The sequence below is a fragment of the Streptomyces sp. NPDC044106 genome, from assembly GCF_056433985.1.
Map to the genome: position 1 here is coordinate 1 of NZ_JBWKFZ010000012.1, position 56,005 is coordinate 56,005.

Here is a 56,005-nt window from a genome sequence, read left to right on the forward strand (position 1 = left end):
TCCGCGTCCGCCAGATCACCGCGTTCTCCCCGCCCCATGCCCGACGCAACGAGCAGATCAGGCGACAGTCACATGATCGGCCGGACAGCTCCTAGCCGATCAGCGCAAGAGGGCCTGTCGGCCTACGGAACGAAGGTGCCCAACTCCCCTGCGCTGCAAGGGGTGCGCTCGAAGCTGGCCGGGAAACCGGGGTTTCTCAGCCTGTGATCCGAAGGCGCCCCCAGGAACGCCAAAGACCCCCGCCAGCCACCCCAGCGAAGGGGCGACCGACGGGGGTCAGGTCAGGCAGTACGAGCGGCAGCACGCCGGGCACGCTGACGGGCCGACAGCTCGTAGAACTCCGAGCGAGGCAGGTACTCCCCGTGGGCGCGTGGTGGTGAGCCCCTTGAGTGTGGCGAGTGCCTTTCGCTGTGTCTCCTCGGAGACCAGCGCAACGGCAGCGCCGTCCTTGCCCAACAGCCGTACTCGCTGGCCTTGTTCGTTGCGGTAGACGGTTGGCGCGGCCTTGATCTGTATGACTTGCCACCCCAGGTACGCGGGGTGGCGCAGCATCCGGGCCACGTAGGCGTACCGCCAGCCCTTGCCACCCGGACCAGGCACACCAGCGCCGTCCAGCCAGCGCACGATGTCGTGGGTTGAGGCGCCGTCCTCGGCCACCCGGCGGAAGATCTCGCGGACCACCTCAGCGCGGGACGGAAAGCCTGGAGCCGCCGGGGTGTCGTCCCAGTAGAGGCGACGGCCCCGCGTGACCGGACAGGTGCCCCTCTCAGAGGACCGCCGTGACCCGGAAGCCGCCGCGGGGCCCGGGGCCGGACGCGAGGGAGCCGCCTGCCGCCGCGAGGCGTTCGGCCAGGCCCTTCAGGCCGCTGCCCGGGGTGCCCGGACCCGCGCCGCGGCCGTCGTCCGTGATCATCAGGCGGGACTGCTCCACGGTGCCCGTGACCTCGATCTCGCAGTGGGTCGCGCCGGAGTGGCGTACGGCGTTGGTGGCGGACTCGCGGACCACCCAGCCCAGAAGCGCCGCGGTCTGCGGGGAGAGCGGCGGGCCCGACTGGCGGACCACCGTCTCGATCCCGGCGGCTTCGAGCAGGTCGCGGGCGCACTCCAGCTCGGTGGCGAGGCTGCCCTCGCGGTAGCCGGTGACGGCCTCGCGGATCTCGGTGAGCGCCTGCCTGCCGACGGCCTCGATGTCGGAGACCTGGCCGAGCGCCGCGTCCAGATCGCGCGGTGCGATACGGCGGGTCGCCTCCGCCTTCACCACGATCACGGAGAGCGTGTGGCCGAGCAGGTCGTGCAGGTCGCGGGAGAAGCGGAGGCGTTCCTTCTCCACCGCGGTGCGGGCCAGTTCCTCGCGGGTGTCACGCAGTTCGCGTACCGCCTCGGAGAGCGAGAGGATCGCGGCAGTCACCATCGTGGACAGGAACGTGGCGTACGCGATGTTCACCGCGCCCCAGCCGTCCCGGAACCCGCCGACGGCGCCCGCGAGGGCGCCGAGGGCCAGGCCGATGGGGCCGAGCCCGCGCCCGCGCGCGGTCGCACCGACGGCCAGGCCGAGCAGCGGGAAGAAGAGCAGCCAGTTGCCGCCGTAGCCGGCGGCGAGCCCGGTGGTCAGCAGGCCGAGCGCGATCAGGGCGACCAGCGTGGAGCGGGCCCGGCGCGTGCGCTTGTCGAAGGCGCGGAAGGCGATGAAGACGTAGAGGGAGTTGAAGGCGAGGATCCCGGTGGCGCCGATCCAGGGGTTGGGGGTCTCGCCCTGGAGGAGGTGGGAGACGGCGCCGAGGCCCATCAGGAGCCAGGGCAGCAGCGCGAATCCGCTGGGCGGCGGCCCGAGCTGCTCGTCCCCGCCGGAGCGGGCCCCGCACCTCTTGCGCCGGCCGAACCTGGCCCATTTGCGGTCGCAGTTCGGTTCGGTACGGGGGCCGGGGGTTCGCTCGGTGCGGGAGTCCTCCGCCGCCTCGGCGCCGGCCGCCCGCCACGCGCGCAGCCCTCGGCCCATCCCGTTCTCTCTGGACACGTCCGCGTTCCCCGTCCTCGCCATCGGGCGGCCGCCGCGGTGCGGGCGGGACGCCGGTACGAGACCCCAGCGTACGAAGCGTTCGCCGGTGGCAGGCAGGGAGGTGGCGACGCAGGGGCCGGAGGGTTCGTCGACGGGAGTCGCCGGCTCGTCGACGGTGGCCGCAAACCCGCGCCGCGCTGTCTTCGTCATGGCCACGACGCTACGGAGGCGGGGCGGCCCCGCGGCAGATCCAGCCGTACGGACTCGGCCGGTACAAATGTCACCGACGCCGATCTGACGTCTCGTCAGCAGCCTTCACAACCGCCGTGGCCTCGGCTATACATGGGACCGCCGGACTGGAACGCGTTCTAGAACGGCCCTGTTGCGACCTCGGTGCGGTCGACGGTGCGGACGGCCGCACCGAGGTCTTCACCCACGGCCCAAGGAGCTGCCCCGATGCCCATTGACGCAGTGCAGGCCGTGGCCGCCGAGCCCAGGTCCGCCGAGATCGCCTGGGACCACAAGGACATCCAGCTCTACCACCTGGGCCTCGGCGCGGGACGCCCCGCCACGGACCCGGACGAGCTGCGCTACACGCTGGAGTCCCGGCTGCACGTCCTGCCCAGCTTCGCCACCGTCGCGGGCGCGGGCATGGGCGTCGTCGGCGGCCTCTCCGCGCCCGGCATCGAGGTGGACCTGGCCGCCGTCCTGCACGGCGGCCAGAGCATCACCCTGCACCGCCCCATCCCGGTCAGGGGCGAGGCCGTCAGCACCTCCAGGGTCGCCGCCGTGTACGACAAGGTGAAGGCCGCGATCCTCGTCCTGCGCACCGAAGTCGCCGACGACGAGGGGCCGTTGTGGACCAGTGACGCCCAGATCTTCGTGCGCGGCGAGGGCGGGTTCGGCGGTGACCGCGGCCCCTCCACCCGCCTCCCCGCGCCCGAGGGCGACCCCGACCTGGAGGTCGAACGCCCCGTACGGGAGGACCAGGCGCTCCTCTACCGCCTCTCGGGGGACTGGAACCCGTTGCACGCCGACCCCGAGTTCGCGGCGCTCGCCGGTTTCGACAAGCCGATCCTGCACGGCCTGTGCACCTACGGGATGACCCTCAAGGCCGTCGTCGACACCCAGCTCGGCGGCGACGTGTCGCGGGTGCGCGGCTACAGCACCCGTTTCACGGGAGTCGTCTTTCCCGGCGAGACCCTGCGCATCCGCATGTGGCGGTCCGACGGCCGGGTGCAGGCCACGGTCACCGCGGTCGAACGGGACGACGCGCCGGTCCTGGCCGACACCGTCGTCGAACACACCTGAGGACGCACACGCTGAGGTCGCACACGTCCGAGGTCGCGTACGCCTGAGGCAGCGATCTCCGTACGAGAGGAGCCGCGCCATGCGCGCAGCCGTACTGCACGAGACAGGCCAGGACAAGCTCGAAGTCCTCGACGGCATCGAGACGGCGGGCTTTGGCCCCGGCAAGGTGAAGATCCGCGTCCGGGCCACCGGGCTGTGCCACTCCGACATCTCGGCGATGAACGGCGTGCTGCCGCAGCCCGCCCCCTTCGTCCCGGGGCACGAGGGCGCCGGCGAGATACTCGACGTCGGCGACGGCGTGACCGGCCTCGCCCCGGGCGACCGCGTCCTCCTCTGCTGGCTGCCCGCCTGCGGCGCCTGCCCCGCCTGCAAGCGCGGCCAGACCCAGCTGTGCCTCGCCGGCTTCATGAACGCGGGCACCCCCAACTTCAAGCGCTCCGGCGACGGTTCGGACGTGTTCGGCTTCGCGGGCACCGGCACCTTCGCCGAGGAGGTCGTCGTCGACGCCGGGTGCGCCGTGCCGATCCCCGACGACGTGCCCTTCGACATCGCCGCGCTGATCGGCTGCGGCGTGACGACAGGGCTCGGCGCGGCCGTCAACACCGCCGACGTGGCGGCCGGTTCGTCGGTCGCCGTGATCGGCTGTGGCGGCGTCGGCATCTCCGCGATCCAGGGGGCCAGGCTCAAGGGCGCGGCACAGATCGTCGCGGTCGACCCGGTCGCCTCGCGCAGGGAGGCGGCACTGAAGTTCGGCGCCACCGAGGCGGTGTCGCCCGACGAACTGGCCGACGCCAAGCAGCGGATCACCGCGGGCGAGGGCTTCGACTACGTCTTCGAGGTCGTCGGCAAGTCGGCCACGGCCCGCACGGCGTACGAGACGACGCGGCGCGGCGGCACGCTGTGCGTCGTCGGGGCCGGTGCCATGGACGACCACCTGCGGCTCAACATGTTCGAGCTGTTCTTCGACGAGAAGCGCATCCTGCCCTCGATGTACGGCGGCGGCGACGTCCTCACGTCGTACGAGCGGGCCATCGCGCTCTGGCGGGCCGGCCGCATCGATCTGGCAGGACTCATCACCCACCGCGTACAGCTCGCCGAGATCAACGAGGCCCTGGACCAGATGCGCACGGGCACGGCGCTGCGCACCTGCATCGAGATCTGACCCCGCAGCATCCGGCCCGCAGCATCCGCCCTACAGCATCCACCCTCTCGCATCCGCCCCGTCCAGCTTCGAAGGGACTTCGATGTCATCGACCTCACTGCCACTTGAGGGCCTTTCCGCGATCGTGACCGGTGCGGGCCGCGGGCTCGGCCGCGCCGAGGCGCTGGAACTGGCCCGGCTCGGCGCGAGCGTCGTCGTCAACGACTTCGGGCAGCCGGGCCGCGACGGCTCGGGCGAGGCGTCGGCGGCGCCCGCCGAGGAGGTCGCGGCCGAGATCCGGGCGGCGGGCGGGCGGGCCACCGCCCACACCGGCGACGTAGCCGACCACGAACAGGCCCGCGCGCTCGTCCGGTCGGCGATCGACACCTACGGAAAGCTCGACATCCTGGTCAACAACGCGGGCATCCTGCGGGACCGGATGATCTTCTCGATGAGCGAGGCCGAGTGGGACGCGGTCATCCACGTCCACCTCAAGGGGCACTTCAACACCACCCACTTCGCGGCCGCGCACTGGCGCGAGCGCTCCAAGGCGGCGGGCGGCCCGGTGTACGGCCGGATCGTCAACACCTCGTCCGAGGCCTACCTCGCCGGGTCGGCGGGCCAGCCCAACTACGCGGCGGCGAAGGGCGGCATCGTCGGCCTGACGACGTCGACGGCGCTGGCGCTCGCCAAGTACGGCGTGACCGCCAACGCCATCTGCCCGCGGGCCCGTACGCGGATGACCGAGGACGTCTTCGCGGGGTTCGCGGAGCCGTCGGATGGCCGGCTCGACCCGCTGGCGCCCGAACACGTGTCGCCGCTGGTCGGCTATCTGGCCTCGCCCGCCGCCGCCCGGATCAACGGGCAGCTGCTCGTGGTCCACGGCGGCATGGTCGCGGTCGTCGAGCGGCCCAGGGTGGCGGCGAAGTTCGACTCGGCGAAGGAGGCGTTCACCTTCGACGAGCTGGACGAGGCGCTTTCGCCGTACTACGCGGACCGCCCGCCGAACGAGACGTTCGCGGCGGCGGAGGTGCTGGGGCTCAAGCGGGGCTAGCGGGGTTCGAAGACAGGCTCTCAGGCAGGGATGAGGACGGGCTCTCAGGCAGGGGGCGAAGACGTCCTCGTCGGCCCCGTCGAGGATGAATCCGTTGTCGAAGCGGACCCGTACGCTCACGCGAGGAGGCCGTTCCTGGAAGGCGGTCCACGCGGGTTCCAGGGAGCCGATCTTCTCTTCGAGCTGCCTCCTGCTCTCCGTGGGCATCTCGCCCCCGAAGGCGTCGAGCAGCGACTTGAGCCGCTCGTACTCGCGCACGTCGTCGCTCACTTCCTGGTGGTCGACCACCTGCTCGACGGTCCCGGCGCTGCCCGCCGCCAGGGACAGGAACCCGACGACGACCCCCGCCACCTCGGCCGAATCCGTCAGCCGGGTGTCCGCTGCCAGCACCACCCGCCGGCCTGCCTTCAGAGCCATGTGCTCCCCATCTCCCTCGCGTCGTCTACGTCAACTACCTGCGGGAACGCCTCAACGAGGCGGTCGGTGAAAGGCCTCGCCCCCGCGCCATGGGTGGCGGCACGGGGGCGAGGCCTCTCGTTCTCGTCGCTCTTGTCGCTACGAGCTTGGCGCTACGAACGGGCGTACCGGTCAGGACTGCCGGTACCGGATCAGGACTGCTGGTCCTGCCTGCGGTGCCGCCCCCGCGGCGCCGCTGCCTCGTCGCGCTCGGACACCGGGCCCCGGTGCCTGCCGGCTCCGGACCCCGCGCCGGTGGGCGCGTTCGACGGCATCCGTGGTGCGGTGTTCATGCGTGGTGCGGTGTTCTGGTGTGTCTCCGAAACGGTCTCGGTCGTAGTCAATCCATTCACCCCGTAAAGAAGATCGTTCGTACAGCCGGGCGAGTCTAACCGGCCACTGTTCGACCGCCGAGGGGTGCCTGCTGGAGGGGTACGGGACGTGTGACGGCGGGCTTCGGGAGGTCGGCGGGGGAGGCCGACGGGGGCGGCGGTGGCGGTGGTGGCGGGTAGGGAACGTTTCTCTCCGCAGGGGCGCCGGGACCGGGCGATGGGGCGCCGGCACCGGCCGGTGAGGCTTCGGCCGCGCTGGGCGGCGGGGCGGGTCGCGTCACCCGGGCCACCCCGCACGGCACGGCGGCCGTGACGTACGGCAGGCACAGGGTGCCGTCCCGCGTCCACCAGCCGGATCCGGCCAGCCAGCCGGGGGGCGCGGCCAGCTGATGCAGCTTGCGTTCGGCGGGCCGCCAGAGGCCGAGCCAACTACCGCCACCACCCCCGCCGCCACCCCGACCCGCCGGGGCGTCGATCCGCAGCGCCACCGCGCAGGCCTCCGGTGTGAGGGCCTGCCCCGGCTGCATCGCGAACGGCGTCACCGCGAGGTCCGGCGGCGACAGGCACTCGGGGAAGCGCACCGGCCGCGTACCACCGAGGACGCCCCAGCCGAGGCGGGGCCGCCCCGGGGCGTCGGAGCGGATCAGGAGGAGACCGCTGCCCGCGTCGGCGAGCAGCAGCCGGTCGTCGCTCTCCTCGGAGATCTGCAGAAGGGGGGTGACCTCGCCGCCGCGCTCCAGATCCACCGCGACCGTCTTCGTGCGGCCGTCGAGATCGCGGTCGAGCGCGAGCATGCGGTCCGTGCCGTCCAGCCAGACGCCGCCCGAACAGCGGCCGGGCACCGCGGCCAGGTGTTCGGGCCCGAAGGAGCCGCCCGCCACCAGCCAGATGTCGGAGGAGCGGGCGCCGGGCGCGAGGGCGTACGCGCGGTCGCCGCCCGGCGCCGGTGGCAGCAGGCTCAGCTCGCCGCACTCCACGGCCCCGAGCGGCACCTCGCCGGTGCCGGGTCCTGTCGGATACAGCAGGGAGAAGGCGTGCCGCTCACCCACCACGCGGTGGATGAGGACGCGGCCGTCCGCCATCGGATGCACTTCCGTGGACGGCTCCTCGGGCTGGTTGCCGGGCAGCGGCACGGCGTACGGCTCTCCGGAGCCGAGGGTCCAGCGTTCGGGATACCAGGAGTCCGGGGCGCCGGCGGCGCGGGCGAGGCGCGCCGCGTACGAACCGTCCGCCGCGATCGTGCACCCAGCCGGGCGGGCGGGTACGCGGAGACGGACGGGGGGCGCGGGGGCGGTGGGGGGCATGGGGGCCGTGGGGGTCTGGGTCGGTGGCGGCGCTGGTGGCGCGGTCATCGTGGTGTCACCTCCGGCCCCGAAGCTAGTTTTCGTCCGCACTGACGTGGCATCGACGGGCGTCCGCTTCACACAGAAGGGTGGAGATGTCCCGATTCGCCTGAGGGGGAGGGGGCGGTTGTGCTGTGAGGGAGGCCGGTCCCGGCGGCCACGCCGACAGCCGCGCAGCGGCATCGGGAAGTGGCACCGAGAAGCCTCCCAAGTAGCCGCTCCGTAGCGGTCAGTAACGCACGACCTGCGCGGGACGCGGGGAAGGTAGCCTTTCTCCGTGCCCCGTCTGTCTGAAGTCATCGCCGCGCTCGACGCCCTGTGGCCCGCCGATCTGGCCGAGAGCTGGGACGCGGTCGGCACGGTCTGCGGAGACCCCGACGCGGAGGTCTCGCGGGTCCTCTTCGCCGTCGATCCCGTCCAGGAGATCGCCGACGAGGCGGTCTCCCTCGGAGCCCAGCTCCTGGTCACCCACCACCCCCTCTACCTGCGGGGTACGACGACGGTCGCGGCGTCCACCTTCAAGGGCCGGGTCGTCCACGACCTGATCAAGCACGACGTCGCGCTGCACGTCGCGCACACCAACGCCGACCGCGCCGACCCGGGCGTCTCCGACGCGCTCGCGGGAGCGCTCGACGTCCGCGTCGTACGCCCCCTCGTACCCGACCCCGCCGACCGGCACGGCCGCCGCGGCCTCGGCAGGATCTGCGAGCTCGACCACCCCCTGACCCTCGCCGAGCTGGCCGAGCGCGCCGCGAAGCGGCTGCCCGCCACCGCACAGGGCATCCGCGTCGCGGGCGACCCGGACGCGCTGATCCGCACCATCGCGGTCAGCGGCGGCTCCGGCGACAGCCTCTTCGACGACGTACGCGCCGCGGGCGTGGACGCCTTCCTCACCGCGGACCTGCGCCACCACCCGGCGTCCGAGGCCCGCGAACGCACACCTCTCGCGCTGCTCGACGCCGCGCACTGGGCCACCGAGTGGCCCTGGTGCGAGCTGGCCGCAGCCCAGCTCGACGAGATCTCCGACCGGAACGGATGGGGCCTTCGCGTCCACGTCTCGAAGACGGTCACCGACCCCTGGACCGCCCACGCGGCCTCACACAACGCCTCAAACGACTCAACAGGAGCCCCCAACTGAACGCCGCGCCCGCCGACCAGATCCGACTGCTCGACGTCCAGGGTCTGGACGTACGCCTGCAGCAGCTCGCGCACAAGAAGAAGTCCCTGCCCGAGCACGCCGAGATCGAGTCGCTGAACAAGGACCTCACGCAGCTGCGCGACCTGCTCGTCGCCTCCACGACCGAGGAGAGCGACTGCGCCCGCGAGCAGACCAAGGCGGAGCAGGACGTCGACCAGGTCCGTCAGCGCGCGGCCCGCGACCAGCAGCGCCTGGACTCCGGCGCCGTCACCTCCCCCAAGGACCTGGAGAACCTCCAGAAGGAGATCGCCTCGCTGGCCAAGCGCCAGGGCGACCTCGAGGACGTCGTCCTGGAGGTCATGGAGCGCCGCGAGTCCGCCCAGGAGCGGGTCGCCGAGCTCACCGAGCGGGTCTCCTCGGTCCAGTCGAAGATCGACGACGCGACGGCCCGTCGTGACGCCGCGTGCGAGGAGATCGACGCCGAGGCCGCCACGGTCGGCAAGGAGCGCGAGGTCGTGGCGGGTTCGGTCCCGGCCGACCTGCTCAAGCTCTACGACAAGCTCCGCGTGAAGGAGGGCGGTGTCGGCGCCGCCAAGCTCTACCAGCGGCGCTGCGAGGGCTGCCGCCTCGAGCTCAACATCACCGAGGTCAACGAGGTGAAGGCGGCGTCCCCCGACACCGTGCTGCGATGCGAGAACTGCCGCCGCATCCTGGTCCGTACGTCCGAGTCCGGCCTCTAGGAGCCTGCCCGGTGCGGGAGTTCATCGTCGAGGCCGACGGCGGGTCACGGGGCAACCCGGGGCCCGCGGGGTACGGCTCGGTCGTCATCGACGCGGCCACGGGGGAGACCCTGGTGGAGGCCGCCGAGTACATCGGCGTCGCGACGAACAACGTCGCGGAGTACAAGGGCCTGGTGGCCGGCCTCAAGGCGGCCCACCAGCTGGACCCGGCCGCCTCCGTGCACGTCCGCATGGACTCCAAGCTCGTCGTCGAGCAGATGTCGGGCCGCTGGAAGATCAAGCACCCCGACATGAAGCCGCTCGCCGCCGAGGCCGCGCGGGTCCACCCGCCCGACCGGGTGACGTACGAGTGGATCCCCCGCGAGAAGAACAAGCACGCGGACCGGCTCGCGAACGAGGCGATGGACGCGGGCAAGCGGGGGGAGCGGTGGTCGCCGTCAGCGTCGACGGCGGAGCTCGACGCGAGGGCCGCGCGGGCGGCGGCCGAAGCTCCCACCGAGCTCTTCGGGTCCCCCGAGCCCGGCGGGCCGCCGGGAGACGCGGCTGCGGGCGCTGCGCGGGCGCGGGCGGCGCTGAGCGCCGGAGCCGCGTCGCGCGGGGATTCGGTCTCCGACTCGGGGTCGGGGCCGGGGCCGGTATCGGTCGCTGACTGGGCCTCGCCGTCGCCCTCGTCCTCGCCGCCCGCCACCGCACAGGGAAGCGCCGACGCCCGCGCCGCGCGCAACGCCTCCGCCCCGCCCGTCGGCTGGGCCGCCCCCGCCGACCTCGGCGCCCCCGCGACCTTCGTCCTGCTGCGGCACGGCGAGACCGCGCTGACGCCCGAGAAGCGGTTCTCCGGGAGCGGCGGCAGCGACCCGTCCCTCTCCGGGGCGGGCCGTGCGCAGGCCGAGCGCGCCGCGGCCGCCTTCGCGCTGCGCGGCACCATCGAGGCCGTCGTCTCCTCGCCGCTCAAGCGCTGCCAGGAGACGGCACGCACCGTCGCCGCCCGGCTCGGACTCGACGTACGGCTCGACGACGGCCTGCGCGAGACGGACTTCGGCGCCTGGGAGGGGCTGACCTTCGGCGAGGTGCGCGAGCGCCAACCGGAGGAGCTGAACGCCTGGCTGGCCTCCCCGAAGGCGGCGCCGCCCGGCGGCGAGTCGTTCGCGACGGTCTCGCGCAGGGTCGCGGCGGCGCGTGACCGGCTGACCGCCGCGTACGCGGGCCGCACGGTGCTGCTCGTCACGCACGTCACGCCCATCAAGACGCTGGTGCGGCTCGCACTCGGCGCCCCGCCGGAATCGCTGTTCCGCATGGAACTCGCGGCGGCCTCGGTCTCGGTCGTGGCGTACTACGCCGACGGCAACGCGTCGCTGCGCCTGCTGAACGACACGTCCCACCTGCGCTGAGAGCCTGCTGCTGACCGGTGCCCCGTCCGGCCGGTCAGCGCGGGCGGAGGGCGGCGGCCTCGCGGGCCAGCGACTCGACGCGTGCCCAGTCCTTGGCGGCGACGGCGTCGGCGGGGAGCATCCAGCTGCCGCCCACGCAGCCGACGTTCCGCAGTTCGAGGTACGTGGGCGCCGTGCCGGCGGTGATCCCGCCGGTCGGGCAGAAGCGGGCCTGCGGCAGCGGCGCGCCGAGGGACTTCAGGTAGGCGGTGCCGCCTGCGGCCTCGGCCGGGAAGAACTTCATCTCCCGTACGCCGCGTTCGAGCAGCGCCACGACCTCGGAGGTCGTCGAGACCCCGGGCAGGAACGGCAGGCCGGACCCCCGCATCGCGTCCAGCAGCGTGTCCGTCCAGCCGGGGCTGACGACGAAACGGGCGCCGGCCTCGACCGAGTCGGCGACGTTGCGGGCCGTGATGACGGTGCCCGCGCCGACCACCGCGTCCGGTACCTCGGCGGCGATGGCCGAGATCGCGTCGAGCGCGACCGGAGTCCGCAGCGTCACCTCGATCGCGGGCAGCCCGCCCGCGACCAGGGCCCGCGCCATCGGCACGGCGTCGCCGAGTTCCGCCACGACGACGACGGGAACGACGGGGGCGAGATCGAGCACGGAGCCCGTTGCGGAGGAGGTCATGGAGTCATCCTGCCCGGGGGGTGCAGCACGCGCAAAGCGCGTTGCGCATGCTGCAATGACACAGGTTTTGCCGTACGTGTCGAGTGGACGTCGGATGTGCCGGTCACGCCCGGGAGGCGAGGTGGCGCCACGCGTTCCATGTGTCGAGGCGCTTCTGATAGGCCGCCTCGACCACCGGATAGGGGTAGGTGCCGAGGAAGAGCCGCAGGGGTGGTGCGTCGGTGTCGACGAGTTCGAGGATGACGGCGGCGGTGTCCCGCGCGTCCTGGGGGGCGCGGGCGGACGCACCGGCCCGGCGTGCGGCGCGGACGGGTTCGTAGGCGGGGAGCGGCTCGGTGTGCACTGCGGACGACCCCGACCAGTCGGTGCCGTAGGGGCCGGGTTCGATGAGGGTCACGTGGATGCCGAACTGGGCGATCTCCTGGGCCAGGGCCTCGCTCAGCCCCTCAAGGGCCCACTTGGAGGCGTTGTAGAGCCCGAGTGTGGGGAAGGCGGCGAGGCCACCGATGCTGGATACCTGCAGGATGTGGCCGCTGCCTTGGGCCCGCAGGTACGGCAGGGCCGCCTGCGTCACCCACAGCGGGCCGAACAGGTTGGTGTCGAGCTGTGCGCGGGCCTGTTCCTCGGTGGTCTCCTCGACCATGCCGAACAGGCCGTAGCCCGCGTTGTTGACGACCACGTCGAGGTGGCCGAAGGCCTCGGCGGCCCGCCGCACCGCGGCGAGCACGGATGGGCGGTCGGTCACGTCGAGGCGGAGCGGGAGGACGTTGTCCCCGTGGGCGTCAAGGAGGGGGCGCAGGGTCTCGGGATCGCGTGCGGTGACGGCGACACGGTCGCCGCGGTCGAGAGCGGCTTCGGCCCAGACGCGGCCGAAACCGCGGGACGCGCCGGTGATGAACCAGGTCTTCATGGCATCGAGCCTGCGCCGTTCGCACCCCGGCAGCCAGCACCCCCACGGGGTTACCCTCGCGGCATGGTGGCCGACAATCTCCTGGGAGACTTCCTCAAGGCCCGCCGCGGACGGGTCGCTCCGGCGGACGCGGCGGTACCCACCGGCGGACGCCGCCGGGTGGCGGGACTGCGCCGGGAGGAACTGGCCCGGCTCGCCGGAATCAGCGAGCCGTACCTGGTCCGGCTCGAACAGGGCGTCGACCGGCACCCTTCGCCCCAGGTGCTGAACTCCCTCGCGCGGGCGCTGCAGCTGGACGCCGACGCCTCCGCGCACCTGCACGCCCTCGCCGCCCCCGCCCCCGTGGCGCCGTCGCGGACCGAGGTCTCCGCGGACGTGCACCGGCTGCTCGACGCGTGGGCGGACCGCCCCGCGTACGTGCGCGACCGGTGCTTCGACGTACTGGCGGCGAACAAGCAGGCCCGTGCGCTCGCCCCGATGTACGAGCCCGGGAGCAACCTGGTCCGAGCGGTGTTCCTCGACCCGGCGTCCCGCCTGCTCTTCCCCGACTGGGCGGAGGTGGCCGCGCAGACCGCGGCGGCCCTGCGCGCCGAAGCCGATCCGCGCGACCCCGCAACCGTCCGGTTGCTCGCCGAGTTGGAGACGGACGAGGAGTTCCGTCGGTTGTGGACGCGGCACGAGACGCGTCCCGTCCGGGACGAACTCAAGCGCTTCGCGCACCCGGTCGTCGGCAGCCTCGCCCTGCGAAGGCAGGCGCTCACGGTCGGCGGCGCCGAGCAGCAGGTGATCATCGTGTACCAGGCGGCGGCCGGGAGCCCGTCCGAAGCGGCCCTGGCGCGTCTTCTCTGACGCGCGGACGCCACCGCGAAGAGGTGGGTCCGAAGACAGGCCTGGACAGGCCCTCAGTGAATCTCCCGCACCACCACGTCGAGCGCCCACGGCTTGCCCGGTCTGGCCGGAGCCTCCGCCTCCACCACGTGGCCCAGATCCCGCAGCGCCTCGACCAGTTGGGCCGGGTCCTTCGGCTGGACGCCGTTGGTCAGCAGGGAGCGGACGATCCGCCCCTTCGTCGCCTTGTTGAAGTGCGAGACGACGGACCGCTTCTCGGTACCGGTCCTCTCGTCGACCTGCGCGTGCAGCACACGTACGGTCGCCGTCCGCCCCGCCACCTCACCCTTCGGCTTCCACGCCGCCGCGTACGCGGACGAACGCAGGTCCAGGACGAGGCCGTCGCCCGCCGCCTCGGGCATGACGTCGGCCATCGGCGTACGCCAGTACGCTCCGAGCGCGCCGAGGCCGGGCAGTTTCACGCCCATCGAGCAGCGGTAGGAGGGGATTCTGTCGTTCACGCCGACCGCGCCCCACAGGCCGGAGAAGACGAGCAGGGAGCGGGTGGCGCGGCGCTTGGCGGCGGCGTCGAGCGAGGCCAGGTCCAGGGCGTCGTACAGGACGCCGGTGTAGATCTCGCCGGCCGGGCGCGCGCCCGCCGTGCGCAGTCCGGCGTTCTTCGCGACCTCGCCGCGCAGCCCCTCGCTGAGACCGAGCACGGTGCGCGCCTTCTCCTCGTCCGCCGAGCACAGCTCGACGAGCTCGTCGAGGACCGCCTGCCGCGCCTCGGCGAGCCCCGGCAACGACAGGCTCTCCGGCTTGAGCGGGGCTCCCCGCCCGGAGGGTGCCTTGCCTTCGGACGGCGGCAGCAGGACGAGCACGGTAGGACTCCTTCGGCGGTACGGGGGGAGGGGTGCGGCCCCCGCGAAAGGGTACGGGGCGTGTGCGGCCGCGCTCGAACGGACACCGGCGCGCTCCCGCGGTACGCCGCGGGGCACCGCCCCAGAGGTCCCACCCACCAGCCCGACCCCCGGCACGGCCACGCGCCAAGACCCCGCCCGAGCCCGGCGCATGCCATACGCTCGGGAACATGCCCCGCCGCCACCTCCGAGTGACCGGCGCAGCCGAGGCTCCGCTGCGGGCCGCCCTGCGCGCACTGCGTACCGAACTCGACGTACCCGAAGAGTTCCCGGCCGACGTCCTCGCGGAAGCGGACCGCGCCGCCGCCTCGCCCCGGCTTCCGGAGCACGACGCCACGGACCTCCCGCTCTTCACCGTCGACCCGCCCACCTCCGTCGACCTCGACCAGGCCATGCACCTGGCGCGCCGCAGGGACGGTGCCGGGTACCGCGTGTCGTACGCGATCGCCGACGTCGCCGCGTACGTCACGCCCGGCGGGCCGCTCGACGCCGAGGCCCACCGGCGCGTCACCACCCTGTACTTCCCCGACGAGAAGGTGCCCCTGCACCCCACGTCGCTGAGCGAGGGCGCCGCGAGTCTGCTGCCGGGACAGGACCGCCCGGCCGTCCTGTGGACGATCGACCTGGACGCGGACGGCCGCGCCGAGCGGACCGACGTACGCCGTGCCCTCGTCCGCAGCCGGGTCAAGCTCGACTACGAAGGGGTGCAGAAGGCCGTCGACGACGGCACCGCGGAGGAGCCCCTCGCACTGCTGCGGGAGATCGGCGAACTCCGCGAGCAGCGCGAGGCCGACCGCGGCGGCATCTCCCTCGACGTCCCCGAGCAGGAGATCGTCGAGCGCGACGGCGCGTACGAACCGGCCTTCCGCGCCCCGCTTCCCGCCGACGGCTGGAACGCGCAGATCTCCCTGCTCACCGGCATGGCCGCCGCCGAGCTCATGATCGCCTCGGGTACCGGCATCCTGCGCACGCTGCCGACCGCCCCCGACGGCGCCGTGGCCCGGCTGCGCCGTACCGCGACGGCTCTGGGCATCGACTGGCCGCACCACGTCTCGTACGCGCGACTGGTCCGCTCCCTCGATCCCCGCCAACCGCACCAGGCCGCGTTCCTCCAGGAGTGCACGACGCTGCTGCGCGGCGCGGGCTACACGGCGTTCCGCGGCGGCGAGATCCCCGAGCTGACCACCCATGCCGCGGTCGCCGCCCCCTATACCCACTGCACCGCCCCGCTGCGCCGCCTCGTCGACCGCTACGCCGCCGAGCTCGGCCTCGCCGCCTGCGCGGACGCGCCGCCCCCGGAGTGGGTGCTCGCCGCCCTGGACGTGCTGCCCAAGGAGATGGCGGACGGCAGCAGGCGCGGCAACACCGTGGAGCGCGAGTGCGTGGACATCGTCGAGGCCGCGCTGCTCAAGGGGCGGGTCGGGGAGATCTTCGACGCCGTGGTGGTGGACGTGAAGGAACGTGATCCGTCGGTCGGGACCGTCCAGTTGCGCACGCCCGCGGTCGTGGCCCGCATCGCGGGCGGCTCGGCGAAGCTGCCCCTGGGGGAGCGGCTGAGGGTCCGCCTCGCCCAGGCGGACCCCGGCACCGCGAAGGTTCAGTTCGCGCCCGCGTGAGGGTGCGCCGCCAGCTGTTCCTTGAGGGCCGAGAGAAGCCGGTCGGGCTCGTCCGCGTGCAGCCGGACCTTCGTCACCTCGCGCCGCTTTCCCAGGAAGCCGACGTCGGTGACCGGTTCCGCCAGCTCCAGGGTGAGTGACGTCGTGGAGGCGACCGGCATGTCGAGCGTCCGGCCGTGGGACTGGTCGGGCGTGTCCGGCGCTTGGGGCTCTCGCGGCTCTTGAGGGTGGGTGAAGAGCCGCTCCGCGCGTACGGCGGCGATCAGCGTCAGCGGTATCCGCAGGTCCCGGTGTGCGCCCTGACGGAGCCGCAGCTCGTCGGCCGACAGGACGTGCGGCCGGGTCACGGACGCGGCGTGGAGGCCGAGCATCAGGATCACGCTGTAGACGTCGACGACCAGCATCACGGTGTGGGCGGTCGGCCAGTTCCGCAGCAGCACGGCCATCCCGTACGCCTCGATGACGCAGACGCACGTCAGGCCGTACATGATCGCCGCCTGGTCCCGGGCGTGCCCGAAGGCCTGGTCGCCCGCCCCGCGCACGCCGTGCCGCCGCCGTGCCACCCACATCGCGAGGCTGGCCAGGACGCGCAGCTCGTGCCCGACGAGCCGCCGCACGGGCGCAGGAACGAAACTGCCCCTGAGCATGCTCATTCCGCCCTCTCCTCCCTCTCCTCGGCAGGCCCATCGACGCCCTCCGCCGCCGCGCGCCGTGCCAGCAGCCCCATCGCACGGCGCAGGACCTCGGCCTGCGCGGGAGCGAAGTCCGCGAGGAACGCTTCGAGGAAGCCGTCGCCACGGTCGCCGCGGCCCTCGGCGAACGCCTGCGCGTCCCCCGACCCCAGGTCGCTCAGGAGCGAGTCCGGCAGGGTGTCGGCCAGCGCCCGCGCGGCCTCGTCGACGGCGGCCTGCGTACGGGGGTCGCCGAGGTCGGCGCCGGCGAGGGCGTCGAGCCGTGCGTACACCTCATGGGCCCGCTCCACCGCCCCCGGCGAGCCGAGCGCCGGGCGGATCGCGGTGAGGAACGCGTCCCGGTCCTCCGGCGCGGCGGTGGTGTCGAGCAGGACGAGGAACTCGCGGTCCTTCGTGGCCATCGGGGACTCCGGACCCGGTAGGCGGCCCTCGGAGGCGCGGGCCAGCTCGCCGAAGAACTCCGCCAGTTCGGGTGAGACGGGCCCCTCGGGCGAGAGGCGTCCGTGCTCCGCGTCGGCGAGCAGGGAGCGGAGCCGCTGCCTGCGTTCGCGGATCGCGGCCTCCTGCCGGGCGAGATCCGCGTCCAGCTCGGCGAGGACCTCGGCGAGCTCGCGGCCCGCGTCGTCCGTGAGCACGTCCCGCACCTCGGGAAGCCCGAGACCCAGCTCGGTGAGGCGCCGGACGCGGGCCAGCGCGACGGCATGGCGCAGCCCGTACGCGCGGTAGCCGTTGGACCGCCGCTCGGGCTCGGGAAGCAGACCCAGCTGGTGGTAGTGCCTGATGGCACGCGTCGTGACACCGACGATGCCGGCGAGCTCTCCGATTCGCATGGGCCCAGTAGAAACGTTGACGCTACGACAAGGTCAAGCGTCCCCGACCCGGGCGGCGGGCCCCGCGCAGGTGTCCCGCACCGCCATGGGCACCGCCCGCGCACGGGTCGTGGGCGGAGCGGGTCGGGACCGGGAAGCCGCCGGGTACCATGGTCCGCACGGCAGACGAGCCGGGCGGGCGGCCGCGTGAAGATCCCTTCGGGGGCTTCCCGAGGAACGTCCGGGCTCCACAGGGCAAGGTGGTGGCTAACGGCCACCCGGGGTGACCCGCGGGACAGTGCCACAGAAAGCAGACCGCCTCGCGTTCAGGCGCGGGGTAAGGGTGAAACGGTGGTGTAAGAGACCACCAGCGCCTGAGGTGACTCAGGCGGCTAGGTAAACCCCACCTGGAGCAAGGTCAAGAGGAGCGCCGTGAAACGCGCTCTGCGCGGACGTTCGAGGGCTGCCCGCCCGAGTCCGCGGGTAGACCGCACGAGGCCGGCAGCAATGCCGGTCCTAGATGGATGGCCGTCGCCGCGACGTCCGCGAGGACCCGCGGTACAGAACCCGGCGTACAGCCCGGCTCGTCTGCCGCTTAGAGCTTCTGACCAGCAAAATCGCAGGTCAGAGGCTCTTTTTCGTAGGTGCGGGCGGCGGGCAAGACCCCGTTCCGTACCGGTTCAAACCGGACCGCGCGGATACGTAAGTAGCCACGTAAGTAGCCAGGAACGTAGCCGCGCGAGGTGAGGCTGAGGTCGGCGATGAGCGACCGCGGCCAGTCGAAACGGCCTCTGTCCTGCTGTGTTTCCGCGGTACGACCGCGATACCACAGCACGCAGCGAACCGCCTTCCGACTTGAACCTTCCCGAGAGCCCTGTCGGGCGGGTGCGTGCGCGGTTGATGAGTACCGGCAGGAGGGGTGCCACCCGCACGTCTCCGAGATGCGCTTCTAGGCCACCGGAGTGATCCTCGAAGTGGGGACACCCACGGAGGTCGTCATGGGGCATAAGCGCAAGTTGCTCACCGTCACGATCGAGTTCGAGCTGGCCGAGGGTGATGGCGCGCTGCGGGTTCCCCGTCTGCTCCAGGCTCGGACGGCGGCAGCCGAAGCGGCTCTTGCCGCGGCTCAGGACGTGCTGCAAAACCGCATCTCGAAAATGGCCGTCAGGGCTAGCTACGACTACCGATGGGTGGAGTCGTCCACGACCCTGCTCACGAATGCCGAGGATGACGACGTGCCTGAGTGATGTCCTTCAACGCGGCAGCGGGGCTGGGGCCGGACCACCGGCCCCAGCCCCGCTGAGGTTCATCGCCTGCTTTGTCACCCCTACGAGGGGCGGGGCAGAGGGGGTCTCATGCCGCGGCGCCCACGAGCAGGGGGCCAGCCGTGGGTCGTGCAGTCAGGTTGGCGGCTATCGCCCCGTGAGTGTCGGCGTGGTCCTTCAGGAGATGGCTGTAGGTGCGCCGCAGCTCGTCGATGGTGTCCCCGACCCAGGCGGCCACCGTGTGCTCGGGGATGCCGTTCTGGAGGCAGGTGGAGATGAAGGTGTGCCGCAGGTCGTGGAAGGTCGGAAGGTTGCCGTCCTTGTCTTTGATGCCCAGCTTCAGCAGCGTGGGCTTCCAGACGTAGTCGTTGAAGGAGTTTCGGCACATGAGGTTGCCGCGAGGTGTCCGGAGGAGCGCTAGGGCCTGGCCGCGGGCGCAGTCGTCGATCTTCTTCTTGTGCTGCCAGTGGACAGTCTCGGTGATCTTGGGCGGGAAGCGCTCCATGTGTTCGACGAGGGCGTCCTGGAGGTACCCAGGCGTCGGCACGACCTTCGAGTTGAGACGTGGGCTCGTCTTGAGCCGTTCCACGAGCAAGGGCGTGTACCCGGTCTCCTTGGTCCTGAGGACCTGTCGGTGAATGGTGAGCAGCCCTCTCTGCCAGTCCAAGGCGTCTTTACAGACGGCGAAGGCTTCCGCCTGCCGAGTACCGCAGGCGAAGCCGAGCATCGGGATGGGGCGGTAGTGGAGGGGGAAGTTGTCGTACAGCGCCCAGCACTCATCCGGAGTGAAGACGTAGATCTTCGTCGGCCCGACGTATGGTCCTTCAACCTCGTAGGTGGGGTTGGCGGAGATCTTCCCGTTCTGTAGCGCGTCCTTCATGATCATCTGGAAGACCTTCCAGTGGCCTGACGCGGTGGAGTTGGCGAGCTTGTCGTTGGCTTCCATCTCCTGCACCCAGACTTCCACCTCGGCCTTCTTGATGCTGCGCAGGCGCTTGCTCCCCCACCTCGGATTCAGGTGCACGCGGACGGCTATCTCGTACTTCTCGTAGGTGATCTCCTTGAGCCGGCGTCTGGCGAGCCAATCGGCAGCCCACTGCCGAAACGTCAGGTTCACCTGGACTGGTTCCGGGGCCGCCCCGGGAGTCATGCCGTCCAGGAGGGCTTGGGCCTGAGCTGCCGTTAGGCCAACGGAGTCGGGAAGGGACGCCCGTGTGCGGCTGCCATCGACTGTGAGGTTGTAGTACCAGTTGTGGTCGCATCCACCCTTTTTGGGCCTGTTCTGGTCGGGGCAGTCGCACCGCTTGTAGGCGGAGGGCTTTCTGGGCACGGGATGCCTCTCGCAATCTCGGTCGGTCTCTCAGGTGGCGCCCTGGCCAGGGGAGTTGGACTGTACGTAGATGCGTCCGTGGCAGGTCAAGCCCGTTAGAGGGGAGCCGAACGGTCGGCGAGCGGCCTTCTGCTTGCTGCGATATCACCTACGCTGACACGCGGAATTCACTCTGTGCGCGAGTCAATCCAGGCTTCAAAATCGCGCTCGCGTACGCGCAGAATTCGGTCGCTGACGCGTACGACGGGGATATCCCAGCTCCTGTAATTGTCGAGGACGGTGCGCTTCGGGACTTCCATCCGCTCGGCGATCGTCTCGAAACTCAGCAACACGTTGGAGCCACCGCGAGGCATCGTCTTCCCTGTTCGCTCGTAGGTGTCCCCCGGCGGACCGTTCCGGCCGGATGGAGCCGGTTGCGTTCAGTCCGGCACCGACAAGTACGTGCATCGGGAGAATTTGTTACGCCAGGGGGTATGCGTGCCTGCCGCACGGGTGCTGGCGCTGTCGACGGGTGCGTCCAGGGTGGCGACTGGGGGCGGGCCAGGCGCTGTTGAGTGGTGGTGTGACGTGTGTGCGGTGAAGCTCGGACGGGCGGGTTGGCTACTTCTCTGGCCCCGCCGCGCGGCTCGGGCGGCGCGGGCTGGGGTAGATGCGCATGACCTGCTGCGTGGCGCCCTTGCCGCGGGTGCGCAGGACGCCTCGTCGGCGGCCGACTCGCACGATGCTGGCGCCGGTCGCACCGACGGTGACCCATTGCTCGAACGGCAGGAGCATCAAGGATCGGTCTGTGGCGCTCATGGGCGTGGGCATGGTCGCGGGGCCTTTCGCTTCGGGTCTGTGTCGGCGCCGGGTTGCTCTCCCGGCCCGCGGCGGCAATGTATACCACAGCGGACGTCGCAAGGTGTCGCTAGCCCGTTCGACTCATTTCGTAAATGACCGGCTATGCTGCCTCGGCGTCGCATCGGAGCATGTACTTCCTCCTGTGAAGGAGTGGTGGAGGCAGGTTGAGGCGGCGTTGCGGCGGATCAGCGCAGCAACAGCTCTTGGGGGAGGACATCGGGCCGTGACGGACAAGGTAGAGGCCCTGCTTACACGTGCCGCAGCAGGCGGAGAGGACGCAGCCGAGGCCATAGCGGGGCTGTACGACGAGCTGAACGACACGGTCTACAACTGGGTGCGGTTCTACATCCGGGACGGGCACGTTGCCGAAGACCTGAGCCAGGAGGTCTGGCTCAAGGTCGCCCAGAACATCAGCAAGTACAGGCCCGGTACGAACTTCCGCGCGTGGCTGCGGACCATTGCGAAGAACACCACGCTCGACTACCTGCGGGCCGTGCAAAGACGCCCGTCGGAAGTGCTGTACGCCGATCACCTGGAGCTCGACCGGCCACGGGTGGGCCAGAGCCCGGAGGAGTACGCGGAGAAGCGTGCGCTGGCCCGAGCCGTGGCAGCACACCTGCCGAAGCTGCGGCCCGAGCAGCAGCAGGTCTTGACCTTGCGGTTCTTCGACGGGGAAAGCCCGGGGAGTACCGCGGAGATCATGGGGAAGACGGCCGGTGCAGTCCGTACGTTGACGGTGCGGGCATTGCGTAAGCTCGCTGAGGTCATGCCAGCCGGGGAGTCCTCCTCCGAGCTGATTGAGGAACTGCTGACGGCGGCAGTGGGCAGAAGCAGAGTTGTCGGTACACGGGTTGAAACACGAGAGGCGAGGGCGCATGTCGCGACGCGCTGACCAGAGCGAGCGCTTGGAGCGGGCGCTGGACGGCGGTCCGATCCCTCACGACGAGGAGACCCGCCGGATGCTGGCGGCCGCGGGGTCACTGCGGCCTGGCCACCGGCGTGACCCGGCACGGGTTCGTGCCGCGAAGGAAGCGATGCTCCGCGAGTTCGCTCGCGTGCGGAATCCGCAGGAAGTCCGCGAGGACTCGGGGACCGGCGACGGCTTGGACGAGCCGGAGATCCACCGCGAGGAAGTCGAACTGCCTGGTGGCGGTCACCTCGTGCTCACGGATATCGAGGCCATCACGCCTGAGCGTGCAGAGGCGACGGCCGCTCGCATCGCGCGCATTCTGCAGACCAGCGAAGAAAGAGATCGGCAGAGTTGAGCAGCGCAATATCTGACGGTCGGGAGCCGGGGGCTCGACCGTGACCTCCGACACGCCGCCGCTCAAGGTCTATTTTCTGGATCCGGACGAGAACGGCGACGAGGAGGTGGCGCTCGCCGATGTTGGCGTGGCTGACATCAACGGCGAGCGGCACCTGTTTCTGAGTCCGCAGTCCTTCTACTCGGCTGTGCGGCAGGTCAAGTCAGCAATGCCGGACCTGCCAGAGGAGCAGGTTGAGCGGCTGGTGCGTGAGCACTGCGAGTTCAAGGACTTCGACGAGTTGCTGAGGCCGCCCGTCGAGGTCGCTCCGCCTGTCGACCTGCCGCCACCCGTGCAGGAACTGGACGAGCCGGCGCCCCCGCGCGGCCGTGCGAAGAAGTGGGCGATCGCCGCAGCCCTGCTACCGGCGTTGACCGGTGCCTGGATGCTGGGGCACTACACGGGCCCAGCCCCAGCCTCAGCAGCGGCGAGCGCACCGGACACATCCCCGGACGCCACCTCGGACGAGGTAGCCAGGGATAACCGGAACCTGGGGCCGGAGCCGTTCACGGCCCACGACTTCAAGGACTTCTCCGAGGCCGGGAAGATCCATTGCAGTCCCATCGACAACCTGGAGGCGGAGTGCACGGACTCCGACGGGATGGTGATGGCAACCAAGGCCGCGACGGGACCCGATTCGACCATCTTCACGTTCTCCTACGGGCGGGAGCGCATTGGTCTGCGCATCTTCGGAACCGCTGGCTACGCCGAAACGTGGACCTTGCAAGAGGGCTCGCAGGAGCTGTATCCCAACATGACCCGCTCGGGCCGCTACGTGCTGTGGAGCACAGATGCGGCGAGGCCGCGGCTGAAGGAATACACGAAACTGCTGGCGTCGGCGTCGAAGAAGTCGGCCGCAGGGGCACACCAGGTAAGCATGATGGGCGCGGCGGACCCGCTGCCGCCCCGCCTGGCTGCTCTCACGTTGGGCACCCTGGGGCTCGACAGACACGACGTGCACACCATCCTCTTCGACTCGCAGGACGCTGCGGTAGACATGCCCGTGCTGATGGCGGCACGAGCCATCCTGGGCGTGGACGATGGGACGTCCGCGGTCATGCTGCCCGGTGAGGAGGACATCGTGGCGCTCGCTATGGGAATTGAGCCGTCGCCCGCGGTGGCCGAGCCGGACACTATCCCTGCACCAGGTGGTTCATCCGGAGGTTCGGCCGTCGTCGTCACGAACCCGGGACCGGCGACGGACCCGAAGCCGACGGGGACCGAGCAGATGCAGAAGCCGGAGGAGCCGCGGCAGCCGACACAGCCGACGGTGCCCGAGCCGAAGCCGGAGGAGCCGCGGCAGCCGACACAGCCGACGGTGCCCGAGCCGAAGCCGGAGGAGCCGAAGCCGGAGGAGCCGAAGCCGGAGAAGCCGAAGCCGGAGCCGAAGCCGGAGGAGCCGAAGCCGGAGGAGCCGAAGCCCGAGCCGGAGAACCCTCCGACGTCCCCTGATGCCCCGGGGACCGTTCCTCCGGCCGAACTGCCGACAGCGTCGCAGGAACCAGGCTCCGACGAGAGGCAACTGCCCACGGGAAGCGTCGCCGAGGAGCCAACGGCGGCCGAGGAGCCGCCGAGCGCGGAGAGCGACGGAGAGCTACTGGGGCTGCCGCAAGCCTGGAGCGCCGCGGGCGCATAGCGGGTCGCGCCGCGCAGGAGATTACTGCGCGGCGCGTGAGGGCTTCAAACTCAGAAGGGCGGCTCAGCCGCCCACTGGTCGTCGGCTACCGGGCGCCCTGCCGGACTGCCGGCTGGCCGCTGACCGCCGGTCCTGGTTACCTTCGCGGTCGCGTTCTTCAGGCTCACGCCAACATCTTCGACGTCGAGTTCGTACACCGTGCGCTTGACGCCTTCACGGTCCTCGTAGGAGCGCTGCTTGAGGCGCCCTTGCACGATGACGCGGGTGCCGCGGGTCAGGGACTCGGTGACGTTCTCCGCAGCCTGCCGCCAGACGGCGCAGGTCAGGAAAAGGCTCTCGCCGTCCTTCCACTCGCTGGTCTGCCGGTCGAAGGTACGCGGAGTCGAGGCGACGCGGAACTTGGCTACCGCGGCGCCGGAGGGGGTGAAGCGGAGTTCGGGGTCATCGACCAGATTTCCGATCACGGTGATGACGGTCTCGCCTGCCACAGGGGCCTCTCAGGGTGGGGGCGGCCCGCCGCAGGGCGGGCCGCCCGGAGAACAGGGTCAGGAGAACAGCAGGCGCCAGGTGAGCGGACCGGGGAGGCCGTCCGCGTCGCCCCTCAGCTCCTTGCGGGAGCGCTGGAAGTCAGCGACGGCCCGGCGATCCGCCTCCGACCACCGCGGGCCCGGCCCGGAGGCGTAGTGCCCACCGAAGCCCTTCTTCACGAGCTGCCTGCCGAGCAGGCTGATGTGGGAGTTGCTCTTGCCCGGCCCGAAGTACGAGGCACCGGGGAACGGCGGCTTCGGCTTCGGCCTGCTCGTCCCACCGGAAGTGGAGCCACCGGAGGACCCGCCGCTCACCTTCGCCTTCGCGAGAGCGAGCAGCTTGGCGAAGTCGAGATCACCCGGATCGCCGTGGGCATTTTCCGGGACATGGGCGTGGCCGCACCATCCCTTGAAGCCGTTCCAGGCCGCGAAGCTCATGCGGGCCCTCGTCTTGCCGTACGAGGACGGGTAAGCCAGCCACGTCGAGGGGCCGGTGAGCGGGATGCCGTTGTTCTTGTACTGCCAGGCCATGAAGGCTGCCAGGCTGTTCAGCGCCCAGTCAGGAGCGTCCGGCCAGTAGATGTAGTCCTTACCGGCCTTCGCACCATTCCACGTCTTCTTGTGCTGGGGGTCGCAGGTCCCGACCAGCTCGATCTGTATGCAGTTGCAGGTGTTCGTCTCGACTCCGCCAGCGAGGTTGACGAGGGCACGGGCAGAGCGGTTGAAAGCGTAGTGCTGGTAGAAGTCCAGGCGCTTCTTGGCGAAGTTCGGCCGGGCGGTGATGTTGGGAGCCTCAGCCCCCTGGCCGTACGAGGGCAGCGATGTGCCCTCGGTGGTGTGGATAACGCCGCAGTTCGGCTTGATGACGTCGCCCTGGTAGCGGGACGAGTAGTCGTACGCGCGGCTGGCGCCTGGGTAGAAGTTGACGGTCACGGTCGCTTCCTCCGGTGCTGGTGAGCAGGGAGGGAGCACCGTGGCCGTCGGTGCCGGTTAGTGTCGCGCGCTGACCGGGAGGTCCGATTTGGGGGCGCTCGAAAGGGGGTGGGCAGGGGGTGACGTAGAGGTGGAGGTCTGCCCAGGGCGGTGATGCGGAAGCGCTCAGCCGTCGACGACCTCGGCGTCCACTACGCTGCCGTCCTCCAACTCCGGCGGCTCGGGGTACTGCACGGCAAACAGCGTTTGATTCAGGCGCTCGGCGAGTGCGCTGAGATCGACGCGTTCGTCCTGAGCGGGTTCGCCACTGTCCAGTCCGGTGATGTCGATGGCCAGTGCTGCGTCCTTGCCGTAGTGGGTGCGGTGCTGCCGCTCCAGGTACCAGGCGTCGGCCCGCCAATCCGGTGCCGTGCGGTCCTCGGTGATCTCCTCCACGATCTGGCCTGTTTCTGGGTCGCGGAACTTCCGCGTCGTGACCTTGGTGACGATCCCGCCGTCGGCGACCCTTCTGATGTTGGCCATGGCGCGGGCTCCGGCCATCGCTCGTGCGGTGCGAACCTTCTCGAACAACTCGACGTAGGGGTCCTCGTCCCGGTTCGGGGCCTGCCCGTCTTCGCGAGCGGCGAGTTCAGCGCGGCCGCGGGCCATCCACCGGTGGTAGGTGGCGCTTGAGATGCCGGCGGCCTCGGCGGCCAGCTCGACGGCGATGCCGGTGCGGGACGCAGCGATGATGCGGCCTTCGACTTCTTCGGACAGCAGACTGGGGCGCCCGGCGCCTGAGCGACGCGGCTTGCGGCGGGTGGACATGGAACAGCTCCTCAGCGGCCGGGCGTGAACGCGTGACCGCAGGCCGGGCAGGTGGCCAGGCGCCCGCGTCCGTCATCGTCCGGGCTGAGGCCGTCGCTGCCCAGACCTTCGCTCTCATCTGGAAGGTGCAGCACAGGCGCCTGGTCCTCGTTGATGGCGCCGGGCAGAGTTTCGGGGTCGACCTGGCGCAGCAGCTTGTCCAGCTCGTCTGCGGAGATGGCGAGCGAGTCGTAGAGCGCAGCCTCCTCGGTCACGATGTCTTCGAGGTACGCGGCGAGGGGACGGGGCTGCCAGCCACCGTCGGCGCCGATCTTGTTGAGCTTGATGTTGAGCGCCTTGGCTTCGGCGTCGGAGCGGGAGGCCCAGCCGCGTTGAATGGGGATGAGCCATCCGCCGTCGTTGTCCAGGAGGAGCCCGGCCGGGAGCTGTTCGCCGCGGGCCTGCATCTCGATCAACGCTTCGCGACGTCCGTGTCCTCCCAGGATCGTGTGGGTGCGTTCGTCGGCGATGGGTTGATCGACGAAGCCGTGGGTGCGGATGCTTTCGATGATCCGCTCGACCTCGTGGCGCTTGGGGTTGCCCGGTGCGGGGGTGAGGTCGGCGAGCGGCACGTAGGTGGTGTAGCGGGGCGGCGCGGGCACGGTCTCGGTCACGGCAGTCCTTCCGGGGGTGTGTGGTGCCAGCGGCGGGAGCGGTCTGCGAGCCCGCGGACTTCAACCGCGGCGCCCCGCCTCGCAAGCGGGACCTGCCTTCATGGCCGGGCCGCGCCCGCCGCTGGGCCGGGGCCGCCCTCGTTCCGGATTGAGCGGCCCCGGGGTCCGCCCGCCCCAGGTGACGTCTCCAAGGGCGGTGGAACCGGCGGGAAGGTAAGAGGGGCAGCCCGCTTGTGTCGCGGTGTCCCGTCAGGCGCGGTCTCTTAGCGAGGAGTTGGGCGGGCGGCGCAACACTCGCGCCGACGCGTGCTGTACTATTTGCGCTGGCTGGGAGAGCAACCCAGCCCCCTGGGCCTTGGTGTCACAGATTTCGCCGGTCGACGTACTTACTGGCGGCACCCTCTGCGCCTTGCCCAGGACAGACCCGAAAAGCCCTGGGCCGCCACGCCTTGGGTGAGAAAGGACCCCCATGTCGTACGAAGACGCCGACCAGACGCCGGTGCCCGCCCTGTCCCTGGGCGATGCCGCTCTCCTCTCGGTCTTCGCCAAGGTGTTCAAGGAGAGCGTCGTCCCCGCGATCGACGAGAAGATCGCCGCCGTGAAGGTGCCGCTCCTGGCGGCCTACGACGACCCCGACAGCAGCACCAAGTCCGTGGACGCCAAGGTCAACGGTGTCGCCGTCGCCACGCACACGGTGGCCTTCTCCAGGGACAAGTACGACGTCAGTGATGAAGACGCCTTCACCGAGTTCGCCGAGGAGCACGGTGAGGTGGAGGTCATCATCCGGGCCCGCCCCGCGTTCCGCACCGCGATGCTCAAGCGCGCCACGTACGACAAGGCCACGGGCGGCATCGTCGACAAGCTCACCGGCGAAGTGATCCCCGGCGTCGTCCGCATCCCCGGGGGCAAGCCGAACGGCACCATCACCACGACGTGGAAGGACGGCGGCAAGGAAGCGCTGATGGAGGCGTTCTACGCGGGAGACCTCGATGGCCTCCTGCGCGGCGTGCCGATGCTTCCTGCCGCGCCCGAGAGCGGCGCCCAGCAGTAACAGCCCGCGCCCGTCGAACGACGGCCCGGCCGCCCGCACCCCCCGCCTCGCGGCCGGGCCCCCTTCCCGAAGGACCACCGCCTTGTCCTCCCAGACCATTGCTCCGGCTCTTGCCGGAGGCATATCCGACCGCGCGTTCCGCCTGTACTGCTACCTCGTCCTGAGGAGCGACGGCGGATGGGTCACCGTCCAGGACGCCGCCGACGCGTGCAACCTGACCAACCACCAAGCCCGCGAACCGCTCTCCGAACTCCGCAAGGAGGGCATGGCCGAATCCCGGCGCGTGTACGAGATGGGCCCCCACGGCCGCAAGACGTGGCACACCTACTTCCGGCTGCCGCAGGAAACGATGATCGAGGCGGCAGCGTGACCCACCGCAGCGCGGTACGCCACAACCACCGCCCCTTCTACGTCACGGTCGAGTCCGCGACCGTCCGTGACACCCGCATCAGCTATCGCGCGCTTGGTCTGCTCACGTACTGCCTGGATCAGGCAGACAGTTGGCAGGTGCGCTCCGAGCAGCTTGCGCACGGCGAGGGGCGCGAGGGGCGCGACGCCGTCCGCAAGGCGCTGCACGAACTGGCCGCGCACGGCTACTACCGGCTGGAGCGGCGCCGCTTCCTCGACGGCACGACGGCCATGGGCGCCGCAGTCAGCCGGTTCCCCGTCGAGCAGTGGGCCCAGGACTACGTCACCTTCGGCAAGAAGCTGGACGTCCCGGTCATCGAGCAGCAGGACGGATCGTTCCGCGTTCGCTACCCCAACGGGGACCTCGGCCCTGACGGGTTCACGCCTGACCCTGCCCCCACCGTGCCGGGAGACGCCCCCATGACCGTGCCGGAGCGGGAGCCGCAGCCACAGCCGCAGGCGAAGCCCAAGAAGAAGACGCGTCGCACTCCTCCGGCCGCCGCTCGCGCCGCCGCGAAGAAGAACCAGCAGACACGGGCACGGGAGAAGCCAGACGAAGGGGCCGGCGCGGCGAAAGAGAAGACCCCCGCCCAGCAGGTCGCCACCTGGTACTACGACCACGCGAAGCAGCACCTTGGCCCCTACGCGGGCAAGCAGAAGTCCGGGTGGTACTTCGGGCTCGTCAAACTCAGCCAACAGGCCCTTGACGCCGAGTACACGCAGAAGCAGGTGGCCAAAGCCTTCCAGCGCACTGGAGTCCACTTCCCCACGGCGCACCAGTTCCAGCGGGCGCTGAGCGACGAGCGGAACAACAAGCCGATGCCCGCCCAGTACGGCGGACGCCCCGCCCCCTACAGCGACGCTGCGACCTGGGGAGCGGACAGCGCGGCAACTCCAAGAGCCACCCAAGACCACGACGATGGCGCCGTCTTCGGCATCGTCCCCGCCTGACGCGAAAGGAGAACAAGCGGTGAGCACCTTGGCGGCCGCACGCGTCGCTCCCCAGCGGGAGCCGAAGCGCCTGTTCGAGATAACGGACCACATGGTCGCCACCCTGCGTCGGGGCGGAGCAGACCTTTCGCAGCTCGGAGTTCCTGCCCCGCCTGAAGAAGACCCCATCGCGCTCTGGGAGGACGTCTCCGTGCCGCAGGCCCACGCCCGCACCCTTGCCTGGACGAACAGCATGAAGGCGGCGGACCACGACGACTACCTGAAGTGGCGGTTGTCCGACCTGGACGACTACCAGCGGCCGCAGGCGCTGAAGGGGTGGCTCGACTCGCTCGTCGAGGCCAAGAGGAAGAAGGCCAGACCGGACACGATGCACTTCATCGTGTCCGGGAACATCGGGTCCGGGAAGACAACGGCTGTGTCGGCGCTCGGCAACGAAGCCAGCAGCCGGGGCCTGCTCGTGCGCTTCGTCCAGCACGCCACGTATCTCACCTGGCGTCGCCCCGACGGGGGCCCGGACGACATGAGCCGCTACCAGGTCCGCAAGCGCCACGTCGAAGACCCGGACCTGCTCATCCTCGACGAGCTGTGTGGCGAGATGGACGGAGTACAGACGGAGTTCGTCCGCCGGGAGACCACCGACCTCGTCGGCTCCCGTCTGGCGTCGGGCAGACCGACGCTGTTCTCCACCAACCTGCGCCGCGACGGCATCAAGACTGTCCTCGGCGAGCGGCTGTTGTCGCGCATTGAGGACCGGGCGTACCTGGCGAAGGTCGTCGGGCCCGACCGGCGCACGCCACGCAAGCCCCTGGAATGGTGAATTCGACATCCGAGGCCAGGGGGTGACTGGACGTAAGCGATTAGAGCAGCGCATCAGGCGGTGGGCCCTATATCGTTTGGGCAACCCGAGGACCGACGAGCATAGGTCCCTCGGGCAGACCCAAACGAAAGGGACCTGTCTTGCCTGCCTTGACGACCGTGCGCGCCATCACCCAGGGGGAGCGCGAACTGCGAGACTGGCACCGCAGTCTCCGCATCGGAGCTGCTACCGCGGGCTTCGGAATGATGCTCGCCTCCCTCTACCAACTCCACTGGGCCGGGGCGCTCATCGGCTTCCCGTCCCTCGCTGCCGCCGCCATGGCAGGCTCGCTCGAACTCCTTCTGGCGTTCAACGCGGGAGCCGTCACCAGCATCCGTAAGCGCACAGACAAGGGCACAGAGGGCGGCTACTACTGGTCGCTGTGGTGCATCTTCGCGTTCTTGCTGTGCATCTCGATCGCCGCGAACGTCGGCCACGCCATGGTCGCTCTGTCGGAGTGGTTCAGCTCCGGGGAGGCCCCGGTCGTGATGGTGGAGAACCGCGTGTACGTGTACGCCGTCGGTAGCGCCGTGGCCGCTATGGTGCCGTTGGGAGGCAGCTTCGGGCTGCACATCTCCGGCTTCGTCCGTGCGCGCGGTGCTGGCTCGGACTGGGTCGACGAGGACGGTACGGGTGCACTGCTCGATGCGGGGATGACCGCCTCCGTGGCGCCTCCGCAAAGCGCGACAGCAGCAAGGCCAGTGGCGGAGGCGTCCGCCCAAGGGGGTGCGGACCTTGCCCCCGAACAGCAGACAGAGGCCCCCGCCGTCGTCGCGAAGGGCGAGGCGTCGGAGCGGCCCGAGCCGGAGCCGGCGGCCGCCCCGGAGGGCGAGTCGGTCAAGGTGCTGCGCGAGGAGGAGCTGTACGCCATCTACAAAGCGGCCCGGGATGCCGACGAGGCTCACCGGTTCGGCCCGCGAGGTGATCTGAACCCGACCCAGCTCGGACGCCGCCTTGGGCAGAGCCCACAGAACGGCCGGAAGAACGTCGGCCCGCGCTTCGACTCCCGCTACCGAGCGGAGAAGCAGGAGGAGCGCGGCGACGGAGTGAACCTGGAGGGCCTGGAGGCTGACAACGAGGCCGCTCAGACCCCCTGAGGTTCCATACCTGCACGACTTCGCGGCGGGCGCCCCTGGCCGGGGCGCCCGCCGCTGCTGTGTTCGGTGCCGACGTGGTCCTCCGTGAGCTGGGGTCCGCATCCGAGGGGCAGGACGTTGACCTGCTGCACCGCATTGAATCTCCGCCCAGACACGCTAAAATAGTACAGCGGACGTCAGGGCGCGAAGCTAAGGCCCTGCGCGCCGCAACATCCGGGAGAGCAACCCGGAAGACCCGAAGCGAAAGGCCCCATTCCGTGGCTGGCATCACCGCGCCCCAGCGCACCCGCAAGAGCCGGAAGCCCACCGGCAAACCGAACCCACCGATCATCCTGCTCACTGGCCTGGAGAAGACCGGCAAGAGCTACGAGGCCGCGCGCGGCTCCGGGTCGGACCTGGTCGGCATGACGTACTGGATCGAGATCGGCGGCACCGAAGGCACCGCCGACTACTACGGCCGCGTGCCGGGCGCCGCCTACGAGATCGTGCCGCACGACGGCTCGTACCAGGACATCCTCGACGCGATCCGCTGGGCAAACCACCAGCCCCGCGTCGGCGACAAGCCGAACATGCTGGTCATCGACTCCATGACCTCGCTGTGGGACATGCTCAGCGACGAGATCGCCATGTACGCGCGCAACCGCGCGATCCGTAAGGCGCAGCGCAACCGCTCCCGCGTACCCTCTCTCGACGACCCGGTCGTCATCGACTCCGACCTGTGGAACCGAGCCAAGGACCGCTGGGGAGAGGTGCTGTGGCTCCTGCGCCGCCACCAAGGCCCGTGCCTGCTGCTCGCCCGCACGGAAGTCGTCACGGCATTCGAGAACGACAAGCCGACCCGCAACACCACCCGGAAGGTCAAGGCGGAAAAGAACCTCACCGCGGCCGTGGACGCGATTGTGGACCTGCACGCCGTCGGTGAAGCCTGGCTCACCGGAGTGCGCAGCCTCCACATGAAGATCCAGCCCGGCGAGACTCAGCGATTTCCCGACTTCACCGTCGATGCACTGCTGCGCCGCCTGGGCCTGCAAGACGCGGCCGACTCCCGCTCCGCCTCCGAGCTTCGCCCTGATGCCGAGTTGCAGGAGCATGGTCAGCCCCCCGTCCAGCACCCGGCGCCCGCCCGGCCCGCCCCCTCCCTGACCGGCGAGCAAGCCGCCCAGCTCATACGTGACGCTCTGATGCACCCCACCGACCCCGAGAACGCTCTGCGCGAGCTGCGCGAGGAGCACGGCCGCCGCACGCTCGCGGCCGTGCCGACGGAGACCGCGTGGGGGGTGATGAGCGCCGACGACCTGATCACCAAGTCGCTCAACCACCTCAAGGCGAAGGCCGAAGAGGCACAGCCGGGCATGGCGGGCAGCGGGCAGCCCGACGAACGGCAAGGGACGGCGGACCAAGAGGCTGGCCAGGAGGACGAGCCGACGGATGCGGGCGAGCCTGAGCCGAGCGGAGACAGCTCGCCGCCGCCCCCTGACCCGGAGGCCGAGCCGCCTTGCTCCGAGCGCCCGGAGGAGGTCAGCGAAGCCGAGGAGCCGCAGGACATCCCCCGGCCCCGGCCCACCCAGGTGAAGAAGCACAACAAGGTGATGACGGTGCTGCTCACCGAGGCGGAGATCCAGGCCCGCATCCTGGGCGTGTCGATGCAGGAGCACTTGGAATCGATCTCCGGCCCCGACGAGGGCACGCCGCCGCCGATGACGAAGCTGCGGACGTACGTGATCGAGCACCGCCCCGCCGTCATCGGCCTCCTGGAGGAGCGCGGCGAACGGGACCTTGCCAACGCCTACCGACTCGCGGGCAAGCCGGAGCTGAAGATCGCCGACATGTTCGCGACGCTCTACTCCGACCTCGCCACCGTCGGCTGAAGGACCATGAGGTGGCGCGCTTCGGATGTCCCGGGCGCGCCACTTCGCACTCCGTACCGGAAGGACGCGCCCCCCACCTGCCGGTGGCGCGCCCGCGCGTCCCTGTACCCGCGCCGGCGCGCCACCGCCCATCCGGGCGCGCGCCACGCCACCACACCGGCGCTCCTTCCCGCGCAGGCAGCGCGCCATGGCGGCAGGAGCAGGCGCGCTCCCGCGCTACCGCCCCTCGCGCATGGCGGTGACGACGCGGCGTCCGAGGCGCCACCAAAAAGAAGCGCGCCCCGCGCCACCGTGCCCCTGCTGGTGGCGCGCCGAGCCGTCCGGGCGCGCCCCCGAGGACGTGCCGGGCCCCGGCAGGATGCCACCTCCGAGCAGACACCGCGCCCGCCCGTGGGCGCGCCAGCAGGTGGCGCGCCACGCGCTGACCTGCGGCTTCACCGGCACGCCGCGACAGGGCGCGCCTGCCGCGCTACCGGAACGCGCGCCGGGGCGCTGACACGACTGGACAGGCAGTGGCGGCGCGGACGGGGGCGCGCGCGAGGCGCGCCGCGATGGCGTGGGCGCGCGCGGGCAAGAAGAAGGGCGCGCCCCATACGGAGCGCGCCCAGAGTGCGGGTGCGTCGTCAGTTCGTCGAGCGCGCCTGTGCTCGGCGCTCGACGCGCCGCTGCTGGCGCACTTCCTCGCGCGCCTTCCGCGCATCGTCGCGCACCGCATTGAGCAACGTCGAGAACTCCTCCGGGTACTTCTCGGCGAGGAGCCGCATCGCCTGGAGACGGTGGTTCGGCGCGCTCGGCATCCGTCCCCACCGCGCCACCGTGTAGTTCAGGGTGTACTGGAGGAAGCGCATCTCAGCTTCCAGCCGCGAACGGAACCGAGAGACACGCGCCTCGTGCGCCGTACGGGACTCGCCCTCCAGCTCGGGCAGGAAGCCCTCCGGATTCCGCATCATCCGTGTGGACAGAGCGTGGGTGCGCGGCGCCACCTCCATCGAGCGGAACGCCAGGCCCTGCACGTAATCGCGGCCGGTTCGCGAACTGCCGGCGACTTCTTGCACAAACGCCGACCACTCCGCGGCGAACGCCTCGTCGTCGAGCTGCGCCAGATACTTAGCCTCGTCCGCAGCGAGATCTTCCACCGCCTCCACCACGGGTTGCCGTGCGTCGCGAAGCTGCTCGCGGAAGGCGCTGATACGGGTCTGGTAGTCACGCTTCGACTCGCCGTCGTGGCGCTCGACTACCGTCTTGAACTCGCGGGCGGCGCGGTCAGCGGCGACGATCGTCCGCGTGGCCAGCTGCGGCGACCGGAACGCGGCCGCCTGCACCTCCCGCGACGCCTGCTCGTCGGTGCCGCCCAGTACGTACGTGGTCCATGCCTCGAAGAATGCCTGGTGCGACATCTTCTTCAGGCGCTCGACCTCTGCCGTGGCCTTCTTGGCAGGTGGCTGCGCGTCGGCCATGCCCGCGGTTCCTCCTGGTCGTCTCGGCTCGCTGCTCTCAAGCCGCGGTGTGCCGCGCGAGGCGGCCGGTGCGTAGTTGGCGATGGCCGCCTCGCAACCGAACCCACTCCGTGTGCCGGGTCATCGCAGGAGCAACCACTCTCCGGCCCTGGGCGCTCTGCACGCGCGCAGTGGTCTTGGGCTGTTGGTCTGCTGGCCAGACCCAGGAGGAAAAGGCGGACCTGAAACTCCCAGCCACCAGCAGCAACCCTCAACGCAGTGGGTTCGGCGGCGAAGCGGCCACCTAAATGCGGATGATACCCGCCGGCATCCCGGCGGGTTACCGGCCGCAGCGCTACCCGGCCTGTTCCGGGGCCTTCGGGCTGGTGACCGACTCGATCACCGGAGCGACCTTGCTCGGCTTCCAGATCAGGTCGTACGTGGCCTGGGAAGCGGCGAGAACCGTGGCGAGCGTGGCGAAGGTGAGAGCCCCGTGCTGGAACTGATCCCAGCCCCCGGACGCGGCCACGGTGACGACGCCCGCGACCAGGGCGAGGACCACGGCCACCGTCTTCTTCACCTCCGTCGGCCAGGCCGGGCGCTGCACGATCGCGGTGAGCAGCGGCAGGAGGGCGCCAACCTGGGCGCCGGTGGTGATCGAATCGAGCGTCGACATAGGAGTTCTGGCCTTCCATGAGCTGATGTGAAGGCCAGAGCCTGCGGGGGCCGGAGGTCTAGTGTCGCGTCCTGGCGCTACGGCGGATCATGCCGCTCGATGTCTGCGGCGATCTCGGCGGGCGGCTCAGGCGCCGGGCGGTGCAGAACATCGCGGACCAGATCCCGCAGGTCGTGGATGTACTCGACGGCGGCGGCCTTCCAACGGCGCCACTGGCGCTGCTCCTCTTGAAGGTGCTCGACACGGCGCTCAAGGGTGTCGTACTTCGCTTCGAGCGTGGCCATCCGTTCCATGGTCTGGTTCGTCGATGCGCGCTGCTGTTCGAGGAGACTGCTGAAGCCGTCGGTGAGGTTCTTGACGGCCGCGGCCTCGGTGTTCTTCTTGTTCTGCCTGTACACCAGCCACGCGCCGCCCAACGCGCCGAGCATCCCGAAAAGGGGGGCGAGTACGGGCGCCAGCGAGACGAGCCCATCCACTGGCACTCCCTGGGTTCGATGAATCACGGGTGCGCGGGAGCCGGGGCCGGCAAAGCCCGCGGCTCCCCGCAGCGCGCACACTGCATCGGGGCACCCTCTACTGTCCTGGCCTCACGACGCGACCTGTACGAGGTCGGTGATGGGCTGCTCGCAGCCCATGCAGACACCGCGGTACAGCGGCGGCTCGGGAGCGGCGTAGTAGGTGCCGGTGAACGGGATGCCGCTGACGGGGCAGACGCCGGGATCGGTGTGGCAGGTCGCGATCATGCGCTGCGCGCGGGGAGTGGGTTCCTCGTCGGTGGATGCCATCAGTCTTCTCCGATGATCTGCCAGTGGACGGTGGTCTCGTCGTTGTCCGTGCGGGTGACCCAGATGGTCATGCCCTCGCGCGACAGGCCCGTGAACCCGACGCCCAACACTCTGTTGCCGGGATAGCCGGTGTTAGCGGTGAGCTGCGCTCGGAACTTGGAGCCTGCGATGTTGCCGCCGGACAGCGTGACGGGTGTGGGGACGTTGGGGGTGGGTTTGACCTTTACGACACCCATGGCGATGTTGTCGGCTCGAAAGACGCCGTTCGCTCGGATGGCGGGGCCGCTGATCGTGGCCTGCTCCGCGGTGAGCTGGATTCGGCTGCCCACGCTCACCGCGGTGCCGTCGAGGACGCGTTCGGCGACCCATTTGTCGTTGCCCTGCCACGTTCTCCACCGCACGGCAGCTCCGTCACGGTCGCTGAACTTGCCGCTGTGGGTGACGAGGGCGGCTTCCGAGCCCTGGCCCGCCACCTGGAGATAGGCGTAATTGGTGCCGTCATCGCTGGTGAAGTACAGGAAGGGCGACGCCGAGTTGGGTTCCAGCACGATGCGCTGTGACCCGTGGCCGTACGCGGTGAGCCGCGAGGCGTCCAGCACGATGCGGCCGCCGGTGGCCGCAGTTCGCAGCGTCGCGCCGGTGATGATCTTTCCGTCGATGGCCTTCGCGTCGAGCTTGTCCGCGGTCACCGCTCCGTCCGCGATCTGCACCTTGCCGAGGACCGGCTGCACGACCGCGTTGTCGAAGGCCACGGTGCCTGCGGTGGCGTCGTACGAGCCGATCCTGATCTCTGCCTGCACCGTGCCCGGCGGGGCTTGCACGTTGCCGGACAGCTCGTTCCAGGAGCCGCGGGTTGGGTTGCTGTTGGTGACGTGCCCGAAGGTCACGTTGCCGGCGGAGTCGATCCACCGTGCGTAGATCCGCAAGGAGGAGCCCGTCCAGTCGGTGGAGGGCATGGCGTCGACCGCCAGGTGCAACTGCTGCCCGGCCAGGATCGGGAACGTGGACAGGGACAGGGTGCGGATGACCGGGGCCGCGGAGGTCGCGTTGACGAGGGCGGCCTTTGCCGAGCCGTTGCCGCCGTCCGCGATGGACCAGTACGTCTGCCCGGTGACCAGTGCGGCGCCGCCAGGCCCCTCGAAGGAGGGGTCCGGCAGCATGTTGGGGCTGCTGGCGATCGTGAGCCGGTCGGCGGTGATCGATCCGACCTTGATGTGGGTGGCGTCGATGGCTCCGGCCCGGATGTGGCTCGCGTCGATGCTGTTGACGGCGATCTTGTCGGCCGTGACTGACAACGCCGCGATCTTGTCGCTGGTGATCGCGAGACTGGCGATCTTCTCCGCGGTGACCGAGAGGCTGAGCAGCTTCTCCGTGGTGACGGACTCCGCGGCCAAGTGGATGCCGTTGACGGCCCCGAGAGCGATCTTCGCCGCGGTGACGGCCTGTGCCGTCAGCTTGTTCGTGTTGATGATGCCGTCGAGAACGTCCTGCGCGACGACCCGTCCCGGGCCGACGGGCCCCGCGGCCGCGGACGGCTGACCACCTGTGCCGGACAGGGTGCGAGCCAGGAACCGTACGTGCACGGGTACTTCGGTGGGTATCAGGAAGACGCCTCCGCGCGGCGACTCGATCGTGCCGACCTGTGTGGTCTGCGTCGGCTCGAAGATGCTGGCGGTGGAGGCGTGCACCTCGATGCGGGAGAAGTCCAGCGGTGCGGAGAGCGCGTCGGTGAACAGCCCGTCCCAGGTGGCCGCCACGCCCCCGCGGGCCTCAGCAAGAGCCGGGGGGCTGGGGGTCGGTGGCGGGGGTCCGTTGACATGGATGACGCCTGTGGTGCCATCACCCTGCTCGCCGACGACGACCTGGAGGGAGCCGTCCTCGTCGTACACCTCGATGGACCCGCCGTCGACGGACGCGTTCGTCAAGGAGTTGGACCGCTCCAGGTCTTGGATACGGCGCTCAAGCTGTGCCAGGTAGGCCGCGAAGTTCTTCGCCTGCTCGCGCTCGTCGAGTCGAAACGACGTGGTCATGTGGTAGCTCCTGTCGCCTCAGCCGTAGTGGTCAGCGCGGGTGAGGGTGAGCACGGCTGTACCGGCTGCGGGGTCGATCTCCTCGGCCGTGACCCGATGCCAGATGGCGAGTTCGCCGACCCACGGCACGTCGACCTGCACGAGAATCCGGTCGCCCAAGTGCCAGGAGCCCAAGGGGGCGTTGGGGTGCTGGCGGACGGCGATGGAGGGGATGGTGAGCTGCGCGGAGTGCTTGGCGCGCTCGGTGCGGCCGTACGCGGTCAGGGTGCGGTGGTTCTTCGTGCTCTTGCGTGTGATGACCCGGGCGCGGCGCAGCCGTCGGTCATTGGTCACCACCCGGGCCCGCGCGGTCTTTGAGCCGCTGCCCTTGCCCAGGACGTAGACCTGGTTGGCGAAGAACTCGCCTTGTCCGCCCGGCGTTGCGATCTCAACGATGTTCTCGCCGCTCGCGAAGCGGAGATCTTTACGAGCCTTGCCCAGGCGGCGTGTGCCGAGGTCCAGGAAGTGCTCGACTTTCTCCTTGTTGCCGTCCCAGCGGTGCCGTTCGCGGAAGTCGGCCTTCGCGAGGCCCATGACTTCGGTGATCGTGCTTCCGCAGTCCGGGGTCTCCCACCATTGGAGCTGCCACGGATCTTGGCCGTTGGAGGAGCCCAGCAGGTGCCCGGAGTCGTGGCGGTCGACGATCAGCCCGAGATCGCCGCCCTTGTAGGACTGCAGGTGGTCCCAGATGTGCCGGACGACGTCGTAGGCGTCCCACCGGCGACCGATCTTGTCCTTGGGGCGCGGCGGCATCTTTCTCTTCGGGTGCGAGCCGTCGACGTACCCGTCGTGGTTCTTGTCCCGCCCGTCGTACTTCCACTTCTGCTTGTGTTTGCCACCGGAGACGATCGTGGAGCCCAGGTACGGCATCCCGTTGGGGTAGGCGGTGTAGCCCGCACACTCCACGCGCATCGCCTGGCCCTGGAAGGACACCTTGGTGACCAGACCGCCCCAGCGAATGTGGCCGTTGTACTCGGCATAGAGCGTGGTCGCCCACTCCGTGATGACGGGCAGGCCGTCCGGCCGGGCCATGAGCCGCATGTACTCCGGGGCGATCGTCCCCGTCATGGCGCCAGGGCCGTTCAACTCTGCTTTGGGCACCGAGTCGGCGACGAACGGCACGTCCCAGTCCAGGAAATCGCGCGTGGTGGAGCGCTGCGCGATGTACCGCCACCCGCTCATGCGGCCACCGGAGCCTGGCTGTAGGTGATCTCCACGGCGAGGACGGTGCCGGTGTCCGCACGGAGCACCCCGGACATGCCCTCGGTGCCGATGCCCTGCACGGCTATGGGCAACACGGCGCCGCGGTCGGCCGGGGGGAGCGCGAAGGCGTGCCCGCACACCGCGGCGTGGCGTCCGGCGTGCTGGCTGACGAGAGGGAAGCTGCCACCGACCTGCTCACCTACGCTGACCCGCAGGCGCACGGAAGCCTCCGTGGCGTCAGGGTGTAGCACGCCGGTGAGGTGGGCGTGGACCGTGACGTGCGTCGCCCAGGGCGGCGCCGGCTCCTGCCAGCGCGCGCCCAGGGGGAAGTCTTCCCAGGTGTCGGTGAGGAGGCCGATGTCGTCGGGGGTGGGCCAGACGCTGTGCAGGTAGCGCCGCACCGTGTGTGAGCGTGGACGGGCCAGGTGCCGCAGGTCGGTGATCATGCCCTGGGTGATGACGGACGTGGAGGCAGGTACGTCGATGCGCGCCAGGGTGACGGCCGTTGAGGCGGCGTCGACATCCTGGAGGCTGGTGGTTCCAGGCGGAACGTCGGAGATCACGCGGGTGTGCACGTAGGGGCCGACGGCCGGGTCCTCGGGCAGCGGCCACGTCTCTCCGCCGTAGGGGTCCTCGATCCGTGCGATGACCAGGTCCGAGCGGGGCCCGTCGGCGGACGTCGGCTCGATGTCGGCTAGGTCGGGGGTGGGCAGGCGTGCCGCGTATGCCTGGCCACCTGCGCCGGAGTGGGGCCGGGAGGCGATCATCGCGCCGGTGCCCACCTGCACGGAGGCCCCGGGCACCTCCAGTGCCGTCACGACGAGGTCCGAAGGGGCGACGATGCCCTCACCGCCACCGGCGGCCGCCGCTACGACCAGGCGCAGTGTCTCCTCGCTCGTCGCCGTGCCCTCCACGAACCACGGGATGCCGTCCCACACCTTGCGTTCTCCTTCACCTCGGTTTCAGGTGAGGCGGAGGGTGAAGGGCGGCGTGGCTTTGTGTCTCGTGCTCACCACCAGGTGTGGGCGTTGCGCCACTTGATCTGCACGTTGGGGCCCGGTCCCCGCTTGTTGACACGGGTGTATGTCAGGTGGGCGCCCCAGATGCCCGGGGGGATGGTCATGTCGGCCAGGCGTGGTGAGGACCTGGTGAGTTTGTCCGCGACCGACGACTGGGAGCCGTTTTGCTTGGTGAGCAGGACTGTGCGGGAGAACGGCCGCGCGTCGATCTCGACTGACTCGCCCTGCTTGATCGTCATGTTGAGCTTCACCGCCCACAGGTTCTGGAACTCGATCCGCGGACCGGTGCACGGGCCCTTGATCACGATGACCGGCTGCGTGGCGACTCGGCCTGCGTGTTGTATGGCCACGGTCTTGCGGACCGGATGCGTCATCCACGGGGGGAGGGCATCGCCCCACCAGGGGCGGCCCGGTCGCCATGGAATGTGGAACCCGGACATGTCCCACATCTCCCGGACCTGTTCCTCGTCGTCGTAGAAGCGGTCATCGATGGCCTGGAACTCCGCGATGACCGGTATGTAGCCGCGGGAGGCGAACCGGGAATGCACGACGTCGAACTTTCGGGGTCGTCCGTACAGGCGGCGGACGCGTCCGCCGGACTTGTGCAGCAGCCACGCCACGCGCGTGGGGCGCATACGGGTTGGGTCGGCCCGCCAGACTTGGCGCAGCATGGCCACGCCTTCTTGGACCCACTCGGCGGGCGACCCCTTCTTCCTGAGCATGTTCAGGAACGGTTCGCTGTCGACCCAGTCGCCGATGCGATGGTCTTTGAGCATCCAGTACGGCACGGGGAAGTGTCGGTCGACCGGAGTATCCACCGCGTCTACGCCCAGCTCGAAGGTGACGGTGGCGGCGCGCTGGTAGTCGCGACCGAGCCGGTTGCCGTCCTCCCCGGGCAGAGGCTGGTCTCCGACTTCGGGCTCACCCAGCTTCACCTCCGGCTGGCTCAGGCAATAGATGCCGCTGGCCTGTGTGCCGAAGTGCAGGGCAGCGCCTGGCAGATGGTCGTAGGTGTAGTAGCCGAGGTACCACTCGCCGTCGCGCATCAGCCGACGCCTCCACCGAGTCGGACCTTGCGCAGCTCGTACATGGCGTCCTCCATAGCGTTGCCGACACCAGCGACCTGGCCGACGTTGATGTTCAGGTCCCCGCCGACCAGCGCCGCGGTGTTCCCCGCGGTGGCAGTCGCGCGCGGAGTGCTTGTCCGGGCGGGGCGGTACAGGGCTTGGGCGCCGGAGGGCTGGCGCAGCGCTCCGTTGGCGAGTTGCTTCAGGTCCCGTCCGTAGACGACGGTGCCGCCGAAGAACTTGGCGACGGTGCCGAGGATTTCCTCCGAGCGCCGTCGTTTGGAGGGCGCCAGCGGGATGTACGCCTCACCGGGATACGTCTCGGGCTCCGCCCACAGGCGCATCTCGCCTGCCTTCGCGATCTGTGCGATGTGCCGTTCGCTGCCGTTCGCGAAAGCCTTCACACGTCCGGCCATGGCCCGGATGCCGCCGTCGGCGTAGCGGACGATCCCACCGTCGGCATGCTCGGAGACGTATGGCTTGCCCTTCGTGGAGTACTGCACGGTGACGTGCACCGTCTTGCCGGTCAGCGAGTTGATCCTGCGCTGGATCGCCCCGACCTGCCCGGAGGCCGTGCCCGCAGGTGCGGTGATCTCGACCTTCTTCCCCTTAAGGCCCTTGATTTTGAAACCCAGGTCACGCAGTTGCTGCTGAGCGAGGCGCGTCGGGGCGTCGACCTTCACCTTTCGGTTCGCGGGCAGGTCAACGACCCTGTCCCGGACGGCCTTCAGCTCGCCCGCGGCCCTGCGGATGATGGCCTCGACCGTGACCTTCTTCTTGTTGGGCGCGGCCTTGATGTCGGCGGCCAGAGCTGCGATGTTTCCGCGCGCCGCACCGGTCGGGGCGCTGACCGCCACCTTCTTGCCGCCGGGCAGCGTCTTGACCTTGAAGCCCAGAGCCTCAAGCTGCCGGCGCGCTTCCGCGGTGGGCGCGCTGATCCGGATGGTCTCCCCGACCTTCAAGCCGTCGAGCTTGCCCCGCAGGCTCAGGAACTCGGCCATGGCCTTGTCGACGCCCGAGGTCCGCATGATCGTGGTGATGGTGTCGGGGATAAAGCCCATCTGGTCAGCGAGTTGCTGCGCTTGTTCCTTGGGAATGCCCATGTCCCGCGCGAGCTGGATGGCCTTGGACCGGGCCCGCTCCATCGCGCCCTGGCCCTTGTCCATCGCCTCAGACATGGGCATCACGCCCTGCTCCGCGGCCTCTTGCGCCTTGGTCGCGACGCCGAGCATGGAGTCCCGCAGCTCCGTGAGTTGGCTGTTGAGCGTCTGACCGTTCCGTGAGGCGGTGTTCACCAGGCCGTCGCTGTCGACGAGGGCCTTGCCCCAACCCTCGGCGCGGCTGATGTTGCCCTTCATCGTGTCGTCGATCTGCAACATCACCGAGTTGAGCTGCGCCTGAGCGTCGTGAAAGGACTGGGAGTTGCCGTTGAGGGCGTCGAGCGCACGGCGAAGGTTGTCGACCCGTTCGTCGGCGCTCTTGGTCTTGTCGCTGAAGCCCTGGACGGCGGACTGGAGCCGGTCGTACGCGGACGTGCCGGTACTCGCCGAGCCGTTGACCGCTTCGTTCAGTTCCTTCGCCTTGGACTTCGACTTGTCCAGCTCGCCGCTCATGCCCTTCAAAGCGTCGGCCGCGGCCTGGTACTTCTCGCCCTGGGGACTCAGCTTGGGGACAAAGGTGTCGGCGCCGATCCGGGCGTAGTGCTTCGTGCCTTCTGCGAGCCCCCGCAGCTTCTTCTCTAGCCCGTCGATGGAGCCGCCCTGGTCGAGGTAGGCGTCCGTGACCTGCTTGAGAGTGACATCCGCGCTGAGCAGGGTGTCGATGAGCTTGCCCTTGCCGTCCGAGAGCTTGACGTCCTGGAGATACTGCGCTGCCTGCGCCCTGACGTTCGCGTCGATCTGGCCGTTGGAGTCCGCCAGGGCCTGGGACAGAGAGCTGATGCGCTCCTCGTGCGCGGCTGCGGCGCGGGCCGCGGCCTCCTGCTTCGAGGCGAGGTACCCCAGCCCGATGGTGACGCCAGTGATGGCGATTCCGAGGGGCCCGCCGAGCGCGGACACCATGCCGCCCAGCGCGTTCGATGCCACCCTGTTTGCCGCTCCGATGCCCCGCACGGTGCCGGACAGGCGGCCGCCTTCGGTGGCAGCGCCTCGGTAGGCGGTGCGCATCTGATCCCAGACGCGAACCTGTTGCCCGGCGACCGTGGTGCCGTTGCGCAGCACTCCGACGGTGGTGTTCATCGACCGGCCCGCAGCCACGACCGACGTACCCAAGCCGCGCAGCATGCTCGTGACACCGCTGATCACCTTCAGCATGAGCAGTGTGCCGAAGAAGGCGGACAACGCGAAGTTCGCGCCGGGGAGCACATGCATGAGCGAGTTGAAGGCGTGCACCACGCCGTTGAACGCGACCAGCAAGAGGCCGAGCCCGCTGCCGGCCGCCGACAGATTGCCGATGGCGGTGGCCAGATTGGAGACCACGCTGACCAGTGCGGGACCGATCGAATGCCCGATGCCGTCGAAGAACGTGCCCAGGGCGGGCATCAACTGGGTCCTGATCTGCCGGATCAGATCGGTGACGCCGTTGTCTTTCGCAGCCCGTCCCAGACCGCGAAAAAAGTCCCCGACAAGAAGGTTCAACTCGTGGAACGTTGGAGCAGCGTCGGAGAAGAACTGCTTCATCGACGTCTGGCCCTTGGCCGAGTTCGCCCACCTCTTAAAGCGGGTCATCGAGCCCTCGAACCCGTCGAGCAGGGCGTTGCCGCTGTCCTGAGCGGCCTTTCCTACTCCTCCAAGCCCCTTGACCAGGTCCCAGGTGGAGCGCCCAAGTTGAGCCGCCTTATCGCCCGCGTGATCGAGGAACTTCGCGAGGGAGCCGGTCTCGCGTCCGGCCTGAACGGAGGCGCGCGCATACTGCGTGAAGCGTTCGATACCGCCGCTGACCCGCTCGACAAAAGGGCCGGAGGCCACCGCAAAGTCAATGCCCGCGTGGCCCAGGTTCGCGAGCCCGTCGGTCATGTGCCCGATGGCGCTGCTGTTGGTGGCCGCGATCTTCTTAAAGTCCCGGCGGAACGGGCCGCTCTGCATGAACTGCGCGCCGCGCTTGGCCAGGTCGCCCATCTGCCCAGCGGTGTCGCCGAGCGAATCCTTCAGCAGAGGCAGCACTGCGGAGGAGAGCGGCTTGACCTCATCTGCGACCTGCGAGAAGAAACGTTCCTGCACCGACTGGCGCATCTTGCGCCATGCCCCGCTCAAGCCCCCGACCGTCGTGACGGTCTTGCGAGCCGAGTTCGACAGTCCGTCGAGGGACTGCGCCAGCGCCTCCTGCTGGGCCGCGGTCAGCTTGGCCCCGGAGCCTGCCTGCTGCTGCGCCTTGAGCGTCTGCTTCAGGGCCTCGCCGAACCCGGCAAAGGCCACCTTCGTGCCGATCGCCGCGGTACCCGCCGCGACGATCAGCCCGGGTATCGCGCCGAGAACACCGACGGCTGGCGCGGCCGCTGAGACGAGCGCCGTCAGCCCGGCACCGTACTGGGTGAGCGCAGCGACGGCGGGCTGCGCCAGGGACAGCAGCGAGCCGATGCCGAGCATCCGCATCGTCCCGCGGCCCCGCGGGAGCCGCATCCGCACCGGCACGTTGACCGGAGTGCGGTCGGCTTCCCCCTGGGCTCCGCGGATCAGGCTGCGGACGCCGGAAAGCAGACCGCCACCGCGGCCGCCACTACCGGAGTCGCCGTCCGGCCGGACGGGCACACGCACGTCCGTACCGGCGATACGCCGTGCGATGCCGTCCAGCTCGGTGCGCAGCCGCTGGTCGTCGACCTTGATCTTGACCTTGGCGCTGACGCCCTTCGACGCCTCTTTGACGGCGGTGTCGAGCTTCTTGCGCAGGCCCTTGGAGTCGACCTTGACCTTGACCTTGACGGCCAGGCCCTCGGCGGCCGTCTCGATCTTGCTGCGCAGGTTGCGCGCGAACCCGGCGAGGTCGGCGACGACCGGCACGTCCAGGCGGCCAGCCTGAAGGCCCTCAGCCACTGCGGACCATTCCTCTCTGCATCGCGGCCGCGAGCATCTGCCGGTGCCCTGTGAACTTGGAGGCGGACTGCGGCTGCGGCTGCGCGCCGCGCCGCTGGTGGGCAGCGTCGGCGGGGTTGAACGGGCGAGGGATGGACTTCGGTTCGTCACGTCGCCGATCGGCGGCCAGGATGCTGACCTCTTCGATCAACTGGGCCAGAAGTTCCGTCTCCTTCGTCCACCCGCTGATCTGGGCGGACTGGAGGCGGGAGTTCTCGGGGAGGCCGTCGATCAGGACGATCAGACGCCTCAGTCCGATGAAGCCGGGCTCTCCTGGGTCTCGCCAGACTCCTCGGGCGTCGAGCCCGTGGTGGAGGCTGAGGTCGGACTCGACGTCTCCCCATCGCTCTCGGAGGAGTCGCCCAGTCCGAAGGACTTTCCCAGGTCAACTCCGTAGACCTTGATCAGGCCCATGGTGAGACGGACGTACGCAGGGAGGGAGGGCCCCAGGTCCACGAACCGCTCGTACTCCTCCTCGCCCAGGAGGATGCGGTGCACCTGGTAGATCGCCTCGACGAACCGGCGCGGCAGATGCGGACGCTTGAAGAGGAGGTCGACGACAAGGCCGACCGTGGGGTTCTCGCTGGCCTCGACGACATCGCGGAGCAGACCGACCAGGTCCAGCTCCTCCGAGAGCAGCGGGTCGAGCGCCTTGGCCGGCAGCTCGGCCGGATAGATGAACTGCTCCTCGCGGTACTTGACCGGGATGCCGTAGGGGTACTGGACTTCCCGCCGCTCGGCGGCGTCGAGGTCGATGACGAACGACATGAAGGGCTGGCCTCTCGTGTGCGCGGGCTGAGTCGCGGGGTGCGACAGCGCGCGGACACTGGCAAGCCGGGGCGGCTTGTGTCGCGCGCTGCCGCAGCGAGTGGTCAGCCGGATGCCGGAGGCGAGTCGACGGCCGCCGGTTGGAAGGCCGGATCGTCGGTGATCAGGTACCAGGCGTCCACGTCGTCACTGCCCTGGAGAGCAAGGCGAAGCGGCAGAATCGCTTCCTTGGTCTTCGCCAGTTCCTTGGAGACGCCTTCCATCTGCATCGTGCGGGGCAGCATGTAGCGGTAGTGCTTGCCGCCGTCGATGACCTCGATGCACGCGGCGATCTCGGTGCGCCCTCCGATGCGGGGAGGGACGAACCGGTAGTGCTTCTGGGTGCCTTCCTTGGGCGTGATCTCGGTGATGGCGCCGCCGCCGTACACCGCTCGGAAGTTCTCACCAGACCACTGCTGCAAGTCGACTTCGAGGGTGCCCGCGTCCTGGGTCTGGAAGGTGCGGGTCGGGTAGCTGCTCTGTGCCGAGCGCACCTGCTCGAAGTTGGGCTCCGAATTGAACTTCAGGCTGTCTTCAGTGGTGAGGCCCACTGCGCGCCAGCCCTCCGGCATGGGGGCCGTGGCGTCACCCGGAGCCTTGACCCCGATGGCTGCGAGCCACACGCGCGTGAGTGAGGGGATGACGATTTCGTTGCTGTTAGCAGTCTCGCCTGCCATGACGTTGGTTCTCCCTGGGTCCGGTGATCGGGCCCGGGAACCTTGGGGAGAGGAGGCGATTAACGTCGCGTGCTGGCCGGGGCGTCACGGCGCTTCCCAGAGGGTCCGCGCGACGTGCTCGTTTCCACGCGGTGTTCGCGGACGGCTCGCGCAATGCCAGCCTCCGCGGGGCGGGCGTCGCGCGATGACCCGCCACCCGGCCCCGCGGAGGCTCGCCCCGGATTCACCTGCCTGCGTGTACGTGATCAGCCGTGAGTAGCCCAGGGCCTGCGCTGCGCGCCAACAGGCTGCATAGAGCAGGCTGTTGGCGTTGCGGACGCCGTCCGTCGCAGTGCGGGTGACCTCCAGGGTTTCGCCGTTGTCGAGGTGGCGTGCGACGGGCCGCCCGACGATCGCGACGGCCCGCAGGACGCCGTGCTGGTCGGCAGCGCCCACGCTGAAGACGGCGCCGACCGGCGGTTGGTGGTGCCTGTGCCACTGGGCGACGAACTCTTTCGCCTGCTTCTGCCGCAGGGGCACGAGGTGCAGCCTCACTCTCTCGTCGCTCGCACGCATAACCGGGCCCTCGCCTACGGGTGCAGGGTGACCAGCAGGCCGAGGAGCCAGCGGGGTTGTCCGTCGACGAGCGGGGACCACAGCAGAGCGCCGGAGGGCCGGACTCCGCTGATGACGGGCTGACCGGGCGTGTGCGGGGCCTCGGGAAGCTCAGTGGCCGCTGCCGCGCAGGCGAGGGTGATCCGCCGCAGCTCGGCCTGCCCCGGCCAACCGCCGGGGTCGCCGTACACCTCCAGCGTCACCTCGGGCTCCGTTGCCCAGGTCAGGGAGCGCATGTCGCCGCCGGGCCCGTGGGTGACGCGTAGGTGCGGCCACGGCGCCTCGGAGATCCCGGACACGCGGCCCGGCCCGCCCAGGGCCTTGGCCACGAGCGGGTGCGGTTGGAGCCAGGCGAGTAGAGCCGAGACCGGATCGGCCTCGGCGAGTTCGTACGTCGCGGCCATCAGGTGCGGGCGACGTAACCCTGGCGGCGCAGGCGGCGGGCATAGTCGGCGGACACGCGGATCTTGTCCCCCGGCTGGTAGCTGCGGCCCTCGATGTTGAGGTGGTGCGACAGCGTGACGGTCTCCGTCCCCGGGCCAGATGAAGAGGCGGTGCGGACGTTCTTGACCTCGTCGGCCGGAGCCCCCGGCGCGGCGGTCTTGGTGAGGTTCTTGGTAGTCATGGCGCGCACTGTGGGCTGCTACTGGCGCTTGCGTCGCGTGCTCAGAGGCAGGGCTTCAGCGTCGCGAGGCCACGATCGCCGCGGCGCGGGCCATGAAATGAGTGCCGTCAGCGATCAGGTTGCCGGGGTAGACGGTGCCCACTTCGGCCTCCACGACCATCGGGCCGCGCGCGGTGACGGTCACGGTGACCTTCTTGTCGGTGATGATCGGCTGGCCGGTGCTGATGTTCCGGGCGATGCCTTCCGGGTCGATGGCCGTGGTGCAGCGGCAATTCTTCAGGTTCGCCACGGCGCGGGACGACTGGTCACGGGGCTGGCGCATGTATGTGTTGGAGCTGACACCGCGGTGGCGGCGGTCCCAGTCCATGGAGTTGACCGTGAAGCGCAGGTTGCCGGGCACGACTTGGCCATGCGCCTGTATGTGCGTGGGGCGCACCTTGTCGTCGGCCATCGTGACCCATCGCTTGGTGGGCGGAGCGAGGCGCTTAGCCTCGACCTCGACCTGGTGGGCGATGCGCTGGACGTGCGGGGCGATCATCCGCGCCAGCAGCGTCTCCAGCGCGGGGTTCGGGGTGAACTTCGCCGCCATCACGGCACCTCCGGCGGATTACGGGTGGCGGTGGCCTGGACGTAATCGACGACGGGACAGCCGGACACCTGATGCAGGCGGGCGGTGGTGACCGTCCACGTCATGCCGGTCTCGTCGCTGACGACGTCACCGGCCTCCACCGGCCAGGCGGCCGGGTCCAGACGCAGAGACCAGGGGCCGTCGGGCTGTTCCAGCGCGGAACCGGGCCAGGTCCCGCGCGGCTCTGGTCGTTGGCTCGGGTCGGGCGGTACCGGGACGCCGTTCGCGTCTCGGGCCCACGGGTGCTTGAACGCGTAGAGCGTCAACCGTCGGTTCGGCAGGACGACGGCCACCGTCTCAGCCCTTCCCCGGGGTGACCAGAGCCTGACGGATGCCCGTGGTCACCGCGGTGATGTACGCGGTGAAGGCCGGAGTGGTGTTCTTCCGGTTCGCGCGGCTCATGTCCCCCTTCTCGAAGAACTGGGCGCGCTGGGCGGTGGTGAGTTCGAGCTGCACGCCCATGCGGCGGGTGCCGCGGTTGGCGATGTTCGCCGGGTCGTTCCCGTTCAGTTCTTCAGCAGCCACGCTGACCGCGAAGCCGGCAGCGGCCAGGGCCTCGCCGATCTGGTCGCGGAGGTTGTAGTCGAGCCCGCCGAGGTAGGTCATCGTCGTGGTGCCCGCTGCGCCGTGCCAGGACACGATGTGACTCGCGTCCTTGGCCATCGTCAGGCCCTGCGGTTCATCGAAACGCGTCGAGGTGATGTGCAGCTCCGAGTTGGTGCCTGCCTCCTTGAACGCGTCGAGGGTGTAGAAATCGTGGACGTCGCCTGCGGCTGCGTCGGCCAGTTCGGTGGTGCCCTGCTCGATCCCGCCCCCATGGATGGCCAGATGCAGCAGGCTGGAGAACGCGGAGGTCCGCCATATCCGCTGGTAGTGGATACCTTCGATCTGGCCGCTCGCCAGTTCGGCGTACGACTGATAGCGGTCACCCACGGGGCTGCTCCCTTCTTCCGGTCAGCGCCAGTGGCGGCTGGATGAGTACGGCCACGGCGCGCGCGGCGGGCGAGAGAGTGGCTGGAACACCAGGCGGCGCAGGCGGTTCAGGCTGCCGATCACGGGGAGAGCGCCCGCCTGCCCCGGGGCGGGCGCGGAGTCGTACGAGATCGACTGGCCTTCAGCGCTCACCGAGGAGACTCGTCGACCTGCCCCCGGGTTCTGGCCGGGACGCTGCCGTACGGATTCGGCGGCGTGCGCGACGACGTACCGCACGACTGTTTCCTCCCGGGCGCCGTTGAGCCCGACAAGGAGATCCACGTCGTACGTCCCGTCGGGGTTGGCTCGGTAGGAGACCACTTCAGCGATGTCGTCGAGGTGAACGGGCCAAGCGTCGATGTCGTCGAGAGCATCCGCCCGGTGTGGGGTGATGCCGCGAAGGGTTGTCGCGGTCGGCACCAATGTCCGGTTGAGGTAGGCCGCGACGTCGGCTTGCGCGTTGCGGATCTCTTCCTCGTACGTGCTGCGCTGGCTGGAGGTGAGGGGAAGCGGGACGCCGAGGGCGTCGGCGACGGCTTCGGGGGAGGCGACGAGCCCCTGGCCCGTGGGGAGGTCGAGGCGCACGGACGTGTCCGTGACAGGCTGTGCCACGGCGTTGGGGGTGAAGGTGACCGCACCCCAGTAGCGGCCGGGCGCGACAACCGGCAGATCGAACCGGTACGCCCCGGGGCGGAGCCGGACGGCGGGCGCGGCTGACGCGACAACCGGCCCGTCCCGCTCGGGTGTGGCATAGAGGTCGAGGCGCGTCACCTCGCCGCCAGCCGGGGCGGGGTCGTAGTGCGCTCCGGCCCACATGGGCTTGTGGTCGTAGACCGACACCCCTGCGCTCCCTTACTGCTTGCTGCCGGTGGTCGCGGCCTGCGCGTCGAGACGTTCACGAATGCGGGCAGCGATGCTCTCGGAAACGACGGCACCCTTGGGCTGGAGGAGCCGGGTGACGGGGTTGCGGTGCGGTCCGAGGAAGGTGCGCTCGACCAGGCGGATGGTGCACTGGAGAGTGGAGCCGAACGGGGTGAGGGGTACGAACACGGTGTCCACGTCCGCGGGCGGCCGACCGGTGGCGTCGTCGAGGATGACGTCGGACAGGTTTTCCCCGTCGGGGATGACCTCGGTCGGTGTGACGTACGGGCTGGGCGCCGGAGGCTCGGGGGCCTCGTCGACGTGGGGCGGTTCCAGCGGGGCGGCGTCGGGTGCGGTGGGGGTCGAGTCGGCCCCGGCCTGCGGGGTGGTCGCCTCAGACGGGGTGTCCTCGACGGCCGCCTTCGCGGCGGACTTGCGGGTACGGGCAGTGGTGGCCATGGATGGCTCCTCAAGCGGGTCTCGGTCCGATCGCGCGCACCCTGCACGAGCAGTCCAGTTTGTGTCGCGCGGTTGCGGAGCGGAGCGATCTTCAGCGGGGAAGGTGCGACGGCGGGCTTTACGAAGCTGGACGGTTGAACCACGGGCAGGGTGCCGGGGACCGCTCGGTGTGGAGCCCCGGCACGGTGCGCTGTGGTCAGCCTTCAGCCGGGGCTTCGTAGGTGAAGCCGATGCCCGCCGAGACGGTGCCGCTGTCGTCGGCGAGTTCGACCGTGATGGCCCCGGCACCGCCTGGCGGTGTCTTCACGGTCAGCTCGGTGGCCGAACGCACGCGAAGACCGGTACCAGCGGTGTCGCCGAAACGGACAGCGGAGACGCCGTCGAGGTGATCGCCCTTGATCGTGATGGTGGTGCCGCCCGCGGCTGGGCCCTTGGTAGGGCTGATGCTGGTGACGGTCGCCGTGGTGAACAAGCGGTCGATGGCGGAGCGCAGGACGATCGTCCCGGCCTGGTAGAGCAGAAGGCGCTTGGAGCCCTCGGGCTGCCCGTCGCCGCGCCCGTACGGCTCGGACACGTAGACGTCTTCGCTGACCCTGACGGGCGGATCTGTAAGTGCGGCTGCGGGGAACGCTGCCTTCGTGATGCGGGTGCCATCCTGGCGATACAGGCCCATGGTGTCCTTCCTCCGATGCGGGATCGTGGAGGAGGATGAGGGTGGACAGGTGCTTGGGTCGCGTCCCGAGGATTTGCCCAATTGGGCAAGAATGATCTTGAGCGTCTAGAGCAGCCGTAGATGATCCCAGCCGTCCGGCCCAACGCTGAGAACGAGTAGCCCCGAAGACGAGACTTCGCCGCTGCGAGCGGTGTACCAGTCGCTGCCGTTATCGAGGGTGGGCGCTTGGAGGTGAAGGCGTCCGTTCCCGAGCTGCTGGGCGCGGAAGGTGTGGTAGTGGCCCGTGATCAAGATGGCGGCGTCGGCGATGGCCTGGCGGCCGAAGCTCTGCGCCCGCCACCAGTCCCCGGCCTTCTCCGGCCGCGGGTACTGATGCCCGTGCGCCAGGCCCACCGTGGTCCCGGCGACATCGAGGCTTATCGCCTCTCGCCACTTCTCCGGGAGGACGAAGGAGACGTGACCGTAGGCATCTACGTTCCGGGCGTACGCGTCGGCGATCTGCGACATGACCTCGATGCCCCAGTCGTCGTTGGGCGGGCCAACCGCTTCGCGGCCGCGGCGAACTCGGCCGTGGTTCGAGCCGCACGTTGCCGCGACGACGCGCCCGAAGCGCCCGGCGAGACGATCCAGCCCCTCGAAGGTGATCCTGCGGTGGACGCGGATCATCTCCGTCAGCGACAAGTCGTTGGTGTACGCCTGCTGCCCAGTGTTCTCGTAATTCTCAATGCAGTCTCCGGCGTCCAACCAGTACGCGCATGTGGGGCCTTGGCCGATGGCCTTCAGATCCCGCACGTGATCGTCGAGCTTGTCGAAGCGCTCCGCGACGCGTCCGACCAGTTCCGGCGTCCCACCGTCACGGCCGACCTTGCCCGCCTGTGCGTCGGCGTACACGACGATCAGCGCGCGCTCCGCGGCCTCGGTGGCAGCGCGAGGCTTGCGGCGCCGGCGCATCGCGTCGCGGACCAGGGCGTCGACATCGCCCGCGGAAAGCCAGGCGGGAGCGGCTGGTTCAATGACGTAACGGCAGCGCCAGACCGGTCGGGTGACCGCGTCCTCGCCTTGGGCGAAGCGGTGCCAGGCGGCCGGATCATGGCGAGCTTCGACGAGGCGAACTCTCCAGCCGTCGGGAACGGCCAGTCCGAGTTCTTCGACGCGGGCGCGCCAGTCCGCTTCGCTATTAGGGGGCTGCTCGGCGGCCGGTGCGGTGACGACCATGGTGCCGCCCGGCTCATATCGGACTCCAGCCTCCCAGCCGCGCGGCGCGGGCGCCGGGGCCCGCAGCACCTCACTCGGCTTCGACTTCCCGACGGGGGCGGGCTGGAGCAGTGCCTCCAGGTCGTTCGTGAGGCTCATCGCGCACACCGGCATCCGTTGGCTTCACCGCGGCGGCGGTGACGCGCCACGGTGTAGGCGGTGACCGCACGGCCATGCTGGCTGAGCACTTCAGCAATGGCGGTGGAGGAAACCGCAGGTGTGTTGAGGATTCGGTGCAGGGTCGCCGCAGTCTCCTCGCCGACCGACGTGAGTACGGCCCCGACACTGCACGGCGGCCCCTTGCGTGCTGCGGGGGCTTCGGTCAGCGCGTCTAGGTCGGCAGCAAGTCCGACGAGTTCCTTGTCCGTCACCGGTGTTCCTCCGTGTCAGGGCGTACAGAAGCAGCGGAGGGGAGGCACCGCCCGGTGAGGCGATGCCTCCCTCAGCGAGGTCAGCCGGTGGGCTGGGTCCAGGTGCCGATGACGAAGCTCTCGGGTCGCGGTACCTCAAGGGCTACGCGCTCATCAGCTCGGAACGTGATCAGGCCCTTCTCGAAGTTGTCCGCATTCTCGGAGGAGACGGTCACGGAGACGGACTCCCGGTCGTGGAGCTGGGCGCCGAGGCCGAAGGCGCCGATGAGGAAGTTGTCGTCTGCCATCGCGGTCGTCTCGACGACGTCCAGGCGCCAGACGCGCTTGGTCGCGCCGACGGCGATCTGGAGGGCGACGCGGAACGCTCCGGTCTTGTCCTCCTCGACCTCGACGTGCTCCCACATGGTCGGGCTCAGCACGATTCCGGTCGGGTCGTATTCGGCGAGCAGGGCCTTGGTGATGCTGCGCCGGATCTGGACGCTGTACTGGTCGGTGTTGAGTCCCTGGTACTGCTGGACTCCTGGGGTGTTGAAGATGCCGGTGAGGGACTGGCCGTCACCGACGGAGTGCAGGAGGTCCCAGTCCTCCTGGTACTTCACGCCCTCGATCATCCTGGAGTTGATGAAGGTCTTGAGGCGCGGCTCGTCGCTGAGAATGTTCTTGTGGGCGTCGAGCAGGTGGGCAATTTCGCTGACCGGGTACATCACCGGGACGAGCGAGAGCTTCGAACGCGGCGCCCGGCCCCAGGTGTCGGTGTCCGCTCCGGTGGCCGGGCTGGTGCCGTCGGCGCCGTAACGTTCCTTCACCTGCTTGGCGTTGTTGGTCCAGCCGGTCTCGCGCGCCCCGTAGAGCACGGCCTGCTTGGTGCTGCTCTTGGGGAAGAGGTCGCGGATGTGGAACTTCCGGTACTCGCGCTCGGCGATACCGAGGTTCTGCGCGGAGCCGAGGGCCTGGTGGGTGACGGTTCCGGCGGAGAGGCTGAAGATGCTCTTGCCCTCCATCTCCGCACGGACGTACGGGCGGTCGCGGAACCCGGCCTGGGCAGCGTTCTTGTAGGCGTCGCTCTCGACGAAGAGGTCACCGAGACTCTTGCCCTCCATGGCGCCCTGCGGCTTCTGGCCGTAGTGCTGGCCCGCGGCGGGTATGGAGTCGGGTGCTGAGAGGTACTGCTTGACCTCGCTCATGCCTTCGGCGTTGGCGATGAGCTGCTTGAGTTCCATGGCTTGAGCGGAGACCTGCTTGAAGGCGTTGGCCTGCTCGGTGGAGACGACGAAACCGCCGTTGTCCTCGACTTTGAAAGTCTGCGAGATCCGCTCTGCTTCAGCGGACTTCTCAGCGAGCTGGGCCCGGAGGCTCTTGATGAAGGACTTGCTCTCCGGGGTGACGGCGGTGCTCACGGTGTGCTCTCTCCACGTGCTGGGGTGCGGTTGACGTGCGTCGCTCGCCCGGCCAGCACCGGGACGACCCGACAACGCGGGGCATTTGAGAGAGTGGGGGTGGTTAACGTCGCGTGCTGCCGTTCCTCACGCGACGGGAGGACGGCAGCACACGGCTCTGACCTGCTGTTTTGTTGTTCTCGGTTGGGCGGTGACCACGAGGGTGGCTGGTAGGGGCTCCGAGGCGTGGGCGGGGCTGGATCGCGGTCGTTACTGTCCGGTCTCAGTGATAGTGGCGAACCACCCCTCGGTATGGTCCGCGCGCCGCACAATCAACTGATGTCCTACATCGAGGTCGCTTCCGCAGACGGGGTCTGGACGCGTTCGTTCCGGGTGCCAGCTGCCCCCCTTGAACAGGTTCGGCACGCGCTTACCGCGCTGGCGCACACGTGGCCGGTGGCGGCGATGCTGCCCGGCGAGGCCGCCGACCCAGTGGTTGAGGTTCTGTTGTACCGGGACCCGAGCCGTACGTACGGCACGCCGGACCTCCCGGCATGCGATGCCGCCGTACACAGACTCGCCGCAGAGACTGGCTGGATACCAGGGCCCTCTCAGGCGCTCTCCGGTGTCCTAGTCGGCCTTGGCCTGCGAGAGGGGTACGACGCCGCCGCACCGGCGCACTCACCCCAGGAAGTCGCGGACCATCTCCTCGCCGTCAGCGCTTTCGGGTGGCGCTACCGCACGGCCCGGCTCATATCGGCCAGGCTCGTCGGCCACACGATCCGCTGGTACATGGAGACCGGTGTCGTCGTGCTCGCAGAGACGCACCTGACGACCGTCATCGAGGCCGCCGCCTCCCACTGTGCCCAGGAACGATACGTCGTGACTCACTTGACGGAGGGACGCACGTACGCGCTCCAGCAACGGGGCCGCTCGCCAGGTTGAGCGGACGGTTCACCACCAGCACTAGGACAGGACAGTCACCCCTGGATTGCCGCCAGTTGCGACTTGACCTCGTCGGCGTCCAGGCGGACAGCGTCCTCGTCCTCGTCATCGCTCGGTTCGTCGGCGACGGCGGGACTGGGGTCGTGGGGCTCGTCGTACGGGTCGTCGTCCCACAGGTCGATGCCGTTGCCGGCCATCAGGGAGGGCGCGGCCGCGGGCGACTGCTGGTCGTCCTCGCCGCTGGGGCTGATGTCCAAGCCCTTGGAGGAGAGCGCGGCAAGGAGTTCACCGACGGTGGCACGCACGGGTTCGAGCTGCTGTGCGCTGTCGGCGGCCTGAACGCGCGCGGTGGCGTCCGCGAGGGCGCGGATGGTCGGTTGCGCGATCCGACTGTGCGCGGTCTCGCTGTTGTCGGCGGTACGGGCAGGGCCCTGCTCGGGGATGACCACGGTGGTCAGCTCGACAGGCTGCGGGGCGCCAAGGGATATCTCGTCGCCGGTCTTGTCGTAAGGCACGGCGTAGTTGACCGGTTCGCTGTCGTCCTGATGGACGGAGACGATGACGCGGTCAG

General features: G+C 69.9%; 58 protein-coding genes, 1 other RNA gene and 1 pseudogene (1 of these 60 cut by a window edge). 20 read left to right on the forward strand and 40 right to left on the reverse strand.

All coding sequences use genetic code 11. From position 1 onward, the window contains the following. Positions 1–276: 276 nt before the first annotated feature. Together AC07DI_RS22325 and AC07DI_RS22330 are read right to left on the reverse strand one after the other, a co-directional pair. Positions 277–684, reverse strand: a pseudogene (locus AC07DI_RS22325) (recombinase family protein); the annotation flags it as partial. 82 nt (positions 685–766) lie between these two features. Next, positions 767–2,206, reverse strand: a complete 1,440-nt coding sequence (locus tag AC07DI_RS22330) for a sensor histidine kinase (RefSeq protein ID WP_478905779.1) — start codon at positions 2,204–2,206, stop codon at positions 767–769. 246 nt (positions 2,207–2,452) lie between these two features. On the opposite strand from AC07DI_RS22330, the gene AC07DI_RS22335 reads away from it, so the two are divergent. The 3 genes from AC07DI_RS22335 (at position 2,453) to AC07DI_RS22345 (ending at position 5,502) form a co-directional block, all read left to right on the forward strand. Further along, entirely contained in the window at positions 2,453–3,307 is an 855-nt protein-coding gene (locus AC07DI_RS22335) for a MaoC/PaaZ C-terminal domain-containing protein (RefSeq protein ID WP_478905780.1), read from the forward strand. Between the two features lie 79 nt (positions 3,308–3,386). Next, positions 3,387–4,469: a Zn-dependent alcohol dehydrogenase gene (locus AC07DI_RS22340; protein ID WP_478905781.1), complete on the forward strand. Its 1,083-nt coding sequence runs from the start codon at positions 3,387–3,389 to the stop codon at positions 4,467–4,469. 82 nt (positions 4,470–4,551) lie between these two features. Beyond that, positions 4,552–5,502, forward strand: a complete 951-nt coding sequence (locus AC07DI_RS22345; protein ID WP_478905782.1) for a 3-oxoacyl-ACP reductase — start codon at positions 4,552–4,554, stop codon at positions 5,500–5,502. A gap of 608 nt (positions 5,503–6,110) precedes the next feature. Here AC07DI_RS22345 and AC07DI_RS22350 read toward each other — a convergent pair. Together AC07DI_RS22350 and AC07DI_RS22355 are read right to left on the reverse strand one after the other, a co-directional pair. Then, positions 6,111–6,251, reverse strand: coding sequence for a hypothetical protein (locus AC07DI_RS22350; RefSeq protein WP_384256715.1), 141 nt, complete (start codon positions 6,249–6,251; stop codon positions 6,111–6,113). A gap of 95 nt (positions 6,252–6,346) precedes the next feature. Further along, positions 6,347–7,594 carry a hypothetical protein gene (locus tag AC07DI_RS22355; RefSeq protein WP_478906014.1) on the reverse strand — a complete coding sequence of 416 codons (1,248 nt, stop codon included), beginning with the start codon at positions 7,592–7,594 and terminating at the stop codon, positions 6,347–6,349. Positions 7,595–7,910: 316 nt separating this feature from the next. Between AC07DI_RS22355 and AC07DI_RS22360 the strand changes: the two genes are divergently transcribed. Genes AC07DI_RS22360 through AC07DI_RS22370 form a run of 3 tightly spaced genes read left to right on the forward strand, consistent with a single transcriptional unit; the run spans position 7,911 to position 10,899 of the window. Beyond that, positions 7,911–8,771, forward strand: coding sequence for a Nif3-like dinuclear metal center hexameric protein (locus AC07DI_RS22360; protein WP_478905783.1), 861 nt, complete (start codon positions 7,911–7,913; stop codon positions 8,769–8,771). Further along, complete coding sequence (locus tag AC07DI_RS22365) at positions 8,768–9,511, forward strand: zinc ribbon domain-containing protein (protein ID WP_478906015.1); 744 nt, start codon at positions 8,768–8,770, stop codon at positions 9,509–9,511. Before AC07DI_RS22360 ends, AC07DI_RS22365 begins: the two co-directional genes overlap by 4 nt. Before the next feature lie 11 nt (positions 9,512–9,522). Then, complete coding sequence (locus AC07DI_RS22370) at positions 9,523–10,899, forward strand: bifunctional RNase H/acid phosphatase (protein ID WP_478905784.1); 1,377 nt, start codon at positions 9,523–9,525, stop codon at positions 10,897–10,899. Positions 10,900–10,933: 34 nt separating this feature from the next. Here the strand turns inward: AC07DI_RS22370 and eda are convergent, their stop codons facing one another. Both eda and AC07DI_RS22380 read right to left on the reverse strand, forming a co-directional pair. Then, on the reverse strand, positions 10,934–11,569 hold the full coding sequence (eda, locus tag AC07DI_RS22375; protein ID WP_478905785.1) for a bifunctional 4-hydroxy-2-oxoglutarate aldolase/2-dehydro-3-deoxy-phosphogluconate aldolase: 636 nt from the start codon (positions 11,567–11,569) through the stop codon (positions 10,934–10,936). 103 nt (positions 11,570–11,672) lie between these two features. Beyond that, positions 11,673–12,479, reverse strand: a complete 807-nt coding sequence (locus tag AC07DI_RS22380; protein WP_478905786.1) for an SDR family oxidoreductase — start codon at positions 12,477–12,479, stop codon at positions 11,673–11,675. Positions 12,480–12,542: 63 nt separating this feature from the next. Between AC07DI_RS22380 and AC07DI_RS22385 the strand changes: the two genes are divergently transcribed. Next, complete coding sequence (locus AC07DI_RS22385; protein WP_384256704.1) at positions 12,543–13,328, forward strand: helix-turn-helix domain-containing protein; 786 nt, start codon at positions 12,543–12,545, stop codon at positions 13,326–13,328. 53 nt (positions 13,329–13,381) lie between these two features. On the opposite strand, the gene yaaA is transcribed toward AC07DI_RS22385, so the two are convergent. After that, positions 13,382–14,188 carry a peroxide stress protein YaaA gene (gene yaaA, locus AC07DI_RS22390; protein WP_384256702.1) on the reverse strand — a complete coding sequence of 269 codons (807 nt, stop codon included), beginning with the start codon at positions 14,186–14,188 and terminating at the stop codon, positions 13,382–13,384. Between the two features lie 209 nt (positions 14,189–14,397). Here yaaA and AC07DI_RS22395 point away from each other — a divergent pair, with 209 nt between their 5' ends. Continuing rightward, positions 14,398–15,843, forward strand: coding sequence for an RNB domain-containing ribonuclease (locus AC07DI_RS22395; RefSeq protein WP_478905787.1), 1,446 nt, complete (start codon positions 14,398–14,400; stop codon positions 15,841–15,843). Here AC07DI_RS22395 and AC07DI_RS22400 read toward each other — a convergent pair. Continuing rightward, positions 15,825–16,496: a hypothetical protein gene (locus AC07DI_RS22400; RefSeq protein WP_478905788.1), complete on the reverse strand. Its 672-nt coding sequence runs from the start codon at positions 16,494–16,496 to the stop codon at positions 15,825–15,827. The genes AC07DI_RS22395 and AC07DI_RS22400 overlap by 19 nt on opposite strands. Continuing rightward, the gene (locus tag AC07DI_RS22405) at positions 16,493–17,365 is read right to left on the reverse strand and encodes a MerR family transcriptional regulator (protein ID WP_478905789.1); all 873 of its coding nucleotides are present in this window, start codon (positions 17,363–17,365) and stop codon (positions 16,493–16,495) included. The genes AC07DI_RS22400 and AC07DI_RS22405 overlap by 4 nt, the downstream gene beginning before the upstream one ends. Positions 17,366–17,531: 166 nt before the next feature. On the opposite strand from AC07DI_RS22405, the gene rnpB reads away from it, so the two are divergent. Beyond that, positions 17,532–17,935: RNase P RNA component class A (gene rnpB / locus AC07DI_RS22410), an RNA gene on the forward strand. A gap of 371 nt (positions 17,936–18,306) precedes the next feature. Then, complete coding sequence (locus tag AC07DI_RS22415) at positions 18,307–18,591, forward strand: hypothetical protein (RefSeq protein ID WP_478905790.1); 285 nt, start codon at positions 18,307–18,309, stop codon at positions 18,589–18,591. Between the two features lie 106 nt (positions 18,592–18,697). Here AC07DI_RS22415 and AC07DI_RS22420 read toward each other — a convergent pair whose 3' ends face one another. Further along, a complete protein-coding gene (locus tag AC07DI_RS22420) occupies positions 18,698–19,726 on the reverse strand; it encodes a tyrosine-type recombinase/integrase (protein ID WP_478905791.1) in 1,029 nt (342 codons plus the stop codon). 813 nt (positions 19,727–20,539) lie between these two features. After that, positions 20,540–20,737, reverse strand: coding sequence for a hypothetical protein (locus AC07DI_RS22425; RefSeq protein ID WP_478905792.1), 198 nt, complete (start codon positions 20,735–20,737; stop codon positions 20,540–20,542). Positions 20,738–21,002: 265 nt separating this feature from the next. Here AC07DI_RS22425 and AC07DI_RS22430 point away from each other — a divergent pair, with 265 nt between their 5' ends. The 3 genes from AC07DI_RS22430 to AC07DI_RS22440 are packed head-to-tail and all read left to right on the forward strand — an operon-like array spanning position 21,003 to position 23,719. Beyond that, positions 21,003–21,671: an RNA polymerase sigma factor gene (locus tag AC07DI_RS22430; protein ID WP_478905793.1), complete on the forward strand. Its 669-nt coding sequence runs from the start codon at positions 21,003–21,005 to the stop codon at positions 21,669–21,671. Continuing rightward, on the forward strand, positions 21,655–22,044 hold the full coding sequence (locus AC07DI_RS22435; RefSeq protein WP_478905794.1) for a hypothetical protein: 390 nt from the start codon (positions 21,655–21,657) through the stop codon (positions 22,042–22,044). The genes AC07DI_RS22430 and AC07DI_RS22435 overlap by 17 nt, the downstream gene beginning before the upstream one ends. A gap of 40 nt (positions 22,045–22,084) precedes the next feature. Further along, complete coding sequence (locus tag AC07DI_RS22440) at positions 22,085–23,719, forward strand: hypothetical protein (RefSeq protein WP_478905795.1); 1,635 nt, start codon at positions 22,085–22,087, stop codon at positions 23,717–23,719. 50 nt (positions 23,720–23,769) lie between these two features. On the opposite strand, the gene AC07DI_RS22445 is transcribed toward AC07DI_RS22440, so the two are convergent. The 4 genes from AC07DI_RS22445 to AC07DI_RS22460 all read right to left on the reverse strand — a co-directional run bounded on the left by AC07DI_RS22445 (position 23,770) and on the right by AC07DI_RS22460 (position 26,639). Then, positions 23,770–24,207, reverse strand: a complete 438-nt coding sequence (locus AC07DI_RS22445) for a single-stranded DNA-binding protein (RefSeq protein ID WP_478905796.1) — start codon at positions 24,205–24,207, stop codon at positions 23,770–23,772. Between the two features lie 57 nt (positions 24,208–24,264). Further along, on the reverse strand, positions 24,265–25,179 hold the full coding sequence (locus tag AC07DI_RS22450) for a peptidoglycan-binding protein (protein WP_478905797.1): 915 nt from the start codon (positions 25,177–25,179) through the stop codon (positions 24,265–24,267). A gap of 165 nt (positions 25,180–25,344) precedes the next feature. Further along, on the reverse strand, positions 25,345–25,986 hold the full coding sequence (locus AC07DI_RS22455) for a hypothetical protein (protein WP_478905798.1): 642 nt from the start codon (positions 25,984–25,986) through the stop codon (positions 25,345–25,347). An 11-nt stretch (positions 25,987–25,997) separates the two neighbouring features. After that, on the reverse strand, positions 25,998–26,639 hold the full coding sequence (locus tag AC07DI_RS22460; RefSeq protein WP_478905799.1) for a ParB N-terminal domain-containing protein: 642 nt from the start codon (positions 26,637–26,639) through the stop codon (positions 25,998–26,000). Between the two features lie 469 nt (positions 26,640–27,108). Here AC07DI_RS22460 and AC07DI_RS22465 point away from each other — a divergent pair, with 469 nt between their 5' ends. From AC07DI_RS22465 to AC07DI_RS22490, 6 genes are all read left to right on the forward strand, one after another. Beyond that, positions 27,109–27,690 (forward strand): hypothetical protein, encoded by a 582-nt coding sequence (locus AC07DI_RS22465; protein ID WP_478905800.1) that lies wholly within the window; start codon positions 27,109–27,111, stop codon positions 27,688–27,690. A gap of 82 nt (positions 27,691–27,772) precedes the next feature. Then, complete coding sequence (locus tag AC07DI_RS22470) at positions 27,773–28,060, forward strand: hypothetical protein (protein WP_478905801.1); 288 nt, start codon at positions 27,773–27,775, stop codon at positions 28,058–28,060. Further along, entirely contained in the window at positions 28,057–29,049 is a 993-nt protein-coding gene (locus AC07DI_RS22475) for a hypothetical protein (RefSeq protein ID WP_478905802.1), read from the forward strand. The genes AC07DI_RS22470 and AC07DI_RS22475 overlap by 4 nt, the downstream gene beginning before the upstream one ends. A gap of 19 nt (positions 29,050–29,068) precedes the next feature. Further along, on the forward strand, positions 29,069–29,866 hold the full coding sequence (locus AC07DI_RS22480) for a P-loop NTPase family protein (RefSeq protein WP_478905803.1): 798 nt from the start codon (positions 29,069–29,071) through the stop codon (positions 29,864–29,866). 140 nt (positions 29,867–30,006) lie between these two features. Continuing rightward, the gene (locus tag AC07DI_RS22485) at positions 30,007–31,002 is read left to right on the forward strand and encodes a hypothetical protein (protein ID WP_478905804.1); all 996 of its coding nucleotides are present in this window, start codon (positions 30,007–30,009) and stop codon (positions 31,000–31,002) included. Positions 31,003–31,259: 257 nt separating this feature from the next. Next, positions 31,260–32,870 (forward strand): hypothetical protein, encoded by a 1,611-nt coding sequence (locus AC07DI_RS22490; protein WP_478905805.1) that lies wholly within the window; start codon positions 31,260–31,262, stop codon positions 32,868–32,870. A gap of 216 nt (positions 32,871–33,086) precedes the next feature. Here AC07DI_RS22490 and AC07DI_RS22495 read toward each other — a convergent pair whose 3' ends face one another. The 24 genes from AC07DI_RS22495 to AC07DI_RS22610 form a co-directional block, all read right to left on the reverse strand. Further along, complete coding sequence (locus AC07DI_RS22495; RefSeq protein ID WP_478905806.1) at positions 33,087–33,314, reverse strand: hypothetical protein; 228 nt, start codon at positions 33,312–33,314, stop codon at positions 33,087–33,089. Positions 33,315–33,493: 179 nt separating this feature from the next. Next, complete coding sequence (locus AC07DI_RS22500) at positions 33,494–34,327, reverse strand: hypothetical protein (RefSeq protein WP_478905807.1); 834 nt, start codon at positions 34,325–34,327, stop codon at positions 33,494–33,496. A 334-nt stretch (positions 34,328–34,661) separates the two neighbouring features. Beyond that, the gene (locus tag AC07DI_RS22505) at positions 34,662–34,982 is read right to left on the reverse strand and encodes a hypothetical protein (RefSeq protein ID WP_478905808.1); all 321 of its coding nucleotides are present in this window, start codon (positions 34,980–34,982) and stop codon (positions 34,662–34,664) included. Between the two features lie 77 nt (positions 34,983–35,059). After that, positions 35,060–35,458, reverse strand: coding sequence for a hypothetical protein (locus tag AC07DI_RS22510; RefSeq protein WP_478905809.1), 399 nt, complete (start codon positions 35,456–35,458; stop codon positions 35,060–35,062). Between the two features lie 111 nt (positions 35,459–35,569). Further along, positions 35,570–35,767 (reverse strand): hypothetical protein, encoded by a 198-nt coding sequence (locus AC07DI_RS22515; RefSeq protein WP_478905810.1) that lies wholly within the window; start codon positions 35,765–35,767, stop codon positions 35,570–35,572. Then, the gene (locus AC07DI_RS22520; RefSeq protein ID WP_478905811.1) at positions 35,767–37,797 is read right to left on the reverse strand and encodes a hypothetical protein; all 2,031 of its coding nucleotides are present in this window, start codon (positions 37,795–37,797) and stop codon (positions 35,767–35,769) included. The genes AC07DI_RS22515 and AC07DI_RS22520 overlap by 1 nt, the downstream gene beginning before the upstream one ends. A gap of 18 nt (positions 37,798–37,815) precedes the next feature. Continuing rightward, complete coding sequence (locus tag AC07DI_RS22525; RefSeq protein WP_478905812.1) at positions 37,816–39,018, reverse strand: hypothetical protein; 1,203 nt, start codon at positions 39,016–39,018, stop codon at positions 37,816–37,818. Then, a complete protein-coding gene (locus AC07DI_RS22530) occupies positions 39,015–39,977 on the reverse strand; it encodes a hypothetical protein (RefSeq protein ID WP_478905813.1) in 963 nt (320 codons plus the stop codon). Before AC07DI_RS22530 ends, AC07DI_RS22525 begins: the two co-directional genes overlap by 4 nt. A gap of 71 nt (positions 39,978–40,048) precedes the next feature. After that, complete coding sequence (locus tag AC07DI_RS22535; RefSeq protein WP_478905814.1) at positions 40,049–41,104, reverse strand: hypothetical protein; 1,056 nt, start codon at positions 41,102–41,104, stop codon at positions 40,049–40,051. Continuing rightward, entirely contained in the window at positions 41,104–45,120 is a 4,017-nt protein-coding gene (locus AC07DI_RS22540) for a hypothetical protein (RefSeq protein WP_478905815.1), read from the reverse strand. The genes AC07DI_RS22535 and AC07DI_RS22540 overlap by 1 nt, the downstream gene beginning before the upstream one ends. Positions 45,121–45,441: 321 nt before the next feature. After that, entirely contained in the window at positions 45,442–45,960 is a 519-nt protein-coding gene (locus AC07DI_RS22545; protein ID WP_478905816.1) for a hypothetical protein, read from the reverse strand. A 104-nt stretch (positions 45,961–46,064) separates the two neighbouring features. Further along, complete coding sequence (locus AC07DI_RS22550) at positions 46,065–46,676, reverse strand: phage tail tube protein (RefSeq protein ID WP_478905817.1); 612 nt, start codon at positions 46,674–46,676, stop codon at positions 46,065–46,067. 84 nt (positions 46,677–46,760) lie between these two features. Further along, positions 46,761–47,195, reverse strand: a complete 435-nt coding sequence (locus AC07DI_RS22555) for an XF1762 family protein (protein ID WP_478905818.1) — start codon at positions 47,193–47,195, stop codon at positions 46,761–46,763. Between the two features lie 50 nt (positions 47,196–47,245). Continuing rightward, positions 47,246–47,674, reverse strand: coding sequence for a hypothetical protein (locus tag AC07DI_RS22560; RefSeq protein ID WP_478905819.1), 429 nt, complete (start codon positions 47,672–47,674; stop codon positions 47,246–47,248). Then, positions 47,674–47,895 (reverse strand): DUF7210 family protein, encoded by a 222-nt coding sequence (locus tag AC07DI_RS22565; protein WP_478905820.1) that lies wholly within the window; start codon positions 47,893–47,895, stop codon positions 47,674–47,676. Before AC07DI_RS22565 ends, AC07DI_RS22560 begins: the two co-directional genes overlap by 1 nt. A 55-nt stretch (positions 47,896–47,950) precedes the next feature. Continuing rightward, a complete protein-coding gene (locus tag AC07DI_RS22570; RefSeq protein WP_478905821.1) occupies positions 47,951–48,484 on the reverse strand; it encodes a hypothetical protein in 534 nt (177 codons plus the stop codon). Continuing rightward, on the reverse strand, positions 48,484–48,816 hold the full coding sequence (locus AC07DI_RS22575) for a hypothetical protein (protein WP_478905822.1): 333 nt from the start codon (positions 48,814–48,816) through the stop codon (positions 48,484–48,486). The genes AC07DI_RS22570 and AC07DI_RS22575 overlap by 1 nt, the downstream gene beginning before the upstream one ends. Before the next feature lie 4 nt (positions 48,817–48,820). Beyond that, positions 48,821–49,456, reverse strand: coding sequence for a poly-gamma-glutamate hydrolase family protein (locus AC07DI_RS22580; RefSeq protein WP_478905823.1), 636 nt, complete (start codon positions 49,454–49,456; stop codon positions 48,821–48,823). A 21-nt stretch (positions 49,457–49,477) separates the two neighbouring features. After that, a complete protein-coding gene (locus AC07DI_RS22585) occupies positions 49,478–50,335 on the reverse strand; it encodes a hypothetical protein (RefSeq protein ID WP_478905824.1) in 858 nt (285 codons plus the stop codon). Between the two features lie 12 nt (positions 50,336–50,347). Then, positions 50,348–50,815, reverse strand: coding sequence for a hypothetical protein (locus AC07DI_RS22590; RefSeq protein WP_478905825.1), 468 nt, complete (start codon positions 50,813–50,815; stop codon positions 50,348–50,350). 196 nt (positions 50,816–51,011) lie between these two features. After that, entirely contained in the window at positions 51,012–51,488 is a 477-nt protein-coding gene (locus AC07DI_RS22595) for an IPT/TIG domain-containing protein (RefSeq protein ID WP_478905826.1), read from the reverse strand. Between the two features lie 105 nt (positions 51,489–51,593). After that, positions 51,594–52,703 (reverse strand): metallophosphoesterase family protein, encoded by a 1,110-nt coding sequence (locus AC07DI_RS22600; RefSeq protein ID WP_478905827.1) that lies wholly within the window; start codon positions 52,701–52,703, stop codon positions 51,594–51,596. Between the two features lie 134 nt (positions 52,704–52,837). Beyond that, positions 52,838–53,113 carry a hypothetical protein gene (locus AC07DI_RS22605; protein ID WP_478905828.1) on the reverse strand — a complete coding sequence of 92 codons (276 nt, stop codon included), beginning with the start codon at positions 53,111–53,113 and terminating at the stop codon, positions 52,838–52,840. Positions 53,114–53,193: 80 nt separating this feature from the next. Further along, on the reverse strand, positions 53,194–54,510 hold the full coding sequence (locus AC07DI_RS22610) for a phage major capsid protein (protein ID WP_478905829.1): 1,317 nt from the start codon (positions 54,508–54,510) through the stop codon (positions 53,194–53,196). A 318-nt stretch (positions 54,511–54,828) separates the two neighbouring features. Here AC07DI_RS22610 and AC07DI_RS22615 point away from each other — a divergent pair, with 318 nt between their 5' ends. Beyond that, entirely contained in the window at positions 54,829–55,434 is a 606-nt protein-coding gene (locus AC07DI_RS22615; protein ID WP_478905830.1) for a hypothetical protein, read from the forward strand. A 35-nt stretch (positions 55,435–55,469) separates the two neighbouring features. On the opposite strand, the gene AC07DI_RS22620 is transcribed toward AC07DI_RS22615, so the two are convergent. Next, on the reverse strand, positions 55,470–56,005 hold the 3' end of the coding sequence (locus AC07DI_RS22620) for a 2'-5' RNA ligase family protein (RefSeq protein WP_478905831.1). The gene runs 1,369 nt beyond the window's last position; the window shows 536 of its 1,905 coding nt (coding positions 1,370–1,905); its start codon lies off the right edge, out of view — the gene reads right to left on this strand; the stop codon is at positions 55,470–55,472.

Excerpts from the sequence above, each read along its gene's own strand:
- AC07DI_RS22405 (WP_478905789.1), bottom strand. The coding sequence starts at position 17,365 with ATGCGAATCGGAGAGCTCGCCGGCATCGTCGGTGTCACGACGCGTGCC.
- AC07DI_RS22465 (WP_478905800.1), top strand. The coding sequence starts at position 27,109 with ATGTCGTACGAAGACGCCGACCAGACGCCGGTGCCCGCCCTGTCCCTG.
- AC07DI_RS22520 (WP_478905811.1), bottom strand. The coding sequence starts at position 37,797 with ATGACCACGTCGTTTCGACTCGACGAGCGCGAGCAGGCGAAGAACTTC.
- AC07DI_RS22395 (WP_478905787.1), top strand. The coding sequence starts at position 14,398 with ATGCCCCGCCGCCACCTCCGAGTGACCGGCGCAGCCGAGGCTCCGCTG.
- AC07DI_RS22615 (WP_478905830.1), top strand. The coding sequence starts at position 54,829 with ATGTCCTACATCGAGGTCGCTTCCGCAGACGGGGTCTGGACGCGTTCG.
- AC07DI_RS22600 (WP_478905827.1), bottom strand. The coding sequence starts at position 52,703 with ATGGTCGTCACCGCACCGGCCGCCGAGCAGCCCCCTAATAGCGAAGCG.
- AC07DI_RS22590 (WP_478905825.1), bottom strand. The coding sequence starts at position 50,815 with ATGGCCACCACTGCCCGTACCCGCAAGTCCGCCGCGAAGGCGGCCGTC.
- AC07DI_RS22355 (WP_478906014.1), bottom strand. The coding sequence starts at position 7,594 with ATGCCCCCCACCGCCCCCGCGCCCCCCGTCCGTCTCCGCGTACCCGCC.
- AC07DI_RS22505 (WP_478905808.1), bottom strand. The coding sequence starts at position 34,982 with ATGTCGACGCTCGATTCGATCACCACCGGCGCCCAGGTTGGCGCCCTC.
- AC07DI_RS22550 (WP_478905817.1), bottom strand. The coding sequence starts at position 46,676 with ATGGCAGGCGAGACTGCTAACAGCAACGAAATCGTCATCCCCTCACTC.
- AC07DI_RS22525 (WP_478905812.1), bottom strand. The coding sequence starts at position 39,018 with ATGAGCGGGTGGCGGTACATCGCGCAGCGCTCCACCACGCGCGATTTC.
- AC07DI_RS22535 (WP_478905814.1), bottom strand. The coding sequence starts at position 41,104 with ATGCGCGACGGCGAGTGGTACCTCGGCTACTACACCTACGACCATCTG.
- eda (WP_478905785.1), bottom strand. The coding sequence starts at position 11,569 with ATGACCTCCTCCGCAACGGGCTCCGTGCTCGATCTCGCCCCCGTCGTT.
- AC07DI_RS22565 (WP_478905820.1), bottom strand. The coding sequence starts at position 47,895 with ATGACTACCAAGAACCTCACCAAGACCGCCGCGCCGGGGGCTCCGGCC.
- AC07DI_RS22435 (WP_478905794.1), top strand. The coding sequence starts at position 21,655 with ATGTCGCGACGCGCTGACCAGAGCGAGCGCTTGGAGCGGGCGCTGGAC.
- AC07DI_RS22500 (WP_478905807.1), bottom strand. The coding sequence starts at position 34,327 with ATGGCCGACGCGCAGCCACCTGCCAAGAAGGCCACGGCAGAGGTCGAG.
- AC07DI_RS22350 (WP_384256715.1), bottom strand. The coding sequence starts at position 6,251 with ATGAACACCGCACCACGGATGCCGTCGAACGCGCCCACCGGCGCGGGG.
- AC07DI_RS22570 (WP_478905821.1), bottom strand. The coding sequence starts at position 48,484 with ATGGCGGCGAAGTTCACCCCGAACCCCGCGCTGGAGACGCTGCTGGCG.
- AC07DI_RS22345 (WP_478905782.1), top strand. The coding sequence starts at position 4,552 with ATGTCATCGACCTCACTGCCACTTGAGGGCCTTTCCGCGATCGTGACC.
- AC07DI_RS22400 (WP_478905788.1), bottom strand. The coding sequence starts at position 16,496 with ATGAGCATGCTCAGGGGCAGTTTCGTTCCTGCGCCCGTGCGGCGGCTC.
- AC07DI_RS22595 (WP_478905826.1), bottom strand. The coding sequence starts at position 51,488 with ATGGGCCTGTATCGCCAGGATGGCACCCGCATCACGAAGGCAGCGTTC.
- AC07DI_RS22560 (WP_478905819.1), bottom strand. The coding sequence starts at position 47,674 with ATGGCCGCGACGTACGAACTCGCCGAGGCCGATCCGGTCTCGGCTCTA.
- AC07DI_RS22545 (WP_478905816.1), bottom strand. The coding sequence starts at position 45,960 with ATGTCGTTCGTCATCGACCTCGACGCCGCCGAGCGGCGGGAAGTCCAG.
- AC07DI_RS22330 (WP_478905779.1), bottom strand. The coding sequence starts at position 2,206 with ATGACGAAGACAGCGCGGCGCGGGTTTGCGGCCACCGTCGACGAGCCG.
- AC07DI_RS22515 (WP_478905810.1), bottom strand. The coding sequence starts at position 35,767 with ATGGCATCCACCGACGAGGAACCCACTCCCCGCGCGCAGCGCATGATC.
- AC07DI_RS22425 (WP_478905792.1), bottom strand. The coding sequence starts at position 20,737 with ATGAGCGCCACAGACCGATCCTTGATGCTCCTGCCGTTCGAGCAATGG.
- AC07DI_RS22380 (WP_478905786.1), bottom strand. The coding sequence starts at position 12,479 with ATGAAGACCTGGTTCATCACCGGCGCGTCCCGCGGTTTCGGCCGCGTC.
- AC07DI_RS22340 (WP_478905781.1), top strand. The coding sequence starts at position 3,387 with ATGCGCGCAGCCGTACTGCACGAGACAGGCCAGGACAAGCTCGAAGTC.
- AC07DI_RS22455 (WP_478905798.1), bottom strand. The coding sequence starts at position 25,986 with ATGTCCACCCGCCGCAAGCCGCGTCGCTCAGGCGCCGGGCGCCCCAGT.
- AC07DI_RS22385 (WP_384256704.1), top strand. The coding sequence starts at position 12,543 with ATGGTGGCCGACAATCTCCTGGGAGACTTCCTCAAGGCCCGCCGCGGA.
- AC07DI_RS22335 (WP_478905780.1), top strand. The coding sequence starts at position 2,453 with ATGCCCATTGACGCAGTGCAGGCCGTGGCCGCCGAGCCCAGGTCCGCC.